This is a genomic window from Bradyrhizobium sp. AUGA SZCCT0283 (assembly GCF_018130385.1).
In the GTDB taxonomy this organism is placed as follows: domain Bacteria; phylum Pseudomonadota; class Alphaproteobacteria; order Rhizobiales; family Xanthobacteraceae; genus Bradyrhizobium.
This window is the reverse complement of the sequence record NZ_JAFCLU010000002.1, coordinates 342,385-399,184: the sequence shown is the minus strand read 5'-3', so window position 1 is coordinate 399,184 and position 56,800 is coordinate 342,385. Positions and strand designations below refer to the sequence as shown.

At 63.3% G+C, this 56,800-nt stretch carries 52 protein-coding genes, 1 tRNA gene and 3 pseudogenes (1 of these 56 cut by a window edge); 46 read left to right on the top strand and 10 right to left on the bottom strand.

Annotated elements, in window-relative coordinates:
- Positions 1-519: the 5' end (the start) of a flagellar hook-length control protein FliK gene (locus tag JQ624_RS38420; RefSeq protein ID WP_312014380.1), read on the bottom strand. It extends 1,080 nt beyond the left edge of the window; only the first 519 of its 1,599 coding nucleotides appear in the window; its start codon is at positions 517-519; the stop codon falls past the left edge of the window.
- 393 nt (positions 520-912) lie between these two features.
- Here JQ624_RS38420 and mnmA point away from each other — a divergent pair, with 393 nt between their 5' ends.
- The 6 genes from mnmA to dinB all read left to right on the top strand — a co-directional run bounded on the left by mnmA (position 913) and on the right by dinB (position 6,743).
- Positions 913-2,112: a tRNA 2-thiouridine(34) synthase MnmA gene (gene mnmA, locus JQ624_RS05335; protein WP_212417787.1), complete on the top strand. Its 1,200-nt coding sequence runs from the start codon at positions 913-915 to the stop codon at positions 2,110-2,112.
- A gap of 21 nt (positions 2,113-2,133) precedes the next feature.
- The gene (locus JQ624_RS05330; RefSeq protein WP_212417786.1) at positions 2,134-2,772 is read left to right on the top strand and encodes a class I SAM-dependent methyltransferase; all 639 of its coding nucleotides are present in this window, start codon (positions 2,134-2,136) and stop codon (positions 2,770-2,772) included.
- Between the two features lie 152 nt (positions 2,773-2,924).
- Positions 2,925-3,251, top strand: coding sequence for a hypothetical protein (locus JQ624_RS05325; protein WP_249129402.1), 327 nt, complete (start codon positions 2,925-2,927; stop codon positions 3,249-3,251).
- Between the two features lie 114 nt (positions 3,252-3,365).
- Positions 3,366-3,442, top strand: a tRNA-Met gene (locus JQ624_RS05320).
- A 583-nt stretch (positions 3,443-4,025) separates the two neighbouring features.
- Complete coding sequence (locus JQ624_RS05315; RefSeq protein WP_212417784.1) at positions 4,026-5,225, top strand: adenylate/guanylate cyclase domain-containing protein; 1,200 nt, start codon at positions 4,026-4,028, stop codon at positions 5,223-5,225.
- 270 nt (positions 5,226-5,495) lie between these two features.
- Positions 5,496-6,743 carry a DNA polymerase IV gene (gene dinB, locus JQ624_RS05310; RefSeq protein ID WP_212417783.1) on the top strand — a complete coding sequence of 416 codons (1,248 nt, stop codon included), beginning with the start codon at positions 5,496-5,498 and terminating at the stop codon, positions 6,741-6,743.
- A 101-nt stretch (positions 6,744-6,844) separates the two neighbouring features.
- Here the strand turns inward: dinB and JQ624_RS05305 are convergent, their stop codons facing one another.
- On the bottom strand, positions 6,845-7,744 hold the full coding sequence (locus JQ624_RS05305; protein WP_212417782.1) for a LysR family transcriptional regulator: 900 nt from the start codon (positions 7,742-7,744) through the stop codon (positions 6,845-6,847).
- Between the two features lie 149 nt (positions 7,745-7,893).
- On the opposite strand from JQ624_RS05305, the gene JQ624_RS05300 reads away from it, so the two are divergent.
- From JQ624_RS05300 to JQ624_RS05235, 14 genes and pseudogenes are all read left to right on the top strand, one after another.
- On the top strand, positions 7,894-8,892 hold the full coding sequence (locus JQ624_RS05300; protein WP_212417781.1) for an N-carbamoyl-D-amino-acid hydrolase: 999 nt from the start codon (positions 7,894-7,896) through the stop codon (positions 8,890-8,892).
- Position 8,893: 1 nt separating this feature from the next.
- Positions 8,894-9,718 (top strand): ABC transporter substrate-binding protein, encoded by an 825-nt coding sequence (locus JQ624_RS05295; protein ID WP_212417780.1) that lies wholly within the window; start codon positions 8,894-8,896, stop codon positions 9,716-9,718.
- Positions 9,715-10,560: an amino acid ABC transporter permease gene (locus tag JQ624_RS05290; protein ID WP_212417779.1), complete on the top strand. Its 846-nt coding sequence runs from the start codon at positions 9,715-9,717 to the stop codon at positions 10,558-10,560. The genes JQ624_RS05295 and JQ624_RS05290 overlap by 4 nt, the downstream gene beginning before the upstream one ends.
- Before the next feature lie 8 nt (positions 10,561-10,568).
- A pseudogene (locus JQ624_RS05285) lies at positions 10,569-11,332 on the top strand (amino acid ABC transporter ATP-binding protein).
- A 16-nt stretch (positions 11,333-11,348) separates the two neighbouring features.
- Complete coding sequence (locus JQ624_RS05280) at positions 11,349-12,161, top strand: ABC transporter substrate-binding protein (RefSeq protein WP_212417854.1); 813 nt, start codon at positions 11,349-11,351, stop codon at positions 12,159-12,161.
- Positions 12,148-13,032, top strand: coding sequence for a polysaccharide deacetylase (locus JQ624_RS05275; protein WP_212417778.1), 885 nt, complete (start codon positions 12,148-12,150; stop codon positions 13,030-13,032). Before JQ624_RS05280 ends, JQ624_RS05275 begins: the two co-directional genes overlap by 14 nt.
- A gap of 37 nt (positions 13,033-13,069) precedes the next feature.
- Positions 13,070-14,653, top strand: a complete 1,584-nt coding sequence (locus tag JQ624_RS05270; protein ID WP_212417777.1) for an ABC transporter substrate-binding protein — start codon at positions 13,070-13,072, stop codon at positions 14,651-14,653.
- Complete coding sequence (locus JQ624_RS05265; RefSeq protein ID WP_212417776.1) at positions 14,650-16,023, top strand: amidohydrolase family protein; 1,374 nt, start codon at positions 14,650-14,652, stop codon at positions 16,021-16,023. Before JQ624_RS05270 ends, JQ624_RS05265 begins: the two co-directional genes overlap by 4 nt.
- Positions 16,024-16,104: 81 nt before the next feature.
- Positions 16,105-17,274 (top strand): amidohydrolase/deacetylase family metallohydrolase, encoded by a 1,170-nt coding sequence (locus JQ624_RS05260; protein ID WP_212417775.1) that lies wholly within the window; start codon positions 16,105-16,107, stop codon positions 17,272-17,274.
- 228 nt (positions 17,275-17,502) lie between these two features.
- Positions 17,503-19,107, top strand: a complete 1,605-nt coding sequence (locus JQ624_RS05255; RefSeq protein ID WP_212417774.1) for an ABC transporter substrate-binding protein — start codon at positions 17,503-17,505, stop codon at positions 19,105-19,107.
- Positions 19,108-19,124: 17 nt separating this feature from the next.
- Complete coding sequence (locus tag JQ624_RS05250) at positions 19,125-20,066, top strand: ABC transporter permease (protein WP_212417773.1); 942 nt, start codon at positions 19,125-19,127, stop codon at positions 20,064-20,066.
- Positions 20,063-20,986 (top strand): ABC transporter permease, encoded by a 924-nt coding sequence (locus tag JQ624_RS05245; protein WP_212417772.1) that lies wholly within the window; start codon positions 20,063-20,065, stop codon positions 20,984-20,986. Before JQ624_RS05250 ends, JQ624_RS05245 begins: the two co-directional genes overlap by 4 nt.
- A gap of 50 nt (positions 20,987-21,036) precedes the next feature.
- Positions 21,037-22,026, top strand: coding sequence for an ABC transporter ATP-binding protein (locus tag JQ624_RS05240; protein ID WP_212417771.1), 990 nt, complete (start codon positions 21,037-21,039; stop codon positions 22,024-22,026).
- On the top strand, positions 22,023-23,021 hold the full coding sequence (locus JQ624_RS05235) for an ABC transporter ATP-binding protein (RefSeq protein ID WP_212417770.1): 999 nt from the start codon (positions 22,023-22,025) through the stop codon (positions 23,019-23,021). The genes JQ624_RS05240 and JQ624_RS05235 overlap by 4 nt, the downstream gene beginning before the upstream one ends.
- 62 nt (positions 23,022-23,083) lie before the next feature.
- Here the strand turns inward: JQ624_RS05235 and JQ624_RS05230 are convergent, their stop codons facing one another.
- Positions 23,084-24,001: a LysR substrate-binding domain-containing protein gene (locus JQ624_RS05230; RefSeq protein ID WP_212417853.1), complete on the bottom strand. Its 918-nt coding sequence runs from the start codon at positions 23,999-24,001 to the stop codon at positions 23,084-23,086.
- A gap of 271 nt (positions 24,002-24,272) precedes the next feature.
- Between JQ624_RS05230 and JQ624_RS05225 the strand changes: the two genes are divergently transcribed.
- From JQ624_RS05225 to JQ624_RS05180, 10 genes and pseudogenes are all read left to right on the top strand, one after another.
- Positions 24,273-25,307, top strand: coding sequence for an ABC transporter substrate-binding protein (locus tag JQ624_RS05225; protein ID WP_212417769.1), 1,035 nt, complete (start codon positions 24,273-24,275; stop codon positions 25,305-25,307).
- A gap of 93 nt (positions 25,308-25,400) precedes the next feature.
- Positions 25,401-26,444 carry an ABC transporter ATP-binding protein gene (locus JQ624_RS05220; RefSeq protein ID WP_212417768.1) on the top strand — a complete coding sequence of 348 codons (1,044 nt, stop codon included), beginning with the start codon at positions 25,401-25,403 and terminating at the stop codon, positions 26,442-26,444.
- Positions 26,441-27,349, top strand: a complete 909-nt coding sequence (locus tag JQ624_RS05215) for an ABC transporter permease (protein ID WP_212417767.1) — start codon at positions 26,441-26,443, stop codon at positions 27,347-27,349. Before JQ624_RS05220 ends, JQ624_RS05215 begins: the two co-directional genes overlap by 4 nt.
- A complete protein-coding gene (locus tag JQ624_RS05210) occupies positions 27,346-28,152 on the top strand; it encodes an ABC transporter permease (protein WP_212417766.1) in 807 nt (268 codons plus the stop codon). Before JQ624_RS05215 ends, JQ624_RS05210 begins: the two co-directional genes overlap by 4 nt.
- A 19-nt stretch (positions 28,153-28,171) precedes the next feature.
- Complete coding sequence (locus JQ624_RS05205) at positions 28,172-29,311, top strand: FAD-binding oxidoreductase (protein WP_212417765.1); 1,140 nt, start codon at positions 28,172-28,174, stop codon at positions 29,309-29,311.
- Positions 29,312-29,357: 46 nt separating this feature from the next.
- Positions 29,358-29,654 carry a (2Fe-2S)-binding protein gene (locus tag JQ624_RS05200; RefSeq protein WP_057852856.1) on the top strand — a complete coding sequence of 99 codons (297 nt, stop codon included), beginning with the start codon at positions 29,358-29,360 and terminating at the stop codon, positions 29,652-29,654.
- Positions 29,651-31,069: an NAD(P)/FAD-dependent oxidoreductase gene (locus JQ624_RS05195; protein WP_212417764.1), complete on the top strand. Its 1,419-nt coding sequence runs from the start codon at positions 29,651-29,653 to the stop codon at positions 31,067-31,069. Before JQ624_RS05200 ends, JQ624_RS05195 begins: the two co-directional genes overlap by 4 nt.
- Positions 31,066-32,199 carry an FAD-binding oxidoreductase gene (locus JQ624_RS05190; protein ID WP_212417763.1) on the top strand — a complete coding sequence of 378 codons (1,134 nt, stop codon included), beginning with the start codon at positions 31,066-31,068 and terminating at the stop codon, positions 32,197-32,199. The genes JQ624_RS05195 and JQ624_RS05190 overlap by 4 nt, the downstream gene beginning before the upstream one ends.
- 7 nt (positions 32,200-32,206) lie before the next feature.
- Positions 32,207-32,554, top strand: a complete 348-nt coding sequence (locus tag JQ624_RS05185; protein WP_212417762.1) for a RidA family protein — start codon at positions 32,207-32,209, stop codon at positions 32,552-32,554.
- Between the two features lie 572 nt (positions 32,555-33,126).
- Positions 33,127-33,708, top strand: a pseudogene (locus JQ624_RS05180) (aldehyde dehydrogenase family protein); the annotation flags it as partial.
- 4 nt (positions 33,709-33,712) lie between these two features.
- Here the strand turns inward: JQ624_RS05180 and JQ624_RS05175 are convergent.
- Both JQ624_RS05175 and JQ624_RS05170 read right to left on the bottom strand, forming a co-directional pair.
- A complete protein-coding gene (locus JQ624_RS05175) occupies positions 33,713-35,425 on the bottom strand; it encodes a protein kinase domain-containing protein (protein ID WP_312014379.1) in 1,713 nt (570 codons plus the stop codon).
- A gap of 33 nt (positions 35,426-35,458) precedes the next feature.
- Positions 35,459-36,718, bottom strand: a complete 1,260-nt coding sequence (locus JQ624_RS05170; protein WP_212417761.1) for an MFS transporter — start codon at positions 36,716-36,718, stop codon at positions 35,459-35,461.
- 648 nt (positions 36,719-37,366) lie between these two features.
- Here JQ624_RS05170 and nirB point away from each other — a divergent pair.
- The 3 genes from nirB to JQ624_RS05155 are packed head-to-tail and all read left to right on the top strand — an operon-like array spanning position 37,367 to position 42,831.
- A complete protein-coding gene (nirB, locus tag JQ624_RS05165; RefSeq protein ID WP_212417760.1) occupies positions 37,367-39,826 on the top strand; it encodes a nitrite reductase large subunit NirB in 2,460 nt (819 codons plus the stop codon).
- Positions 39,823-40,158, top strand: a complete 336-nt coding sequence (gene nirD / locus JQ624_RS05160; RefSeq protein ID WP_212417759.1) for a nitrite reductase small subunit NirD — start codon at positions 39,823-39,825, stop codon at positions 40,156-40,158. The genes nirB and nirD overlap by 4 nt, the downstream gene beginning before the upstream one ends.
- A gap of 12 nt (positions 40,159-40,170) precedes the next feature.
- Positions 40,171-42,831: a nitrate reductase gene (locus JQ624_RS05155; RefSeq protein WP_212417758.1), complete on the top strand. Its 2,661-nt coding sequence runs from the start codon at positions 40,171-40,173 to the stop codon at positions 42,829-42,831.
- 251 nt (positions 42,832-43,082) lie between these two features.
- Here JQ624_RS05155 and JQ624_RS05150 read toward each other — a convergent pair whose 3' ends face one another.
- Positions 43,083-43,937 carry a hypothetical protein gene (locus JQ624_RS05150; RefSeq protein WP_312014378.1) on the bottom strand — a complete coding sequence of 285 codons (855 nt, stop codon included), beginning with the start codon at positions 43,935-43,937 and terminating at the stop codon, positions 43,083-43,085.
- 266 nt (positions 43,938-44,203) lie between these two features.
- Between JQ624_RS05150 and JQ624_RS05145 the strand changes: the two genes are divergently transcribed.
- Entirely contained in the window at positions 44,204-44,689 is a 486-nt protein-coding gene (locus JQ624_RS05145; protein ID WP_249129401.1) for a hypothetical protein, read from the top strand.
- Between the two features lie 27 nt (positions 44,690-44,716).
- Here the strand turns inward: JQ624_RS05145 and nhaA are convergent, their stop codons facing one another.
- Both nhaA and JQ624_RS05135 read right to left on the bottom strand, forming a co-directional pair.
- Positions 44,717-45,901: a Na+/H+ antiporter NhaA gene (gene nhaA / locus JQ624_RS05140; RefSeq protein ID WP_212417756.1), complete on the bottom strand. Its 1,185-nt coding sequence runs from the start codon at positions 45,899-45,901 to the stop codon at positions 44,717-44,719.
- Positions 45,901-46,536 carry a TetR/AcrR family transcriptional regulator gene (locus JQ624_RS05135; RefSeq protein WP_212417755.1) on the bottom strand — a complete coding sequence of 212 codons (636 nt, stop codon included), beginning with the start codon at positions 46,534-46,536 and terminating at the stop codon, positions 45,901-45,903. Before JQ624_RS05135 ends, nhaA begins: the two co-directional genes overlap by 1 nt.
- A 158-nt stretch (positions 46,537-46,694) precedes the next feature.
- Between JQ624_RS05135 and JQ624_RS05130 the strand changes: the two genes are divergently transcribed.
- The 5 genes and pseudogenes from JQ624_RS05130 (at position 46,695) to JQ624_RS05110 (ending at position 50,001) form a co-directional block, all read left to right on the top strand.
- Positions 46,695-46,904: a ferredoxin gene (locus JQ624_RS05130; RefSeq protein WP_057853801.1), complete on the top strand. Its 210-nt coding sequence runs from the start codon at positions 46,695-46,697 to the stop codon at positions 46,902-46,904.
- Positions 46,905-46,964: 60 nt separating this feature from the next.
- Entirely contained in the window at positions 46,965-48,185 is a 1,221-nt protein-coding gene (locus JQ624_RS05125; protein WP_212417754.1) for a cytochrome P450, read from the top strand.
- Positions 48,186-48,203: 18 nt separating this feature from the next.
- Positions 48,204-48,749: pseudogene (locus tag JQ624_RS05120) on the top strand (SDR family oxidoreductase); the annotation flags it as partial.
- A 65-nt stretch (positions 48,750-48,814) separates the two neighbouring features.
- On the top strand, positions 48,815-49,348 hold the full coding sequence (locus JQ624_RS05115; protein ID WP_212417753.1) for a VOC family protein: 534 nt from the start codon (positions 48,815-48,817) through the stop codon (positions 49,346-49,348).
- 92 nt (positions 49,349-49,440) lie between these two features.
- Positions 49,441-50,001: a carboxymuconolactone decarboxylase family protein gene (locus JQ624_RS05110; protein ID WP_212417752.1), complete on the top strand. Its 561-nt coding sequence runs from the start codon at positions 49,441-49,443 to the stop codon at positions 49,999-50,001.
- A gap of 20 nt (positions 50,002-50,021) precedes the next feature.
- On the opposite strand, the gene JQ624_RS05105 is transcribed toward JQ624_RS05110, so the two are convergent.
- Positions 50,022-50,708: a GntR family transcriptional regulator gene (locus JQ624_RS05105; RefSeq protein ID WP_212417751.1), complete on the bottom strand. Its 687-nt coding sequence runs from the start codon at positions 50,706-50,708 to the stop codon at positions 50,022-50,024.
- 123 nt (positions 50,709-50,831) lie between these two features.
- Here JQ624_RS05105 and JQ624_RS05100 point away from each other — a divergent pair, with 123 nt between their 5' ends.
- The 7 genes from JQ624_RS05100 (at position 50,832) to JQ624_RS05070 (ending at position 55,425) form a co-directional block, all read left to right on the top strand.
- On the top strand, positions 50,832-52,016 hold the full coding sequence (locus tag JQ624_RS05100) for a cytochrome P450 (RefSeq protein ID WP_212417750.1): 1,185 nt from the start codon (positions 50,832-50,834) through the stop codon (positions 52,014-52,016).
- A gap of 60 nt (positions 52,017-52,076) precedes the next feature.
- Entirely contained in the window at positions 52,077-52,535 is a 459-nt protein-coding gene (locus tag JQ624_RS05095) for an SRPBCC family protein (protein WP_249129395.1), read from the top strand.
- Positions 52,536-52,538: 3 nt separating this feature from the next.
- Complete coding sequence (locus tag JQ624_RS05090) at positions 52,539-52,769, top strand: ferredoxin (protein WP_212417748.1); 231 nt, start codon at positions 52,539-52,541, stop codon at positions 52,767-52,769.
- A gap of 70 nt (positions 52,770-52,839) precedes the next feature.
- Complete coding sequence (locus JQ624_RS05085) at positions 52,840-53,265, top strand: DOPA 4,5-dioxygenase family protein (RefSeq protein ID WP_212417747.1); 426 nt, start codon at positions 52,840-52,842, stop codon at positions 53,263-53,265.
- Positions 53,266-53,549: 284 nt separating this feature from the next.
- Positions 53,550-54,437 carry a DUF2778 domain-containing protein gene (locus JQ624_RS05080; RefSeq protein WP_249129393.1) on the top strand — a complete coding sequence of 296 codons (888 nt, stop codon included), beginning with the start codon at positions 53,550-53,552 and terminating at the stop codon, positions 54,435-54,437.
- A complete protein-coding gene (locus JQ624_RS05075; RefSeq protein ID WP_212417745.1) occupies positions 54,434-54,703 on the top strand; it encodes a hypothetical protein in 270 nt (89 codons plus the stop codon). Before JQ624_RS05080 ends, JQ624_RS05075 begins: the two co-directional genes overlap by 4 nt.
- A 110-nt stretch (positions 54,704-54,813) precedes the next feature.
- Positions 54,814-55,425, top strand: coding sequence for a nuclear transport factor 2 family protein (locus tag JQ624_RS05070; RefSeq protein ID WP_212417744.1), 612 nt, complete (start codon positions 54,814-54,816; stop codon positions 55,423-55,425).
- Between the two features lie 317 nt (positions 55,426-55,742).
- Here the strand turns inward: JQ624_RS05070 and JQ624_RS05065 are convergent, their stop codons facing one another.
- A complete protein-coding gene (locus JQ624_RS05065; RefSeq protein ID WP_212417743.1) occupies positions 55,743-56,783 on the bottom strand; it encodes a uroporphyrinogen decarboxylase family protein in 1,041 nt (346 codons plus the stop codon).
- Positions 56,784-56,800: the final 17 nt, after the last annotated feature.

The following is a 56,800-nucleotide window of genomic DNA, read 5'->3' as shown; positions in this document are numbered from 1 at the left end:
CGCCGCCGGCGCTGCGGCGGCAGGGATGGCAACGGCAATGGCGTCGACCGTCACCACGGTCGTTCCATCCTGCGCGGTCCCGGTCTGATCGGTTGCCGGGGAAGCGTCGCCGGAAGATGCCTGTGTCGTCTCGTCGGACTTCGCGCCATCCGACTTTGCCGCGTCGGACTTCGACTTGGCGCGGCGGGTCGGCGCGGCCTTGCTGTCGGTATCGGTATCGGCGTTGGCGTCGACTTTGCCCTCGTCGCGTGTCTTGTCGTCGCGTGCTTTGTCGCTGCGTGCCTTGGCCGCGGCGTTGCGATCATTCGAATTGCGCGCGGCCTTGTCCGATGCGGCAGCATTGTCGCGCGAGCGGTTGTCAGACGCGGCCTGCGCCTCGTCGGAGCGGCGCAAGGCGGGCGCGTTGTCCTGGATGCGATTGTCATTGTTGCTGGCGGCCGTATTGCTGTCGACCAACGCCGCGAAGCTGTCGTTTCCGGCGGACGGCTCGGAATCCGGCCGGACGGACCTCGCCGCCACGTTCTGAAAAGATGTGTTTGCCGATACTTCTGACGTGACACTAACCACGGGCGACCCTCGCGCTGAGCTCTCGGCTACAGTTCAGCAAGGACCGGGCCATCCACCGCGGCAGATAATATATAATTATTTCAATAACTTACAGGAAATGACAACCAGATTGCGGGGCATGATCGCAACCCCCTTTTCTGCCCGGCGGCAAGATTTGCCGTCCTGGAGCCGCTCCAAAATGGGGATCGGCTGATTGCCTCGCGGGAATACGGCCTATATTAAAGAGCGGCGTTCAATCCGGCCCGGTGTGGCCGAATGATGCCCTAAGGCCTTATAATAAAAGGCGTTTTAACCCTGGCCGCGAGCCGCGTAGCGCGCTTGCGATTGAAGTCGATGACCTCTGGCATGCGAAACAGTCTGGATCTCGAAGGCCGTCCGCAGGACACGCGGATCGTGGTCGCCATGTCCGGCGGCGTCGATTCCTCGGTGACGGCTGCCTTGCTGAAATCCGAGGGCTACGACGTGGTCGGGATCACGCTGCAGCTTTACGACCATGGCGCGGCCACCCATCGCAAGGGCGCCTGCTGCGCCGGCCGCGATATTCACGATGCCCGCAACGTCGCCGAGCGGATCGGCATTCCACATTACGTGCTCGACTATGAAAGCCGTTTCCGCGAATCCGTGATCGACAATTTTGCCGACAGCTACGCGCTCGGCGAAACGCCGGTGCCCTGCATCGAATGCAATCGCTCGATCAAGTTTCGCGACCTGCTGGCGACCGCGCGCGAACTCGGCGCGAGTGCGCTCGCGACCGGACACTATGTCGCCTCGCGCCGCCTCGCCGACGGATCGCGCGCGCTGGTATGCGCTGCGGACGCCGATCGCGACCAGAGCTATTTCCTGTTCGCGACCACGCGCGAGCAGCTCGATTATCTGCGCTTTCCCCTCGGCGATATGACCAAGCCGCAGGCGCGCGAACTGGCGCGGCGCTTCGGCCTCGAAGTCGCGGACAAGCAGGACAGCCAGGACATCTGCTTCGTGCCGACCGGGCGCTACACCGACATCATCGGCCGCCTCAAGCCCGGCGCGATCGAGCCCGGCGACATCGTCGATCTCGAAGGCCGCGTCATCGGCCGGCATCACGGCATCGTTCATTTCACCGTCGGTCAGCGCAAGGGGCTCGGCATCGCCTCCGGCGCGCCGCTCTATGTCGTCAAGCTCGACGCGGCCAGCCGCCGCGTGGTGGTGGGACCGCGCGAGGCGTTGCGGATGGATCGGATCCGCCTTCGTGACGTCAACTGGATCGGCGACGGGCTGCTGGATCGCGTCATCGGCGATGGCATCGAGATGTTCGTGCGCGTGCGCTCGACGCGCGCGCCGCAGCCGGCATGGCTGCGCGCGGTCGATGGTGGTTATGAGGTCGAACTCGTCGCCGGCGAAGAGGGCGTGTCGCCCGGGCAGGCTTGCGTGTTCTACGACGCGCCGGCGGGACAGGCGCGGGTGCTCGGCGGCGGATTCATCAAGAGCGCGACCGCAACGATTGCGGCGGCGAGGGCAGGGGCACAGCAAACGACCGCGCCGCTCGCCGAGGTGATGCGCAGTTAAGAAAAAATCGGGGCAGAGGGAATGGCTGGGGACATCGACCGCGAGGGGGTCGAAAAGGCTTATGGGCGCTGGGCGCCGGTCTACGATCTCGTGTTCGGCAAGGTGTTCGACGAGGGCCGCCGGTCGACCATCGCGGAAGCCGACAAGATCGGCGGGCGCGTTCTCGATGTCGGCGTCGGCACCGGGCTGTCGCTGTCTGAATATTCGCGCAACACGAAATTATGCGGCGTCGACATTTCCGAACCGATGCTGCGCCGCGCGCTCAGGCGCGTGCGCGAGTTCGGCCTGACCAATGTCGAAACGCTTGCGGTGATGGACGCCAAGAATCTCGCGTTCAAGGACTCCTACTTCGATGCGGTGGTGGCGCAATATGTCATCACGGCGGTGCCGGATCCGGAGCGCACGCTGGATGATTTCATCCGCGTCCTGAAACCCGGCGGCGAGCTCATTCTGGTCAATCACATCGGTGCCGAAAGCGGCCCGCGCCGCATGTTCGAGCTGGCGTTCGCGCCATTGGCGCGTCGGCTGGGTTGGCGGCCGGAATTCCCGTGGGAACGCCTGACCAACTGGGCCGCCAAACATGGCGGCGTCACCCTGACCGAGCGGCGCCCAATGCCGCCGATGGGACATTTTTCGCTGATCCGTTTTCGGAAATCGTGAAGCGCATAGCGTTTTCAAGCGAAGCGGACGCCGGTTCGCGTTAAGAAAACGCGTCAAATAAAAAGCGATAGTTGGACTGCGGAACCTCCGCGAGTGCAGGCCGTTTCCTCTATATGGCAATGAAACGCGCACTTCTTCTCTCATGTGTGTTGATGGCGGCTGCCGACGTGGCGGGCGCACAGGCTCCGCCTGGCCCGACGACGCCCCCGGCCCGGACCGCGCCGCCATCGCCCGAGCGCACCGTCAATTGCGCGCCGATGCAGCCTGCGCCGCACTCCGGCACCGCGGTTCCGGAAGGAACGACCACCGGCCAGCGGGCCGAGCCGCTCGGCGACAAGCTGGCGCGCTCGGACGGCGTATTGTGTCCGCCGGCCGGCGTCGATCCTGAAATGCACGCGCCGGCGCCGGACACGGGCAAGACGCCCGTGATTCCGCCACCCGGCAGCCCCGGCGGCGACCCGACAATCCGGCCGAAATAGCGCATGTTGCAGATGCTTGGCCGGACCGTTGGCTTTGCTTGACAGGTCCGCGACCCACTCCTTATATGCCGCGCGTTCGCGAATGCGGTGTTGTGTGCCGCGACGGTGAACCGTGGCGAGGTAGCTCAGCTGGTTAGAGCACGGGAATCATAATCCTGGGGTCGGGGGTTCGAGTCCCTCTCTCGCTACCAAGAGCGCTGCAAATTCAAAGACTTGCGATCCTCTCACTCCCGCGAGCTCCCTCGCGGGAGTGAAGGATTCGATTTGCCGCCCGGCAATCAACAGATTGGATTCCGCCTCGCGGCAGCGAGGAACCACCCGGTGTCAAGGCTCCGGGCATCTGCAACAAAGCAGGCATCAAAGTGCTCTATTGCGTGCGCGGAGCAGTTCGAGAACGACCACAGCTTCCCCCCGGCAATCATGAAAGACATCAGGCGGACCGCGAGCTCTCTATACGGTGTTCGCCGGCAGTTGGTGGCCGATGCTCGTTCGGCATGGTGATTTTAGCCTGCGGCGCCTCCATGAGCGCGGCAGACTGATCGGGATTTCGATGACGATGGCACCGTTGAATTTGCCGGCAATCAACGTGCGGGCGAGTTATGGGTTGAAAGGGAGCGCGCGGCGCTACCGCTGCGTCCTCTCGCGCCGGACACGCGGCACCCCGCCGACAACCCGACGTGCGCAAGCAGATTGCGGCGGACTCCGTTGACGCCGTCGAGCGCGGACACGACATATCCTGTACCGTTGGTCCAGGTCACTGCTTGGGAGCAAGATATGAGCGCGCCGCCAAACATCGATCCCGTCAACGCGCATTCTGACAGCGACGTTGCGGACTGGCTGACAAACGGCACGCGCGATGAGCGCTTCATTGACAATATTTTCGCCGAGCTATGTGTCCGGCTCCAGCGGGCGGGCATTCCCGTCAAGCGAGCAACGCTTCACATCCTGATCCACCATCCGCAATGGCTTGGCGCCCGGATCATGTGGGCCGACGGGATGCGCGAGGCCGAGCTTGCGAGGGTTGACTACGATGTCAGGGAGCGATCCGAATACATCGGTAGTCCCGCCAACGAAATCCATGACGGGGCCACCGAGGTGCGCGAGAATCTCGAACGCGATCGCTCGCTGGGCCGCCAGCACGCCGTCTATGACGAGATGCGGGCGAAAGGCCTGACCGACTATGTGGCGTGGCCGCTGTACCATACGCTCGGCAAGCGGCATATCGTGACCTTTGCAACCGACCGGCCCGGAGGTTTCGACGACGCGCAGATCGCCGGCCTGTTGAAACTGTTGCCGGTTCTGGCGCTGGTCAGCGAAATCCGTATCAAGAACCGGCTGGCGCGAACGCTGCTCGAAACCTATGTCGGGTCGCATGCCGGCGAGCTCATTCTGGCCGGCGCCACCCGGCGCGGAAGCGGAACGACGGTACGCGCCGCCATCATGATCTGTGATCTGCGTGATTTCACCCGGATCTCCGACAACTGGCCGCGCGATGACGTCATTGATCTCCTGAACGGCTATTTCGACGCGATGTCGGAGCCGATCGCGCGACATGGCGGGGAAATACTGAAATTCATCGGCGATGGTCTGCTCGCCATTTTCCCGCTCAGCCAGCCGTCGGCCTGCGCAAATCTGCTGCATGCCGTGGCCGAAGCCCGTCAGGCCATGATTGCCCTGAACGAAAAGAACGGCGAAACCGGTCGTGCGCCGCTCAATTACGGCATCGGCGTCCATGTCGGCGACGTCATGTACGGCAATATCGGGTCGCGCAGCCGGCTCGACTTCACCGTCATCGGTCCTGCGGTCAACATGGCTTCGCGTCTCGAAACCCTCACCAAACAATTGGGGAGAACGGTGCTGCTGTCCCGCGCGTTCGCCGATCTTGTCGAAAGCGATTTCGATCTCGAACGCATCGGCGAATATCCGGTACGCGGCTTCAACGACCCGATCGAGCTGTTTGCGTATCACAGCTGAACGCCGATCTTTCGCCAGGCGCCGAGCCGTCAAGGGGGTGTGATCTCCTCAAACGGCTGGTATCGGCGGATGTCGGTCTCGGTTTTGCTAGTCCCCGCAACAAGAGCTTAGACAATGAAAGACAGGTAGGGAGCCGCGGCTTTCTGTCAGGTTGGTGTCTGCGCATTCATTTCCCGATCTCTTGTCCCGATCCCTTGACACTGGTCGCCTTCGTTCTCATTATGTTCTCTCTGCGAGACCTCTTCGAAACGTCACGGGCGAACGGTCGGGATGGCAACGACAGCCACCATCCTCCATGCGGACCTGGATGCTTTCTATGCCTCCGTAGAGCAGCTGCTTGACCCTTCGTTGCGCGGCAAACCGATTGCCGTCGGTGGTGGGGTTGTGCTTGCCGCTTCGTACGAAGCCAAGGCCTTCGGAGTCCGCGGCGGCATGCCGGGACGGCAAGCGCGCGAACTCTGTCCGCAACTCATCTTTGTCAGCGGGCATTTTAGGGAATACCAACGGCTGGGTGATGCCGCCATCAAAGTGATCGGCGATTTCACGCCGCTCGTAGAACGGATTTCCATTGACGAGGCCTTTGCCGACGTTGCGGGTTGCACCCATCTCTTCGGTGCGCCTGCCGAAATTGCGCGGGCGATCCGCCAGCGCGTGCGGGCGGAGCTTGGCCTTCCGATCTCGGTCGGTGTGGCGCGCACCAAGCATCTGGCAAAAATTGCCTCGCAGGTGGCCAAGCCCGACGGGCTGATGGTCGTCGATCCCGACACCGAACTGAAATTCCTTCACCGCTTGCCCGTCGAGTTGATGTGGGGTGTGGGTCCGGTCACGAAGGTGCGGCTCGCCGAGATCGGCGTGCTAACCATCGGACAGCTGTCAAAGACACCGGGATGGTCGCTTGAGCGGTTGCTCGGTCACGCGGCAGGAGAGAAACTTGCAGCGCTGGCATGGAATCGCGATCGACGGGAAATCAAGGCTCACCGCCGGGCTCGATCGGCAGGAGCGCAATCGGCAATTGGCAGGAAGCCTGCCGAAGAGCAGGTTTTTCGACCAACCCTTCTCCACCTCGCTGACCGAATCGGCACCCGGCTCCGCGCTAAATCCAGGCCTGGCCGAACCGTGACGGTCCGCGTTCGCTTCGCCAATCTAAATTCGGTCACCCGGTCGGTAACGCTCGACGCACCGATTTCCGCGACCGTGATCCTCGCCGAGATTGCCGAGGATCTCGTGCGCGCTATCCTCGCAGAACACCCGGATGAGAGGACCATCTCGCTCCTGGCGATCTCTGTGTCGCATCTCGAAGAGAACTGGGATCTGGAGCTTGAACTTCCGCTCGGACTTCAAGATGAACGCCGCTGCCCCGGTACCAAAATAGGCATGGCACGATGGGCGGCCGACCGTGCCGTCGATAAGATTCGCGATCGCTTCGGATGGGATGCTATTGGATACGGCTCGGTGGCGCTGGGCATCTCTCGTTCCGTTCCCGACGAGTTTCGCGAGCTCGCCGAAAAGGACCTGTGACCGTCACATCATGTGTCCGAGATGCGTTCTCATGGTGCGCACCAGGGACATTCGGCCTGCTTACCGCAAGCCGAGCGCGCCCCTTGCACATTATTCAACGCTCAAGAGGCATCCTGGTCGAGGGAGCCGCTCGCCTGCCGGACTTCATTCAGGAACGCCTTGGCGAGGCGCGAAAGCGGCTCGGCCTCGGACCACAGCATATAGGCCACGGCCGCTGTCTTGGGCGTGAACGGCCGAACAGTCAGATCCTGGCCGCCGCCCTGGCGCGGCGAAAACGGATCGACGACCGCCGCGCCGACGCCGGCGGCCGCGAGCACGCAGGCTGTATTGCAGTATCGCACCTCGACGGTGGGCTGGAACGGCGCGCCGGCCTGCGCAAAGCTCTCGCGCACGGCTTCGCCCAATCGCGTGCCGCGCTCCAGCCCGATGAAGGGCAAGCCGACAAGGTCGGAAGCGGAAATGACCGATCGATCGGCCAGCGGATGGTTCGGCGGCAGGACGCAGACCATTTCGCCGGTATGAACGACCTCATGCGCAATGCCGGGATGATGCGACAGCCCGAGCGCGAAGCCGAGCTCTGCGACCCTGCTCGACACGCCGTCGATGATTCCCTCATAACGTCGTACATCGAAGAAGACGCGCGTCTGCTGGCGGCGGCGCAGGAAGTCCGATAGAGCGCGTGGAATGATGCTGTAGGCCAGTGGCGGCGTCGCCACGATCGACAGAAGCCCCGAGCGGCACTCCCTTAAGTCGCGCACGCGATTTTCGAGTTTGGCGTGGAGCGCAAAGATCGCTTCACTTTCCTTGTAGAGCGCCATCGCCTCTGATGTCGGGAACAGCCGGTTGTTGACACGCTCGAACAACGCAAATCCCGCCTGCGCCTCCATCGCCTTCAGCGCGTTGCTGATCGCCGGTTGCGACAGTGCCAGTTCCTCCGCCGCCGCGACCGTGGTGCGATGGCGGATAACCGCACGCAGGATCTCCAATTGGCGCAGGTTCATATAACTACCGGTTATTGTCTCGCTGAAAATATCATAGCACGAGTGATTGCGTTTAGGGCTGCGCTTCCGCGTAATCACCCCTGCATCGGAGCGCTATCGGAGCGGGATCATCCGCCTCTTGAGTAAGCAGTCCGCTCAGATTGGAGGCAATGTTGGTTCGAGTTCTCCGCGCCGCCGCCGCTCAGATGGGGCCGACGCAAAAAGCGGACTCGCGAGAGCATACGCTTGGCCGGATGTTGGCGCAGCTGGAGGAGGCGGCGGCGCGCGGCGCGACACTGGTTGTTTTCCCTGAACTTGCGTTCACGACCTTCTTCCCACGATGGCTGATCGAAGGCGACGCACTCGATCATTACTTCGAGCGCGGGATGCCCAATCCGGCCGTGCAGCCCTTGTTCGATCGCGCCCGGGCGCTCGGCATCGGCTTCTACGTCGGTTACGCCGAACTGACATCGGACGGTCGGCGCTTCAACTGTTCGATCCTGGTCGATAGCGACGGCGAAATTCTCGGGCGCTATCGCAAGGTGCATTTGCCCGGCTCGGTCGAGCCGCGTGCCGGCGCAGCCTATCAGCAGCTCGAAAAGCGCTATTTCGAATATGGCAATTTGGGATTTCCTGCCTTCAGGGCGGGGCCGGACTGGAGTCGCGCGATCATGGGCATGATGATCTGCAATGATCGCCGCTGGCCGGAAGCCTGGCGTGTGCTGGGCCTGCAGGGCGTCGAACTGGTCTGCGTCGGCTACAACTCCGCCGCTTACGATCCAAACGGCGGTGTCTCCGAGGATGCGGCGCTGCGCACCTTCCATTCCAAGCTGGTGACCCAGGCCAATGCCTACATGAACGCCACCTGGGCGATCGCGGTCGCCAAGGCGGGGAACGAGGATGGCTCCGGGCTGATCGGTGGCTCCTGCATCGTGGATCCCAACGGTCGGATCGTCGCCGAGGCGCAAACGCTTAGCGACGAAATTATCGTCGCCGACCTCGACCTCGATCTCTGTCGCCAGGGCAAGGACAAGATGTTCAATTTCGCCGCGCACCGGCGGCCTGAGCAATACACAGTCATCACGGAGCGTGCAGGCGTCGTCGAACCGGCCGCGTTCGATGCTCCTAAACATCAAGCGGTCAGTCGCAGTGTGGGCGGAAGGAACTGATATGACGCGTCTCCGGTTCTCCGTTGCTATCGCCGCGCTCGTTGCTGTTGCATCTGCGCAAGCCGCCGAACTGCCGGAACCGATCAAGCAGGCGGGCGTATTGCGGCTGACGGTTAACTCGACCTACGCCCCCATGGAGTATCGCGATCCCACGACAAACCAGCTCGTCGGGCTCGATATCGATCTCGCCAACGAAATCGCGAAGCGGCTCGGCGTGAAGATCATCTGGAGCGAAACGCCGTTCGCCGAGCTCATTCCTTCATTGCAGACCAATCGCGCCGATTTCATCATCAGCGGCATTTCGGACCGCAGCTCGCGGCGCGAGGCCGCCGATTTCATCGACTATCTGGCGACAGGTCCGCAATTCTTCGTCCTGGCGGAGAATGAAGCGAAGTCTCCCATCGATCTCTGTGGCAAGAAGGTTGGAACGACGCGCAGCACCAGCTTCCCGGTCGAGATCGAGAAGTGGAGCAAGCAGAACTGCGAGGCAAGCGGCAAGCCCGCCGTGCAATATGTTCCCGGCGAAAACAGCATCGATGTCCGCAACCAGCTCAAGCAGGGCCGCATCGACGCTGCGGTGCAGGGCAGTGAAACGTTGCCCTACGCGCAAGGGCAGGAGGCTGGGAAGTACCGCATTGTAGGTGAACCGTTCGCCACCGGCTATCAGGGCATCATGTTCCGGAAAGACGACGTGGCGCTGCGCGAGGTGGTGACGCAGCACCTCGCCGCCATGATCGCTGACGGCTCCTACAAGGCCATTCTCGACAAATACGGATTGGGCGCGAACGCGGTAGCCCAGCCGATGATGAATGCGTCCACGCAATGAGAGCGGCACCCACGCTTGCGGAGGGTTTTCCCGATATTTCGGGGATGACGGTTGCGCGTCAGGCGCATTGGCGGCGATGGCTCGCCGCGGCAGCGATTCTCGTCGTACTGGCTGCGATCGGTCGCGCTTTCGTCAACGGTCAGATCGAATGGACCTATGTCAGCCGCTTCCTGACCGCGAAGGTGATCCTCGAGGGTATCACCAACACCATGGTGATGGCGGTGCTTGCGATGGCCCTCGGCATCGTTCTGGGCGTCGTCGTCGCGATCATGAGGCTCTCGTCCAATCCGGTTCTGGCGTCCGTCGCCGCCGGCTACACCTGGTTGTTCCGCGGCACGCCGCTGATCCTGCAGCTGCTGTTGTGGTTCAACCTCGCGCTGGTGTTTCCGACGATCGGCATTCCGGGTCTTTGGTCAGCCCGGGCCGTCGATGTCATGACGCCGTTTCTATCCGCGCTGCTCGGCCTCGGGATCAATCAAGGCGCCTACACGTCCGAGGTGATGCGGGCGGGCATGCTGTCGGTCGACGTCGGACAATATGAGGCCGCGCAGGCGATCGGCATGGGACGGCTGCGCGCGCTGCGCCGGATCATCCTGCCTCAGGCGATGCGGGTCGTAATCCCTCCGCTCGGCAACGAATTCATCGGCATGGTGAAGGCCACGTCGCTGGCCAGCGTCATCCAGTATCCGGAGGTGCTGCACAACGCCGAGAATATCTATTACGCGAACTCACGCGTGATCGAACTCCTGATCGTTGCCGGCTCCTGGTATCTGCTCGTCGTGTCGATCCTGACGCCTTTGCAGATGCTTCTCGAACGACGCTTCGCGCGTGGAGCATTGTAGATCACCCGATGACCCGTCCCCTCGTCGCCATTCGTTCGGTCAGCAAGAACTTTGGGGAGTTTCAAGCCCTCAATCGGGTCTCACTCGACGTCTGGGCCGGTGAGGTGCTTTGCCTGATCGGGGCGTCGGGATCAGGCAAGACGACGCTCCTGCGCTGCATCAATCAGCTTACGTCGATCGACAGCGGCGGCATCTGGCTGGATGGCGAGTTGCTAGGCGTACGCGAGGAAGGCGGGCGATTGCATCGCCTCACCGAACGGCAGATCGCGCGCCAGCGGTTGAAGACCGGGATGGTATTTCAGCGCTTCAACCTGTTCCCGCACAAGACCGCGCTTGAAAATATCACCGAAGGTCCGGTGCAGGTGCAGGGCCGCAAGCAGGAAGATGCGCGGGCGGAGGCGATGGAGCTTCTGGGGCGCGTCGGGCTCGCGGCGAAAGCCGATGCCTATCCCTCACAGCTTTCCGGCGGACAGCAACAGCGGGTGGCGATTGCCCGCGCGCTCGCCATGAAGCCGATGCTGATGCTGTTCGACGAACCGACCAGTGCCTCGATCCCGAACTGGTCGGCGAGGTGCTCACCGTCATGAAGGAGCTTGCCCGCAGCGGCATGACGATGATGGTGGTGACGCACGAACTCGGCTTCGCGCGGGAGGTGGCGGATACCGTCGTCTATATGGACCACGGCGCGATCGTGGAATCCGGCCCAGCGGCCGAGGTTCTCGGTAAGCCCCGCGAAGTGCGCACCAAGTCGTTTCTTTCCGCGGTGATCTGATGGAGCGAATTTCATGATGAAGGGTATTCTTGCAGCCGTTTTTCTCGTTGCGGCTAATGCGTCGGTCGTGGCGGTCGAGCTACCTGCGGAAATCGCCAGGCAGGGCAGCATCAGGATCGCCATCGTACCGAATTATCCGCCGATGGAATTTCGCGACCCCGCTACCAATACGTTGACCGGTTTCGATGTCGAGCTTGGCGAGGCACTCGGCAGGAAGCTTGGACTCAAGATCGTCTGGCACGAAACCAGTTTCGACCAGATGATGCCCGCGATTGCGACGGGGAGGGTGGATGCGATCCTGTCCGGCATGACGGACCTGGCGAGCCGGCAGGATACGGCGACCTTTGTCGACTACCTTCGCAACGGGCCTCGCTTTTTCGTGCAGCAATCGCGCGCTGCCGAGTTCAAGGACACGATGGCATTGTGCGGGAAAAAGGTCGGCGCCAGCCGGCGCACATCCTTTCCGAAGCTGATCGCAGCCTGGAGCGAGGCGCATTGCGGCGGCAACCCGGTTCAATTCGTCGGCACGGAGGGATCGGCCGATGCCCGGACCCAGCTAAGGCAAGGACGAATCGATGCGGCCGTGCAGGGCGGCGAGACGCTTCCCTACATGATGGACCTCGAGCCGGGCACCTATGTCCCGATCGGCGATGTGTTCGCCGTTCAGTTCACCGGGCTCGCTTTGAACGTCAAAGAGAAGGCGCTGCAGCATGCGGTCGTGGAGGCTCTGGACTCGCTGATCGCAGACGGCACTTACCGTGCTTTGCTGGCGAAGTGGAAATTGACCGACTACGGCGTAGAGAAGGCGACCATCAATGCTGGACAGTAAAGCGCTCGCGAGCATTCCGCTCATTCCCGCGAACACCGCGCCGCCGGCTCCGGACTATCCCTGGCCCAAACCCTATACGTCAGCGATGTTCCTCTCATTCGACGTGGATGCGGAGAGCGCCTGGACCAGCAAGGACGCAGCTCACGCCCAGCGCCTCATTACGATGAGTTATGGCGGCTACGAGGCGCGCGTCGGCACGCCGAAACTCCTTGAGCTGCTGGACCAGCTCGATCTGAAGGCGACGTTCTTCGTCACCGGCTGGTCGGTGGATGCGCATCCGGCGATGGCAGAGGCCATTCTCAAGGCGGGTCACGAGATCGGTCACCACGGGTATCACCATCTGCTGCCGGATCCGGGCGACCCCTGGATCGAGGAGGAGCTGGAGCGGGGGTTTGAGGCGCTGAAGCGCCGGCTCGGTGTCAAGCCGACCGGCTATCGGGCGCCTTACGGCGAATTCACCGAAGAGCTGCGTGTGGCGCTGGTGCGCCACGGTATCGTCTACACCTCGTCCTTTCGCGACGACGTGCGGCCTTACCGACATCGCCTTGCAGATGGCAGGCCGGGCACGATCGAGCTTCCGGTGACGGCAAGCTACGACGACTGGATGCACGGTCTCTCTGCCCGATTCAGCCCGCGGCCGATCTTTCCGAAAGAGCATGTGCTCTCGATCTGGAAGGATGAGCTCGACGAGGTCAGGGATTGGGGCGCGATGGTTACGACCGTGCTGCATCCGCAATGCAGCGGCCGTCCGATGCGGCTTCGACTGCTGCGGGAATTTCTCACCTATGCCAAATCCTGCCCCGATCTGTGGATTACCACCGGAGAGGCGATCGCGGCGAATTTCAGAAGTCACGAAGCAACGACCACCTGAGAATCGTGCGGGCCACATATCGTTTTAGGAGTCATCGATGCTTGTTTCCCGTCGTTCACTGCTAAAGGCCGCCGCCGCCGCGCCGGCGTTGTCGCTGCCGGGAATCATGCGGGCGCAGTCGCAGACCACGCTGCGCTTTATTCCGGTGATCGACCTGACCTTTATCGATCCGATCTATTCGACGGCGCAGGTTTCACGAAACCACGGGTTCATGGTCTACGATACGCTCTACGGCATGAATTCGGCGCTCGAGGTCTCGCCTCAGATGGTGTCCGGACATGTTGTTTCCAGCGACGGGCGGCAGTGGGACCTGACGTTGCGCGACGGTCTGCTATGGCATGACGGCGAGCGGGTGCTGGCGCGCGATTGCGTCGCGAGCATTCGCCGGTGGGCGGCCCGCGACGGGTTCGGCGCCGAGCTGATGGCCGCAACGGACGAACTATCGGCGCCGGACGACCGCACCATCCGTTTTCGGCTGAGCCGGCCTTTCCCTCTGCTGCCGGCGGCGCTCGGCAAGGCCGCGATCCAGGCGCCATTCATGATGCCGGAGCGGCTGGCGAGCCAGGATCCGTTCAAGCCGCTGACCGAGGTCGTGGGCAGCGGTCCTTTCCGCTTCGTGGCTGACGAGCGCGTGCAGGGCGCGCGCAACGTGTATGCCCGTTTCGATCGCTATCAGCCCCGTCAGGACGGCAAGCCCGATTGGACCGCCGGTCCCAAGATCGTTCATTACGACCGCGTCGTCTGGACGACGATGCCGGATGCGGCGACAGGGGTGGCTGCGCTGCAAACGCGCGAGCAGGATTGGCAGGAAACGACGCCGCACGACCTGTTGCCGGTGCTGAAGCGTAGCGGCGGTATCGCCACGCGGATTCTCGATCCGCGGGGCTACGCCTGCATGTTGCGCGTGAACCATCTGCAGCCGCCGTTCGACAATCCCGCCATCCGCCGGGCGCTGCTGGGCGCGATCGACCAGTCCGCCTTCATGACCGCGGTTGCAGGCGATGATCCCGCCTATCAATCCTCGCCGATCGGCTTCTTCGCGCCGGGTACGCCGATGGCGAGCGATGTCGGCCTCGATGTGTTCCGCGGGCCGCGCGACATGGCGAAGGTCAAGGCCGATCTGAAGGCCGCCGGTTACAATGGCGAGAAGGTGGTGCTGCTCGTTCCCACCAACTCGCTTGCACAAAAGCCGCTCGGCGACATCGCAGCCGACATGTTGCAGCAGGCCGGCATGAACGTCGAATATGCCGGGCTGGATTTCGGCGTGGTGTTGCAGCGGCAGTTGAAAAAGGATCCCGTCGCCCAGGGCGGCTGGAGCGCCGGCGTTGGCAACTGGCAAGGCATCGATTGGCTGAACCCGGCCGGCAATTCGAACCTGCGCGGCGACAGCAAAACGGCCGGCTGGTACAAGAGCGAGAAGATGGGCGCGTTGCGAAGCCAGTGGCTCGCCGCCGCCAGCCTTGCCGAGCAACAGCGGATCTGCCGCGATATCCAGGCGTTGTCTTTCGAGGAAATTCCCTATTTCCCGATCGGTCAGTACAAGCAACCAACCGCGTACCGCTCGAACATCACCGGCGTCCTCGATGGCACGGCCGTTTTCTGGAATGTGAAACCGGCATGAGCACGGTCGCGATCTTCGGCAGCTATGTGCTCTCGCGCAGGGATGGCGCGCAGGAGGTGCTGCGCGATTACTGGGTGTTGCTGGAAGGCAGGCGGATCGCCGCCGTCACCCGCGACCGGCCGTCCGCCACCGAGGTCTTCGACAGACCGGGCCGCTTCGTGCTGCCCGGACTTCTGAACCTGCACAACCACTGCTTCAGCGAAGCCGTCGCGCGGACGCACACCGAGGACGGCAATGGTCGCCGGAATAACCAGAGCATCGTCTATACGGTACTGCTGCCCCTGACCAAGCGCGGCGCTGAGCTGCTATCGCCGTCGGAGCGGCTCGCCATCGCGCGGCTCGGCATTCTGCAATTGCTGAAGGGCGGCGCCACCACGGTGATGGAGCCGTTCCGCAACACCATTCCGGAGATGTTCGACGCTGCCGAGGAAATGGGAATCCGCTTCTATGGCGCGCCGTATCTGTTTTCGACCTCGGATGCCAAGGCGGGGCCGGACGGCGTGGTGCGCTACGCGGGCGATGACGGCCAGGCCGATATGGATACCTGGAACGGGCTATACCATCGCTGGAATGGACGCGGCGACGGCCGGATCGGCCTTGCGATGAGCCCGCACGCGACCGACACCTGCGGTCCGGACCTGCTGCGCGCGTGCGCCGCCCGCGCGCGCGAACTCGACATTCCCATCACCACCCATCTCGCGCAAAGCCAGGCCGAAGTCGCGACGATCGGGACCCGTCATGGCGGTCGTACGCCGGCCGAATATCTCGACTGGCTTGGCCTTCTGGCGCCTGACCTTATGGCCGCGCACTGCATCGCGAGCACCGATGGCGATTTGAAGCTGATGGCGGCGAGGGGCGCCACAGTGCTGAACTGTCCGCGCGTGTTTGCGCGCTCAGGCGTTACCGCGGCGTTCAGCCGGTTCGTGGAGCACGGCGTGCGGACGGTGGTCGGAACCGATGGCTACAATATGGACCTGCTTGGCGAACTCAACGCGGCGTCGATGATCTCGAAGATTGCGTCCGCCCGCGCGGATGTAGCCAACGCACCTGACCTGATCGAGTCGGTCACGGCAACCGCGGCGGCGGTCATCAAGCGGCCGGACCTCGGGACGATCGCGCCGGGCGCCACCGCCGATCTGACCGTCGTCGACCTGACCCATCCCCATTTACAGCCGTTGTTCGACCCGCGCCGCGGGCTCGTTGCGCTCGGAAACCGTGCCAACATCGATCAGGTCATCGTTGACGGGCGTCTGCTGATCAATGCCGGCCGGTACATTCACGGCGACGAGACCGCGATGATGGCGGCCGCGAACGCGGCAATCGGCAAGATCTGGAATTTGCCGGAAGCCCAGGCGGCCTTCAATGGCTGACGGCTCGTCGACGCATGCGCAGACATGGAAAGGCGGGACGCGGTCTCGCCGTTTCCTTCACTGTCAAATCAGGAGACTACAATGCCCATCGATTTGATCCTGCGCGGCGGCCGGGTGATCGACCCATCCCAGAAGCTCGACGCCGTGACGGATGTTGCCTTCGCGGGCGGCAAGGTGGTCATGGTCGGAAGCGAGCTCAAGGCTGATTCCGGAACCGATGTGCGCGACGTGTCTGACTACATCGTCACCCCCGGTTTGATCGATCTGCACACCCACGTCTATTGGGGCGGCACCTCGCTCGGCATCGACGCCGAGGAGTTCTGCCGCACCTCCGGTGTCACCACGGCGGTCGACACCGGCAGCGCCGGCCCGGGTAATTTCGCCGGCTTCCGCAAGCACGTCATCGAGCCGAGCCAGGTCCGCATTCTGGCCTATCTGCACGTCTCGCACGCCGGCATTTACGGCTTCTCGCATCGGGTCATGGTCGGCGAGAGCGAGGAGATGCGGCTGATGAACCCGATCGACGCCGTCGCGGTTGCAGAGGCCAACCGCGACCTCATCGTCGGCATCAAGGTGCGGGTAGGGCTCCACGCCTCCGGCACTTCGGGGATCGTGCCGCTCGAAATCGCTCTCGAAGTTGCTGAAGAGGTCGGCATGCCGCTGATGGCACATATCGACCATCCGCCGCCGAGCTACGATGAGGTGCTCGCCCGCCTGCGGCCGGGCGACGTCCTCACGCACGCGTTCCGGCCGTTCCCCAACACGCCCGCCACCGCCCAGGGCACGGTGAAGAGGGCGGTGCTGGAGGCGCGCGAACGCGGCGTGCTGTTCGACATCGGCCACGGCAAAGGCTCATTCGCCTTCAAGACCGCACGCGCGATGCTTGCCAATGGCTTCTATCCCGACACCATTTCCTCTGATGTCCATGCCCTGTGCATCGACGGGCCGGCCTTTGATCAGGTGACGACCATGTCCAAGTTTCTGTGCATGGGCATGCTGCTCCCTGACGTGGTCGCGGCTTCGACGGTCAATGCGGCGATGGCGCTGCGGCGTCCCGAACTTGGCAGCCTCAAGCCGGGAAGCGCGGGCGACGCCACCCTCATCTCGGTCCAGCAAGGCCAGTTCGACTATATCGACGTCATCGGCGAGCACCTGATCGGCGACCGCAAGATCGTGTCCGAAGGCGTCGTCATTGCCGGCCGTTGGTGGCACCCGAAGCAATCGTCGAAGTTCAAACAGCTCGCAGGTTAGGCAGCCAATGGATATGACCGCGCGAAAATGTGATCGCTCGAAAGTGCTTCCAGTATGGGCGGCTAGAAATTGGCAGCCGCGCGGGCGGGCCGTGCTGGCATACCGCTTGCAGGAAAAAGGAGACTGATTGGCATCGGTTTGACTAGCCCTTTCACCTCACGCGGCGTCGAACCTCCGGCCAATGAATTGGCCGGAGCCACCATAACAACCTGAGACTAGGAGAGCTCCATGGATCGCAGGACTGTGTTGAAGGGATTGGCCGGGGTCGGCGGCCTGGCGGCGACGGGCGGCCTCTCGATGCCGGCGCTTTCCCAAGGCGCTGCGGCGCGCACCTTACGCTTTGTGCCGCAGGCCAATCTCGCGAATTTCGATCCGATCTGGGGGACCCAGTATGTCGTGCGCAACGCCGCCGCGCTGGTGTGGGACACCCTTTATGGCCTCGACGCCACGCTGCAGCCACAGCGCCAGACGGTTGAGTCCGAGGAGGTATCCGACGACGGTCTGGTCTGGACCTTTCGGCTCAGGCCGGGGCTCAAATTCCATGATGGCGAGCCGGTGCTAAGCAAAGATGTGGTGGCGAGCCTGACGCGCTGGTCGGCGCGCGATCCCATGGGCCTGATGCTCAAGGCGATCCAGAACGAGCTGATCGTCGTCGACGACAGGACCTTCAAATGGGCGCTGAAGGCGCCGTATCCGAAGATGCTGTTGGCATTGGGCAAGAACAGCACGCCCTGTGCGTTCATCATGCCGGAGCGTATCGCCCAGACCGACCCGTTCAAGCAGATCCCCGAATATATCGGCTCGGGCCCGATGAAGTTCGCAAAGGGCGAATGGGTGCCCGGCGCCAAGGCGGTGTTCGAGAAGTTTGCCGCTTACACGCCGCGGCAGGAGAAGGCATCCTGGCTCGCCGGCGGCAAGCAGATGCTGGTTGACCGCATCGAATGGGTGGTGATTCCGGATCCGGCTACGGCTGCGGCAGCACTCCAGAATGGCGAGGTCGATTGGTGGGAGAGCCCCATCACCGATCTCGTGCCGTCGCTCAAGAAGAACCGCAACATCAACGTCGACATCGCCGATCCCCTGGGCAACATCGGTTCATTCCGGATGAACCACCTGCATCCGCCCTTCAACGATGTGAAGGTGCGGCGTGCCGTGCTCGCGGCGCTGAGCCAGGAAGACTACATGCGCGCGCTGGTCGGCGACGATGCGTCGCTCTGGAAGCCGCTGCCGGGGTTCTTCACGCCGGATACGCCGCTCTACACGGAAGAGGGCGGCGAGATCCTGAAGGGCAAGCGCGATCTCGCAATGGCAAAGAAGCTGCTGGCCGAGAGCGGCTATTCGGGCCAGCCGGTCACCTGCGTCGTGGCGCAGGATCAACCGATCACCAAGGCGCAGGGCGACGTCACCGCGGATCTGTTGAAGCAGATGGGCATGAATGTCGACTTCGTCGCGACCGATTGGGGCACGGTCGGTTCGCGCCGCGCCCAGAAAACGCCGCCGGGCCAGGGCGGCTGGGGGATGTTTCACACCTGGCACGCCGGCGCGGACTGCATCAATCCCGCCGCCTACAACGCCATTCGCGCCAATGGCGACAAGGCGTGGTTTGGCTGGCCCACGAGCGCGACCGTGGAAAAGGAAGTCCTGGCATGGTTCGACGCCAAGAATCTCGATGAGGAGAAGGCCGCGGCCAAGCGCCTCAACAAGGCGGCGATGGAGGACGTTGTCTATGCGCCGACCGGCTTCTTCCTGAGCTACACGGCGTGGCGCAAGAACGTCTCCGGCATCGCCAAGGGGCCGCTGCCGTTCTTCTGGGGCGTATCGAAGACCGCATGACGGTGCAATAAACCCACATGGTCTCGTATATCCTCCGGCGCATTCTCTCGACCTTGCCCGTGATGGGGATCGTTGCGCTGTTCGTCTTCAGCCTGCTCTACATCGCGCCGGGCGATCCGGCCGCGGTGATCGCAGGCGACCAGGCGAGCCCCGCCGACGTTGAGCGCATACGCCAGGGCCTCGGCCTCGACCGGCCGTTTCTGGTCCAGTTCGGGACCTGGCTCTGGAATATCCTGCATGGCGATCTCGGCACCTCGATCTTCACCAACCTGCCGGTCGCCTCGATGATCGCGCAGCGTATCGAGCCGACGTTCTCGCTGATGGCGATCACGCTGGTCCTGACCATCCTTGTGGCGGTGCCGCTCGGCGTGGTGGCGGCGTGGAAGGCGGGAAGCTGGGTGGACCGCACCATCATGGCGTTCGCCGTGTTCGCCTTCTCGCTTCCCGTCTTTGTTGTTGGATACGTCTTGGCCTACGTGTTCGCGCTGCAGTTCGAATGGCTTCCCGTGCAGGGCTACACGCCGTTGGCGGCAGGCCTTTGGCCGTGGCTGCAGAATCTCATTCTTCCCGCCCTGGCCCTCGGCTCTGTCTACATCGCGCTGATCGCGCGCATTACCCGCGCCTCCATGCTCGAGGTGCTGCAGCAGGATTATGTCCGCACCGCCCGGGCCAAAGGTCTCGGCCAGCGCAACATCCTGTTCGTTCACGCGCTGAAAAACGCAGCCGTTCCGATCGTGACGGTGATCGGGATCGGCATCGCGCTACTGATCGGCGGCGCGGTGGTAACCGAAAGCGTGTTCGCCATTCCGGGACTTGGCCGGCTGACGATCGACGCGATCCTGCGCCGCGATTACCCGGTCATCCAGGGCATCGTGCTGCTGTTCAGTTTCCTCTATGTGCTCGTCAACCTGATGGTCGACGTCACCTACACCCTGGTCGATCCGAGGATCCGCTATTGAGCATCTCCACATCAAGCACGGCACCGGTGCCACCGGGCCTCGTCATCGCGCCGCAACTGCCGGACCTGCTGCTGCCGGTGGCAATCCGGCGCGGCGTGTTCGGTTTCCTGCGCAATCATCCGACGGTTGCGATCGGCGGCGTCTTGCTGCTCTGCCTCGTCTTGGTCGGGATCTTCGCGCCCTGGCTCGGGACCGTCGATCCGACTGCGCTCGCGCCCGCCAAACGTACGCGCTTGCCTTCCGCGGATTATTGGTTCGGCACCGATCTGCTGGGCCGCGACATCTATTCACGCGTGCTCTACGGGGCACGGGTCTCGCTCACCGTGGGCTTATCGGTAGCTGTACTGTCCTCACTCGCCGGTCTCGCCATCGGCCTGGTTTCGGGTTTCGTGCGATGGGCGGACAGCATCCTGATGCGGTTCATGGATGGGCTGATGTCGATACCGCCGATCCTGCTTGCCGTCGCGCTGATGGCGCTGACACGCGCGAGTGTCGGCAACGTCATCCTGGCCATCACGATTGCCGAAGTCCCGCGTGTCTCGCGGCTGGTGCGCAGTGTCGTGCTGTCACTGCGCGAGCAGCCCTATGTGGACGCTGCCACGGCCTCCGGCACGCGAACGCCGATGGTCATCCTGCGCCACATCCTGCCCAACACGCTGGCGCCGATGCTGGTCCAGGCAACCTATATCTGCGCCAGCGCCATGATCGTGGAGTCGATTCTCTCCTTCATCGGCGCCGGCACGCCGCCCACCATTCCGTCCTGGGGCAACATCATGGCCGAGGGCAGGGCGCTGTGGCAGGTCAAGCCCTACATCGTGTTCTTTCCTGCCGCGTTTCTGTCCGTCACCGTGCTCGCCGTCAATCTGCTCGGCGACGGCCTGCGTGACGCGCTCGATCCGCGAATGGCCAAGAGCCTGTAGCACATGATCCGGAAAAGTGCGTACCGGCTTTTCGACGAGGTTTTGATCTGATGGCGCTACTCGAAGTCGACAATCTGCAGACCCATTTCCGAACGCCCGAAGGTATCAATCGGGCCGTCGACGGCGTCTCCTTCCATGTCGGCGAAGGCGAGACGCTGGCTATCGTCGGGGAATCCGGCTGCGGCAAGTCGGTTACCTCGATGTCGCTGATGCGGCTGATTGCCGAGCCCCCGGGCAAGATTGCGGGTTCGATCCGCTTCCAGGGCAAGGATCTGCTGCAACTCTCCGAACGCGAGATGCGCGCCATCCGTGGTAACGACATTTCGATGATCTTCCAGGAGCCGATGACGAGCCTCAATCCGGTGCTGACGGTCGGCCGTCAGATTGGCGAGACGCTGCGGATGCATCAGGGGCTCGACAAGCAGGCGGCCGAGGCGCGCGCCATCGAGATGCTGACATTGGTCGGCATCCCGGAGCCTGTGCGGCGCGTGCGCGAATATCCGCATCAGCTCTCCGGCGGCATGCGGCAGCGCGTGATGATCGCCATGGCGCTCGCCTGCAATCCAAAGCTCCTGATCGCCGACGAGCCGACCACGGCGCTCGATGTCACGATCCAGGCGCAGATCCTGCAACTGATGCTGGACCTCAAACGCCGCGTCGGCGCGGCGATCGTTCTGATCACCCACGATCTCGGCGTCGTCGCTGAGATCGCCGAGCGCGTCATGGTCATGTATGCCGGCCGCAAGGTTGAGGAAGCGCCGGTGGCTGAACTGTTCCGCTCCCCTCGTCATCCCTATACGCAGGGCCTGCTTGGCGCAGTGCCCAAGCTCGGTTCGTCCCTCACAGGTGCGGCGCGGCGGCTCGCCGAGATTCCCGGCCAGGTGCCGAGCCTCAAGGGGCGGATCGAAGGCTGCGTCTTTGCCGGGCGCTGTGCGCTGGCGACCGATCTCTGTCGGCAGGTTGCCCCGGGTCTCGAAGAGAAGGGACCCCGCCACATCGCGGCCTGCCATTACGCGCGCAAGGAGGCGGCCGCGGCATGAGTCCTCCGCTGCTCCAGGTCAACGACCTCAAGAAGCATTTTCCGGTCCGCAGTGGTCTGTTCAGCCGCAAGTCCAACTGGGTCTATGCCGTGGACGGTGTGTCCTTTGAGGTCGAGCGTGGCGAGACGCTGTCTCTCGTTGGCGAATCCGGCTGCGGCAAGTCGACGGTCGGCCGGGCTATCCTGCGGCTGTTCGACATCACCGGCGGTCAGGTGGTGCTGGATGGCCAGCGCATCGACGACCTTTCACCCGGAGGGCTGCGCAGCATGCGCCGCCGCGTCCAGGTGGTATTCCAGGATCCATTCTCCAGCCTCAATCCGCGCATGCGCGTACGCGATATTCTGGCCGAGCCGATCCGCAATTTCGGCCTCGCCAAATCTGCCGCCGAACTCGAGGCGAAGGTTGTTGCGCTGATGGACACCGTGCGTCTGCCGCGCGACGCGCTGGGCCGCCGGCCTCACGAATTCTCGGGCGGCCAGCGCCAGCGCATCGGCATCGCCCGGGCGCTTGCCGCGGAACCCGAACTGATCGTTTGCGACGAGGCGGTCTCGGCGCTCGACGTCTCGGTCAAGGCGCAGATCGTCAACCTGTTGCAGGATCTGCAGCGGGAGTTCGGCCTCGCGCTGCTCTTCATCAGCCACGATCTGGCGATCGTCGAGCATATGACGCATCGTGTTGCCGTCATGTATCTCGGCAAGATCGTCGAGATGGCGCCAAGGCAGCAAATCTTCACCGCGCCGAGGCACCCCTACACCAGGGCGCTGCTATCGGCCGTGCCGGTGCCGGAGCCCGGGGCCATTCGCAACCCGATCATCCTGAAGGGCGACGTGCCGAGCCCGATCAATCCGCCCAACGGTTGCCGCTTCCACACCAGGTGTCCATACGTGTTCGATCGCTGCCGGACGGAAGAGCCGGAGCTTCGGTCGGCTGAAGGCGGTCAATGGGTGGCGTGTCATCTCAACGCGCTGCCGGAACCGCCGGGACCCGCTCACTGATCCCGTGCTGCAACCTTCCGACCAGCGCCAGAGAGGTGATCGACGTAACCTGCCCACCGCCATCAGTTTTGAGCGACGGGCAGCCCGCTCAATTCGTCAAGCGACTGCCGCATGACCTCCACCAAATCCAGGGCAACAGGCGAGGGACTGCGCTGCGGTGGAAAAACGGCGGCGAACTCGAAATCGATCCGCGGCAGGAAAGGGCGCGCCACGACGCCTCGGTCCTCGAACTCCTGCGCCGTGAAGGGATCGCAGATCGCCACGCCGAGTCCGGATGACACCAGCCCGCACATGATTTCGGACAGGCTGGTTTCGACCCGAAGGATCCGGCGGACATCGTCGCGATTGAAGGCCTGGTCAATCAGATGACGGCCGGTCGATCCGGCCGTCAGCGACACGAAGGTCTCGCCCTCGAAATCGCGCGGCTGTAGCGTCTCCTTAACCGCGAGTCGGTGTCCGGCGGGAAGGATCGCGACGCGAGCGGGCGCCGGCAGCCGAACGCACGGAAGGCCGGAATGGGCGATCGGCACCTCGGCAAAGCCGATGTCGCACTGGTGGTTCAAAACCCAATCGATCACGATCGGCGAGATGACGCCGAAAAAAGACAGGTTGAGGTTTGGCCGTTCCTTGAGGAACCCGCCAGCCAATCGCGGCAGGTAGCCGTTGGACAGCGCCGGCAGGGCCGCGATCCGAAGCGTGCCGGTCCGGCGGCTGCGGATCTCTTCAGCGGCCGCGGCGATGCGGTCGAGTCCGACGAAGGAGCGCTCGACTTCCATGTAGAGTGCCGTTGCGGCTGCCGTCGGCACAAGGCCGGTACCGCGTCTCTCGAACAACTCCATCTTGAGCAGCGCCTGAAAGTCACGCAACAGCCGGCTTACGGCCGGCTGTGTCACAGCGATCAGCTTTGCTGCCTCCGTCACGCTGCCTGTCAGCATCATTGCGCGGAAGGCTTCGACCTGCCGCGAATTGATCCGGGCCATGCCTCTTTCCCATCCATAACATTTCAGCATGTTGAAGGTGCCATTATTAATTGGACGGCGAAAGCATGGATTGCGATCTTTTTTACCACGGCTGGACAAAGCCAGTTTTTTGGGCAGCGGCCCGGACGCCCAAACTTCTGGCGCGGTCCGACGCGTCGTGCCGCGATACCGAACGGGACGCATGCGCCTCGCTCGGAGGAGAGGGCTCGAGCCGGTCAAAAGGGGGGTCACTCCGGGTGCACCTCGCAAACGGTATTGGAGATCGATCGATATGAAGCATCTCGGCCTTGTCGGAGCGGTCAGCATTGCGGCGCTCGCCCTAACCCCGTCGGCGGTTTTGGCGCAGCAGAAGACGCTCTATGTCGCGGGTTACGGCGGCTCCTTCGAGAAGACGATCCGCGACGAGGTCATCCCCGGCTTCGAGCAGAGCAACGGCGTCAAGGTCGAATACGTCGCCGGCAACTCGACAGACACGCTTGCCAAGCTGCAGGCCCAGAAGGGCAACCAGCAGATCGACGTGGCGATCGTCGATGACGGTCCGATGTACCAGGCAATCCAGCTTGGCTTCTGCGGCAAGATCGATGGCCTGCCTGCCGATCTCTACGAGGCCGCACGCTTCAAGGATGATCGCGCGGTTGGCATCGGCATCGTTGCGACCGGTTTGATGTACAACACCAAAGTCTTTGCCGAAAAAGGCTGGGCGCCACCGACCTCCTGGAATGATCTCAAGGATCCAAAATATCAGAAGCAGCTGGTCATTCCGCCCATCAACAACACGTATGGTCTGCATACGTTGCTGATGCTTGCCAAAATGAACGGCGGCAGCGAAGCCAACGTCGACGCCGGCTTCAAGATTATCAAGACTGACGTCAATCCCAATGTGCTGGCCTATGAGCCCTCGCCAGGCAAGATGACCGAGCTGTTCCAGTCCGGCCAGGCCGTGCTGGCCGTGTGGGGGACGGGCCGTGTCCAGAGCTTCGCCAACACCGGCTTCCCCGTCGACTTTGTCTATCCGAAGGAAGGCGCGGCCACGCTGCTGACGACTGCCTGTCCGATCACCAAGCCCAACGCGTCGCCGCTCGCCTCGGCATTCATCAAAACGCTGCTCGAGCCGAAAACACAGCTCGTGTTGCTGAAGGATTACGGCTACGGCCCGGTGTTGAAGTCGGTCGTGGTGCCGCCGGATCTCGGTAAGATGGCGCCGATCGGGGAGCGCGCCGCAAAGCTGTATACGCCCGACTGGGCGATCATCAACGACAAGCGCGAGGAATGGACCAAGCGGTGGAATCGCGAGGTCGAGCGCTGAGCTTAAGGCTCGGCGCGGCGGACTGGATTTCGGCGACGGCTCCGCGCAACGCCGCAGGTCTACCATTTGTCCTGGCAGCACCCGGAAGCATTCATGTCCTTTCTTGAACTCGACCGAGTCGCAAAACAGTTCGGCCCGCAGACTGTCGTCGATGACTTCAGTCTCACGGTAGGCAAGGGCGAGTTCGTCTCCTTCCTTGGTCCGTCGGGCTGCGGAAAGACCACGACGCTGCAGATGATTGCGGGCTTCCTCGATCCCTCGCGCGGCGCGATCCGGCTCGAGGGGCGCGACCTGACCGCGGTGCAGCCGGCGAAGCGCGGGCTCGGCATCGTATTTCAAAGCTATGCGCTGTTCCCGCATATGACAGCGGCCGAGAACGTCGCCTTTGGCCTCGAGATGCGGCGCGTGCCGCGTGCAGAGTGCCGCGAGCGCGTCCGCGCCGCGCTGGCGATGGTCGGGCTCGCCGGCTATGAGGAGCGTTATCCGCGACGGATGTCCGGCGGCCAGCAGCAGCGCGTGGCGCTCGCCCGCGCGCTCGTGATTCGGCCGAGCGTGCTGCTCCTTGATGAGCCGCTGTCTAATCTGGACGCCAAGCTGCGCGAGGACATGCAGATCGAACTGCGCCAGATCCAGCGCAATCTCGGCACTACCACGATCCTCGTCACCCACGACCAGAACGAGGCGATGTCGCTGTCCGACCGGATCGTGGTGATGAACCAGGGCCGCATCGAGCAAATCGGCACACCGCAGGAGACCTATGAGCGGCCGGCTTCCGCCTTTGTGTCCCAGTTCCTCGGCAAGACAAACGATTTCGCCGCGACGATCGACCGGAGCGTCACGCCGGGGCGGCTGACCGCCGGCTCCTGGAGCGCGCCGGCACCGGCCGGCCTCGCGGGTCCGGTGACGGTCAGCATCCGCCCCGAGCGGATCGGTTTCGGCGATGCCGGGCTCGTGGCGAAGATCGTCACCCGCATTTTCCAAGGCAATCACTGGCTCTTCCAGTGCGAGAGCGAATGCGGCGCTGTGATTGTAATCCGCCAAAACGACGGCCAGCCGCAGCCCGCGGAGGGCGAGGCCGTGCGGCTTGCCTGGCGGCCGGAAGACATGAGCCTGCGCAGCGCCGGAGTTGCCGCATGAGCGCAGCCGTCGACACTGCTCCCGTGAACGCTGCGGCAACGGCGGACGCGCGTGATAGGCGCGCGCCGTGGGCGCTGACCGCGCCAGCGCTGATGCTGTTCGTCGGTGTGCTGGTGATCCCGCTCGCCATGACGGTGATGCTCTCGTTCCACGACTGGGGCCAATACAAAGGCATCGAGCCGGTCTTCATCCTGAAGAACTGGCGCGAGATCGCGACCGATCCCTATTATGCCGAGATGTTCTGGCGGACTTTCCGCATCGCCCTGCTGACGACGCTGATCACTGCCATGTTCGGTGCGCCGGAGGCCTACATCCTCAACCGTATGAGCGGGCGCTGGAAGAGTTTTTTCCTGCTCGTAATCCTTGGCCCATTGCTGATCTCCGTGGTGGCGCGCACGCTGGGCTGGGCGCTGTTGTTTGGCGGCAACAATGGCCTCATCAACAAGTTCCTGATGTCGCTTGGGCTGATCGGCTCGCCGCTGCCCTTCATGTTCACCGAAACCGGCATGGTCATCGCACTCGCGCACGTGATGATGCCTTTCATGGTGCTGTCGGTCTGGGCTGCACTGCAACGCGTCGACCCGCAGATTGAGAACGCCGCCCTGTCGCTCGGCGCCGGTTCGTTCACGATCATTCGCCGCATCGTTCTGCCGCAGATCATGCCGGGCGTGTTGTCGGGCGCGATCATCGTCTTCTCGCTGTCCGCCAGCGCTTTTGCGACGCCCGCCATCATCGGTGGCCGTCGGCTCAAGGTCGCGGCGACGCTCGCCTATGACGAGTTTCTCAATACGCTGAACTGGCCGCTCGGCGCCGCCGTCGCGGTCCTGCTGCTGCTGGCGCTCGTGATGATCGTCGTCGGCAGCAACGCGCTGATCGAGCGGCGCTATGCCGAGGTGTTTCGATGAGGACGAACGGCCCGCTCGCGCTCATCTTCCATGCGATCTTCGTGATCGTCATGCTGGCGCCGATCGTGGTGGTCTGCCTCGTCGCTTTCACGCCTGAGGGCTACCTGTCGCTGCCGACCACCAGTTTCTCACTGCGCTGGTTCAGGAAGATCGCGAGCTATCCCGAGTTTGTCCATGCCTTCTGGGTGAGCCTCGGCCTCGGTGCGCTGTCCTCGTTGGTGGCGCTCCTGTTTGCGGTGCCGGCGGCGCTTGCCATCGCCCGTTATAGTTTCCGAGGTCGCGGCGCCCTTGCAGCGTTGTTCCTGTCGCCGCTGATGATCCCGCATGTCGTGCTCGGCATCGCCTTCCTGCGCTTCTTCACGGCGATCGGCATGGGCGGCAGTTTCACAGGCCTGCTGGTCGCTCATGTGGTGGTGGTGTTTCCGTTCGCGCTGCGGCTAACGCTGGCCGCGGCGACCGGCATGGACCGCTCGATCGAGATGGCCGCGGTCTCGCTCGGCGCCGGCGGCTGGACCTTGTTCCGCCGCGTGACCTTGCCGCTGATCCTGCCGGGCGTCATCAGCGGCTGGGCGCTTGCCTTCATTCAGTCCTTTGACGATCTGACCATGACCGTCTTCCTGGCCACGCCCGGCACCGAGACGCTGCCCGTTCGCATGTTCCTGTACATCCAGGACAACATCGATCCGCTGGTGACCTCCGTCTCGGCCAGCGTGATCGCGATCACCATGACCGCCCTGATCCTGCTCGACCGCTTCTACGGGCTCGATCGCGTGCTCGCCGGCAAGAGCGATCCAGGGCGCTAGGAGAACCCAAGGAAAACCCATGTCAAAGGAATATGACGTCGCTGTCGTGGGCGGCGGCCTGCTCGGCTCCGCTATCGCCTGGGGTCTTGGCCGGCTCGGCAAGAAGGTCGTCGTCCTCGACGAGGGCGACATCGCCAAGCGCGCCTCGCGGGCAAACTTCGCGCTGGTCTGGGTGCAGAGCAAGGGGCTCGGCATGCCGGCCTACACCGGCTGGACGATGCGGGCATCCGAAAGCTGGAGCAAGCTCGCCGCCGAATTGAAAGACCAGACCGGGCTCGACGTCGCCCTGCAGCAGAATGGCGGCTTTCATCTGACCCTCGGCGAGGACGAGTTCGAACAGCGCGCCCAGCTTGTCACGCGCATGCACAACCAGGTGGGTGCGGCTGACTACAAGATGGAGATGCTGTCGGCGTCGGAGGTCAGGAAGATGCTGCCGCTGATCGGTCCTGAGGTCTCCGGTGGCAGCTTCTGTCCGCTGGACGGGCACGTGAATTCACTGCGCACTTTCCGTGCCTTTCACACCGGACTGAAGCTGTTCGGCGTCGACTATCTTCCTGAGCGGCCGGTCTCGGCGATCTTCCGGAGCGGCGGCGAATTCCGACTGTCGACGCCACAGGGCGAGATCCGCGCCGGCAAGGTCGTGCTCTCCGCCGGCAACGCCAACCAGTCGCTCGCACCGATGGTCGGTCTGTCGGCGCCGATGGGGCCGACCCGCGGTCAGATCGTGGTGACCGAACGCACCATGCCGTTCCTGCCGCATCCGCTGACCACCATTCGGCAGACCGACGAGGGCACGGTGATGATTGGAGACAGCAAGGAAGATCAGCTTGACGATCGCACGCTGAACCATTCGGTAAGCGCCGTGATGGCGGATCGGGCGCAGCGCATGTTTCCTCATCTGGCCCGCCTGAACGTCGTGCGTACCTGGTCCGGCATCCGCGTGATGCCGCAGGACGGCTTTCCGATCTACGATCAGTCGGAGAGCGCGCCGGGTGCTTTTGTCACCTGCTGTCATTCCGGTGTCACGCTCGCCTCCAACCACGCCTTCGAGATTGCCCGGATGGTGGCGCAAGGCGCGCTCGAGCCGGAACTCGTCGGCGCGTTCTCGGCCCGCCGCTTCGACGCGAACCATGCTGCGACAGGCAGCGGCTACTACTGACATCGACGCGACCCGCACGCGAGAGAAAGGGACGAAGAGGCATCCAATGTTCAAACGATCCGATCAGGACAGCAGAAGACCGGTGCACATCGTCGTGGACGGGGCCGCCGTTGCGGCGCGCGAGGGCGATACGGTTTCCGCTGCGCTGCTCGCTTCCGGCCGTGACGTGCGCCGTGCGACGGCAGTGAGCGGCGCGCCGCGCTTGCCCTATTGCATGATGGGCGTGTGCTTCGACTGCCTCGTCACCATTGATGGCGTCGGCAATCGCCAGGGCTGCCTCGTGCCCGTCGCCGAGGGCATGCAGATCGAGATCCAGAAGGGCAAAAGGGAGATCGGCCGATGAACGGGACTCCCAAACGCGATAACTATGATGTCGTGGTAATCGGGGCAGGGCCCGCCGGGCTTGCCGCCGCCGCGACCGTAGCCGAGGCTGGCCTGTCGACGCTGCTGCTCGACGAGAATGCCGGCGCCGGCGGCCAGGTCTGGCGCGCCATCACCTCAACCCCGGTGACGGAACGCGATCGCCTCGGCGCCGATTATTGGGCGGGTGCAAACCTGGTCGAGGCGGTGCGATCGAGCGGGGCCGAGATCATCCAGCGTGCGACGGTCTGGAGCCTTGACCGGAATCTCGAGGTCGGTGTGTCGGTCGGCGGCGCGTCGTCCTTCGTCAAGGCGCGTCGCGCGATTCTGGCGACCGGTGCGCTTGAGCGGCCGTTTCCGATTCCGGGCTGGACACTTCCGGGGGTGATGACCGCAGGCGCCGCACAGACGATGCTGAAGTCCTCAGGGCTCGTGCCGGATGGGCGCACCGTGATCGCAGGGCAGGGGCCGCTGCTTTGGCTGCTCGCGGCGCAGATCCTGCGCCTTGGCGGCCGCATCGATCGCATCCTCGATACGACCGAGCGTCGAAACTATTTTGCCGCGTTGCCTCACGCCTTCGCCTTCGCGACCTCGCCCTATTTCGCGAAGGGCCTTGCCTTGATGCGGGAGGTGCGGGCGAAAGTACCTGTTGTGACCGGAGTGAGCGAACTCGCTGCCGCTGGCGACGGCCAGCTTGCAACGGTGACCTATAAGGCCGGCAGCCGACGCGAGACTATCCCGGCCGAGCTGCTGCTGCTGCATCAGGGCGTGGTGCCCAACGTCAATCTCGCGATGGCGGCCGCGATCGAGCATCGCTGGGACGACGTGCAGCTTTGCTGGTCGCCGGTTCTCGATCACGACGGCAACACATCGGTCGACGGCATCGCTATCGCCGGCGATGGTGCCGGGATCGGCGGCGCGGAATCTGCAATTGTTCGCGGTCGTATCGCTGCACGGGCTGCAGTGGAGGCACTGGCGCCTGCATCTGCTGCCAAGCTCGCGCCGATGGCAACCTACAGAGCTTCGCTGGCCAAGGCCGAGCGCGGCCGTGCTTTCCTCGACACGCTGTTCCGCCCCGCCCGGCAGTTCCGCATCCCCTCCGGCGACACCATCGTCTGCCGCTGCGAGGAGGTCACGGCCAAGGACATTCTCGACGCCGTCGCGATCGGTGCGACCGGTCCGAACCAGCTCAAGGCCTATCGCCGCAGCGGCATGGGCCCCTGCCAGGGCCGGCTCTGCGGTCTGACCGTCACTGAACTGATGGCGCAAGCCCGTGGCAAGACTCCTCAGGAGATCGGCTATTATCGGCTGCGCGCACCAGTGAAGCCGATCACGCTCGCGGAGCTCGCGGCGGTACCGAAGACGGAGTCCGACGTCCAGGCCGTGGTGCGCGGATGACGAAGCTCGCGGATGCCATCATCGTGGGTGGCGGCATCCACGGATGCTCGACCGCGCTTCACATGTGCCTTGCGGGAATGAAGCCGGTGCTGATCGAGAAGGACTATGCCGGCCGCCACGCCTCGGGGGTGAATGCCGGTGGCGTTCGTCAACTCGCAAGGCACGTCGCCGAGATCCCGCTCTCGATCCGCTCGATGGGAATTTGGGAGCGGATTGAAGGACTGGTCGACGATGCCTGCGGCTTCGAAAGCCACGGCCAGGTGCTGGTCGCCGAGAACGACGCCGAATTCGATGCGTGTCGCGCGCGCGTCGCCGAGCTGAACGCGCTCGGCTTCACCCATGAAGAGCTGATCGATGGGCCGGAGCTGCGGCGGCTGGTGCCGGCGGTGGCCGAGAGCTGTCCTGGCGGCGTGGTATCGCGGCGCGATGGCGCGGCCGATCCAGCTAGAACCACCACCGCGTTCCGCCGCAAGGCGGCCGCGCTCGGCGCAACCGTCCGTGAGGGCGTGGCAGCGACCAACATTCGAAAGCAAGACGGGCTGTGGCAGGTGGATGTCGGCGCCGATACCTACGCGGCGCCGGTGCTGGTCAATGCGGCCGGCGCATGGGCGGGCCGCATCGCCGCTGATCTTGGCGAGCCGGTACCGGTTGAGACCGTGGCGCCGATGCTGATGATTACCTCCCGCGTGCCGCATTTCATCGATCCCGTGGTCATCCTGCGTGGCCGCAAGCTCTCCTTCAAGCAATTCGCCAACGGCACCGTGCTGATCGGCGGCGGACATCTCGCGACGCCGGACCAGGACCGCAACGAGACCGTGCTGGACTGGCGCAGTCTCGCCATCAGCGCACGTACCGTGTTTGAACTATTCCCCGTGATGCGCAGCGCCACAATCGTCCGCGCCTGGGCCGGTATCGAGGCGCGGACGCGCGACGAACTGCCCGTGCTCGGCCCAAGCGCCCGCCACCCGGGGCTCTATCACCAGTTCGGCTTTTCGCTGCACGGCTTCCAGCTCGGCCCCGGCGCGGGCGCCGTGATGACGGAGCTGATCGCCAACGGCGGCACCCAGACACGAATCGGCGATCTCAGCATCGACCGCTTTCATCCTTCCACACCCTGGAACCCAAGATGAGGACGTCATGAACATCATCCGCAACATCCGTACGCCGATCATGCACCGCGCCGTTGAAGCGAACGGGTTTGTATTCGTCGGCGGCACGATCGCCGACGACACCAGCGCCTCGATGGGCGAGCAGACCCGCAACATCCTCGGCAAGATTGCCGGGTATCTGAAAGAGGCGGGCACAGATGCAACCCGCGTCGTCAGCGCCTCGATCTTCGTGACGGATCTCTCCAGGAAAAAGGAGATGGATGCGGCCTGGCTCGAATTTTTCGGCAACGACCTCCCGACGCGCGCAACGGTCGGTGTGGCCGATCTCGGGGGCGGCGCCTTGATTGAGGTCGTGGTCACGGCGCTCAAAAACTGAACGTACTGATCTGCCTGTCCAGCCGCTGACTGGCGACCCCTTGGAGGAAGGCTCCACCTCTTGCGCCGTGGCATCCCACCTGGCGCAAGAGGTCCATTAGGTCTCTGAGTTCAGGCGGACGATCGGAGGAAGTATCGTCGATTTGCGTCGGGAAAAGCGGTAGCGGTCTTTCGCTATCGATCATCCCTGCACGACAGTCCTCGCAGCCGTTCAAGGCTCATCAAGGCGCTAGCGCGTGCCCGAATTTGGCATTGAACGAAGGCTTCGTTGGTCGGCGCGGACAGCCCGCCGCTTTTCGAATACCAGCTACGGCCATCCGCCGAGATTCCCCCGCCATTCTGCAAGGCACAGCGGCAGCCGACCGGGTCTCGCATACCCCGGCATCGATCCCCACCGTGCGAAGGATTCGCCGGCGGCGTCGCTACCTGCTTTGCAGTGTCCTGATCGCGCGTCGCTGCTGGCTTCCGCTCCTGAACTTTCTCGCATTCATTGTCGTCATTGACGCGATAGCCGGCACGGCACGTGATCTTCACGCAGGATCCGCCATCGGCCTTAAACCCATAATCGCAAACCAGCCGACCCGCATGCTGGTGCAGGACGACGTGTTCCGCGAATTCGTCGACAAGTTCGTCGAGGGCGCCAAGTCGATCAAGGTCGGCAACGGCCTTGATCCGGATTCGAAGATGGGTTCGCTCGCAAATCCGCGCCGCGTCACCGCTATCGAAGGCATGGTGCAGGATGCCGTGGGCAAAGGAGCAAAACTCGAGACCGGCGGCCACCGCGTCGGCAACAAGGGATACTTCTACGAACCGACCGTGGTCAGCGACGTGCCGAAGGACGCGCGGGCCCTGAACGAAGAGCCGTTCGGGCCGCTGGCGCTGATCTCCCGCTTCTCCACCTTCGACGAAGTGGCCGAGGAAGCCAACCGCTTGCCGTTCGGCCTGGCGTCTTACGCCTTCACCAGTTCGACCAAGACGGCGACCGCGATCGGCGCTGCCATCGAGGCCGGCATGGTCTCGATCAACAGTTTTGGTCTTGCCTTGCCTGAGGTGCCGTTCGGCGGCGTCAAGGATTCCGGCTACGGCTCGGAGGGCGGCACCGAGGCGATGGACGGGTATTTCAACACCAAGTTCATCACCCAGACCGGGGTGTGACGGGCTAATGTCGTACCGCCCATGCCAGAAGCAGGATGACGAGCACGATCAGGCCCGCCGACAGGCTCTTCCAGAAAACGAGCGGATCGCGGTCGTAGAGCGAGCGCCGTGACGTGGCGGCCGGCTTTGCCCACATCGCGCCGTTCTCGAGCTCGTGCGAGAACTCGATGACGTCGCCGTAGCGTTGCGCCGGATCGACGTTGAGGGCCTTGCCGACCACGGCGTCCAGCCAGGCCGGCAGGTCGGGGCGATGGCGGGAGAGGGAAGCGGGCTTGCCAAAGCGGGGCCGCGAGAACGGCTCGATCTCGCCATAAGGGTAGGCGGCAGTGAACATCCGGTACACGGTGACGCCGAGCGCATAGAGATCGGAAAACTCGTCGCCGGTCCGCCCGCCGAACAGCTCAGGCGCCATGTAGCTCGGTGTGCCCGGAATATCCTCGGCCGGGAAATCCTCGAGCAGCGGCACGCGCGCAACGCCAAGGTCGACCAGCCGCAATCCGCCGGCCTTCAGCAGGATCACGTTGTCGGGCTTGATGTCGCGGTGGATGATGCCGGCGCGATGCAAAGTGGCGACCGCGCGCGCCAGCTTGGTCGCGATCCCGATGCCTTCGCTTAGCGAAAGCTGCGGCGAGCGGTTGAGCCGCTGTTCCAGCGTCTCGCCTTCGTAAAGCGGCATCACCGAATAGAGGCGGGTCTGCCGTTCGGCAGGCAGTTCGACGATTTCTCCGATCCACAGGCTTCGCACGCGAGCCGCGACCCACGCCTCGCGGACGAAGGCGAGGCGATAGGAGCCCTCGCTGGCCACGCGCGGATGCGGAAACTTCAGCACGAGTTCGCGGCCTTGCTGCTTGTCGATCGCCTTGAACAGCCGGCTGTAGCGTCCGTCAGACAAAATTTCGCCGAGCGTGAAATCGTCGATGACGTCGCCGGTTTCGGGCAGGTCCAAAATCGGAAGCGTCGCGATCGAGTGGGTGAGTTCGTCGCGGTCGGCGGGCGGCAGGTCGACGACGTCGAGCACAAGGGCGGTCATGTTGTCGCTGGAGCCGGCATCGAGCGCCGCGTCGACCAGTGCGCGGGCGGATTCTTCCGGCGAGGTGCGCTCGCTCAACAGCACCTGCAGACGGTGATCGGCCAGCACGCCATGAACGCCGTCGCTGCAGATCAGGAGCCTGTCGTGCTGGCGCAGTCCGACGGTGGCGTAATCGAAGCGGGCGAAGTCCTCGAACCCGATGGCGCGGTTGAGCAGATGGGCGAGATCGCCGCGTCCGGCGATGTGGTCGGTGGTCAGCCGCTCCAGGCGCCCCTCGCTCAGGCGATAGGCGCGGGTGTCGCCGATATGAATGACGTGGCACTGTCGCCGCGACAGGATGATAGACGAGAAGGCGCAGCTCATGCCGCTGAGCAGCGGATCGGTGCGGCCTTGCGTGTAGATCCAGCTATTGGCGGCCTCCAGCGAACGCGAGGCGCGGCGCCGCACGCCGAGCGTTTCGGGGAGGGAATAATAGGCGTCGATGAAGCAACGGACCGCGAGTTCGGCGGCTTCGCGCCCGCCCTTGTGTCCGCCGACGCCGTCGGCGACCGCAGCGACAATATCGCGGTTGCTCACGCCGGAACGGCCGAGGCAGGTCCCGACGTAATCCTCATTGGCGGACCGCTTGCCGGTCTCGCTGACGAAGCCGACGCGAACCCCGAGATTGCGTTGCGAACCGATCGTCACCCGCGAGACCCGCCGAGTTTGCAGCGCCGGTCGTCAGACCCGCGCTCCCGATGCGGCGCCCCATGTGGTGCGCCAGCGCACCTTGACCATGGCAAGTCCGAGGAAACCAAGCAACGCCAGCAGGCCGAAAAACACGAAGCCCGCGCCAAATCCGCCGGTCATCCCCTTGGCGATGCCGAGCGCCTTGGCAAGGAAGAAGCCGCCGATGCCGCCGGCGCAGCCGACCATGCCGGTCATCAGGCCGATCTCTTGCCGGAAGCGAAGTGGAATGAGCTGAAACACGGCGCCATTACCCATGCCGAGCGCGAGGACTCCGATCGAGAACAGCGACACCGACATCCAGGCGATCCGCGGCATCTCGGTGAGCGCCCAACCCGATGCCGCCGGCGCGGCCGGTCCTTCCGGCATGAAGGCGATGGCGAGATAGGCCGCCACGACGACTCCAAAGAACATCGACAACGAACGGATGCCGCCGATGCGGTCGGCGATCAGGCCGCCAACGGGGCGGAAACCCGAACCGAACGCAACGATCAAGGAAACCAGCAGGCCCGCCGCGACGCCGGACACGTGGTACTGCACCGTGAAATACAGCGGCAGCGCGTTGGCCAGTCCGACAAAACCGCCGAAGGTGATGAAGTAGAAGAACATGAACCAGCGGCTGTCGGGATCGCGCAGCAGGGTGCCATAAGCCTTCAGCGAAATCGGTTTCCGTTCTCCGGGCGCATCCTTGGCGGCGTAGACGTAGTAGGCGAGGATCAGCAACATCGGAACGAGCAGCACGCCGAACACGGCTTGCCAGCCCCAATGTTCGGCGATCGACGGTGCGAACATCGTGTCAAGCACGACACCCATATTGCCGGCGCCGGCGATTCCCATCACCACGCCCTGATATTGCGGCGGATACCAGCGGCTTGCCTGCGGCAGCGCCACCGCGAACGAGGCGCCGCCGATGCCGAGCGCGAGACCGAAGATCTCCACCGACAGCTTGCTCGGAAGGCCGAAGTAGCAGACCCACGCCGTGGCTGCGATGACGACTATTTGCGCGACAATTCCGGTTCGTTTGGCGCCGAACAGATCGGCGAGAAGGCCCATCGGCACCCGCAGCAACGCACCGGCCAGAACCGGGATCGCGACAAGCGTGAACTTCTCGTCGACGGCGAGGTTCATGTCGCGCACGATGTAGACGATCAACGGACCGAGCGCGACCCAAGCCATGAAGCTTATGTCGAAATAGAGAAAGGCGGCGAGCAGCGTGGGCCAGTGGCCAGCCTTCTTGAATTCAGCAAACTTCATCGAGCAGCCTCGAACAGCGGCGCGTGACACCGCGCAAGCGCGGTGATCTCGGCACAAGGGATGTAATTTTGGGATGCGAGTCGTCTCGTCGTTGAGACGCACTCTGGTCCCAACGTCAGCAATTCGTGTGCCAGAAAAGGCAAGCCAACCACTTTGCGTGTATTTGGAGTGCCTTGCGGCGCGGGGACAACGTGCCGCGAATGCGGCCGCTGCTCCGATTGTTGGCAAAAACCGCCGCTCGAAGGTGCAGTGTGGTGTTTTATTATGCGGTGCCGAGTATTGGCGGGAAAGCGGGCCTGAAAAGCCGCTTGTCCGTGTCGTGCCAGTTCCGGGGGCAAATTGGCGCCGGGTCATGGTTAAGCATTCGTGTTGTGCACAATGGATAGCCCAAGCGGATGATTTTTTGGGCATTCGTGCCCGCGCTGGTGCAGCCAATTAGCGATTCACCGGCTGAAGCCGTGCGCTGCGCCCGGAAAATTACGGGTCCGGTGTTGGCACGTCTCTTGAATACCTGAGATTCCGATCGTCATAGTCGACGATCCTTTGCCCGCCGATGGGCGCTCCCCAATCACCAATAATTCTCGCCGACCGAAGATGCAGGGCTGCGTCGCGCGTCGGACCATCGGAACCTGGATCAGAAGGCAGAGCATGCTCGAGAAAATAAAAAAGCAAAAGTTGGTGGTGATCGGTAACGGCATGGCCGGCATCCGCACGGTCGAAGTGCTGCTGGACCGTGCGCCTGATCTCTATGACATCACCGTCTTCGGTTCCGAACCATACGGCAACTACAACCGAATTCTGCTGTCGCCTGTGCTCGCCGGCGAGAAGACCGTCAACGACATCATGCTCAACACGGTGCAGTGGTACGAGGATAACGGCATCACGCTGCGCAAGGGCGAAATGATCGAGATGATCGATCGGCGTACCTGCGAAGTCGTCACCGCGGAAGGCGCGCGGGTACCTTACGATCGCCTGCTGATCGCCACCGGCTCGAACCCGATCATGTTGCCGCTTCCGGGCAAGGATCTTCCAGGCGTCATCGGCTTTCGCGACATTCAGGATGTCGAGCGCATGGTCCAGGCCTCGACGAGCTACAAGAATTCCGTCGTGATCGGCGGTGGTCTGCTCGGCCTCGAAGCCGCCAACGGCTTGATGAAGCGCGGCATGAACGTCACCGTTGTGCATCTGCTCGACACGCTGATGGAGCGCCAGCTCGATCAGGTCGCCGGCGGATTGCTGCGCAAGTCCCTTGAAGAGCGCGGCATGGTGTTCAAGATGCCCGCGCAGACGGAAGCGATCCTCGGTGAGGATCGCGTCACCGGCGTGCGCTTTGCTGACGGCGAGGAGATTCCGGCCGACCTTGTCGTGATGGCGGTCGGCATCCGCCCGAATGTCGAACTGGCACGCAAGGCAGGCCTCTATTGCGAGCGCGGCATCGTCGTCTCCGATACCATGCAGACCTACGACGGACGAATCTATGCGGTCGGTGAATGCGTGCAGCATCGTCGCCAGACCTACGGCCTCGTCGCTCCCCTGTTCGACCAGGCCAAGGTTTGCGCCAATCACCTCGCCATGAAGGGTTTTGCCACCTATGACGGTTCGGTCGTTTCGACCAAATTGAAGGTGACCGGGATCGACCTGTTCTCCGCCGGCGACTTCGCTCCGGGTGCGGACAAGGAAGAGATCGTCATGCAGGACGCTTCCCGCGGCGTCTACAAGCGGATCATTCTGCGCGACAAGAAGATCATCGGCGCCGTGCTCTATGGCGATACCATCGACGGCCCATGGTACTTCCAGCATCTGCGCGACGGCACCGACGTTTCGCAAATGCGCGAGCGGCTGGTGTTCGGCGCCGCGAATCTCGGCGATGGCGGCCATAGCGGCAAGAACTCGGTCGCCGCCATGAGCGATGATGCGGAAATCTGCGGATGCAACGGCGTCTGCAAGGGGACGATCGTCAAGGCGATCAGCGAAAAGAAACTCTTCACGATCGACGACGTGCGGGCCCACACCAAGGCATCCTCGTCCTGCGGTTCCTGTACCGGCCTGGTCGAGCAGGTGCTCGCTTTCACGCTCGGCGGCGACTATTCGGCGGCCCCGAAGGTCAAGCCGATGTGCGCGTGCACCGATCACAGCCATGATGACGCGCGCCGCGTCATCATCGAGAACGGATTGAAGACCATTCCCGACGTCATGAGGTTCATGGACTGGAAGACGCCGAACGGGTGCCACTCCTGTCGGCCCGCCCTGAACTATTACCTGCTCGCCACCTGGCCCGGCGAGTATCGCGACGATCAGCAGTCGCGCTACATCAACGAACGCGTCCACGCCAATATCCAGAAGGATGGGACCTATTCGGTGGTGCCGCGGATGTGGGGCGGCGTCACGACGCCCGACGAGCTTCGCGCCATCGCCGATGTCGCGGACAAGTTCAAGATTCCGACCGTCAAGGTGACCGGGGGGCAGCGTATCGATCTTCTCGGCGTGAAGAAGGAGGACTTGCCCGCTGTCTGGGCCGACCTCAACGATGCGGGGATGGTGTCGGGCCACGCCTATGCCAAGGGATTGCGCACGGTGAAGACCTGTGTCGGTTCGGAATGGTGTCGTTTCGGCACACAGGATTCGACCGGTCTCGGCATCAAGATCGAAAAATTCATGTGGGGCTCGTGGACACCGGCCAAGGTGAAACTTGCGGTGTCCGGTTGTCCGCGCAACTGCGCGGAGGCCACGTGCAAGGATGTCGGCGTGGTCTGCGTCGATTCCGGATTCGAGATCCACTTCGCCGGCGCCGCGGGGCTTCACATCAAGGGAACCGAGTTCCTGGGCAAGGTCGCGACCGAGGAAGAGACGCTCGAAGTCATCGCCGCGCTGACACAGCTCTATCGCGAGCAGGGCTGGTACCTGGAGCGCATGTACAAGTGGTGTGACCGGGTCGGTCTCGACGCCATCCGCAAGCAGGTGGTCGACGATGTTGTCAACCGGAAAGCGCTGTTCAGCCGCTTCGCCTATTCGCAGCAATTCTCGCAGAGCGATCCGTGGGCGGCGCGCGCCAAACGCGGCGTCGATCGCAACGAATTCACCCCGCTGGCGGAACTGGAACTCGCATGAGCAACTGGATTGAAATCGGGGCGCTGAACGACATTCCCGTTCTCGGCTCACGCGTCGTGCGAACGGCGTCCGGGGACATCGCGGTATTTCGGACCGCCGGTGACGAGGTGTTCGCGCTCGACGATCGCTGTCCGCACAAGGGTGGACCGCTGTCGCAAGGCATCGTCCACAACAAGCGCGTCACCTGTCCGCTGCACAATTTCGTCATTGAGCTCAGGAGCGGTACGGCGGTCGCGCCTGATGAGGGATGTACGCGCGCGCATCCGGTCAAGGTGGAGAATGACACCGTCTGGCTTTGCGTCCAGACGGCGTCGGCTGTGGCCGCCGAGTGAGGGTGATCGCCCGTGCCAGTGAAGACAAGCTGTCCGTATTGCGGCGTCGGCTGCGGCGTCATCGCTGACAGGGATGCCTCAGGTGCGGTGACCGTCCGGGGCGATCCGCTGCATCCGGCCAATTTCGGAAGGCTGTGCGCGAAAGGCTCGGCGCTCGCCGAGACCATCGGGCTCGAGGGGCGGCTGCTTGCTCCCGTGGTCAACGGGCAGGAAGCGAGCTGGGATGCGGCGCTCGATCACGTTGCGGAGGGTTTTGGCAGAATCGTTCGCGAGCATGGACCGGATTCGGTGGCCTTCTACGTCTCCGGCCAGATTCTGACCGAAGACTATTACGTCATCAACAAGCTCGCCAAGGGCTTTATCGGCACCGCCAACATCGACACCAATTCCCGGCTGTGCATGGCGTCGAGCGTGGCGGGTCACAAGCGCGCGTTTGGCAGCGACACGGTTCCGGGCTGCTATGAGGATCTCGAAACCGCCGATCTGCTGGTCCTCGTCGGCTCCAATGCCGCCTGGTGCCATCCGATCCTTTACCAGCGCATGGTGGCTGCAAAGGCCAATAACCCTGCCTGCCGCATTGTTGTCGTCGATCCGCGGCGGACCGCAACATGTGACGGCGCCGATCTGCACCTGCCGCTTCGCTCGGGCAGCGATTCGGTGCTGTTCAACGGGTTGCTCGCGCATCTTGCGTCCCGCAATGTCATCGACCGCGCGTTCGTGGATGGATCCACCACCGGCGCCGAAGCCGCGCTGCGGCAGGTCGCCGGCCAGACGGTTGCGCAGACTGCCGACATCTGCGGCCTGACCGAGGGCGCAGTGGCGTTGTTTTTCGACTGGTTTGCCAAAACCGAACGGGTCGTCACGCTCTATTCGCAGGGCATCAACCAGTCGAGCAGCGGCGTCGACAAGGTCAATGCGATCATCAACTGTCATTTGTTGACGGGGCGTATCGGGCGACCCGGCATGGGACCGTTCTCGCTGACCGGACAACCCAACGCCATGGGTGGCCGGGAAGTCGGCGGGCTGGCCAATCAGCTTGCCGCCCACATGGAAATCGAGAACCCGAAGCACCGCGACATCGTCCAGCGCTTCTGGCAATCGCCTGTTATCGCGGACAAGCAGGGCCTCAAGGCCATCGACATGTTCGACGCGATCGCCGACCGGCGCATCAAGGCGGTCTGGATCATGTCCACCAATCCGCTGGTCAGCCTGCCGGATGCCGATCGCGTGCGCCGCGCGCTCGATTCATGCGAGCTCGTCGTCGTCTCCGATTGCATGCGGCATACCGACACCACGCGTCATGCCCACGTATTGCTGCCTGCGCTTACCTGGGGCGAAAAGGACGGCACCGTCACCAACTCCGAACGCCGTATCTCCCGGCAGCGGCGGTTCCTGCCGGCGCCGGGTGTTGCAAGGGCCGATTGGCAGACCGTCTGCGACGTCGCGCAGCGCATGGGATTTTCGGGGTTCGACTATCCGAGCGTTGCCGCGATCTTCCGCGAGCACGCCAGGCTTTCCAGTTTCGAGAACGACGGGACGCGCGATTTCGATCTGTCCGCCCTGAATACGCTCGACGATCGCGCCTACGATGCGCTTACTCCGATCCAGTGGCCGGTGACGCGCGAGTATCCGACCGGCACGCCGCGGATGTTCGAAACCGCAAAATTCTTCACCGCCGACCGAAAGGCGCGTTTCGTGCCGGTGACGCCGCGTGCCGCCGTGAATGCGACCAGCCGGGACTATCCGCTGGTGCTCAATACCGGGCGGATCCGCGATCAATGGCACACGATGACGCGGACGGGAAAATCGGCGCGGCTGCTGGCGCACATGTTCGAACCTTGCGCCGAATTCCATCCCGACGATGCGCGCATGGCCGGCGTCGAGAATGGCGCGCTCGCGCGACTTACAAGCCCCTGGGGTGAGATGGTGGCGCGCGTTGTCGTCACCGCCGAACAGCGGCGCGGCTGCGTGTTCGTGCCGATGCACTGGAACGGCGAGTATGCCGGCGACGGCCGGGTCAATGCGCTGGTCAATCCAGCGACCGATCCGATCTCCGGGCAGCCGGAGTCCAAGCACACGCCGGTCAAGGCGGCAGCGTACTTGCCGAAATGGCATGCCTTCATTCTCAGCCGCCGGGAGATCGCGCGTCCCGAAGCGGGCTACTGGGTTGGCGGGCTCTCGGGGACCTGCTGGCGGATGGAACTCGCCGGCGACGAGCGGCCCACGAGCTGGCGCGATTGGGCGCGGGCGCAGCTCCGCGTCGGATATGACGACGTCGAGTGGATCGCCTATCGCGATCCGAAGGCCGGCCGTTTCCGCTACGCGGCCGTTCGCGACGGCCGGCTGGAAGGTTGCGTGTTCATCGCCCCCGATCACAAGCTGGTCTCGCGGTCGTGGCTATCAGGGCTATTCGCAGAGCAGGCATTGTCGCCGAAGGCGCGAATGTCGCTGCTGACCGGCCAACCGCTGGATGCCAGCCAGGATGTCGGCCCGATCGTCTGCTCATGCTTCGGCGTCGGGCAGCACCAGATCTCGGCCGAAATCCTCAAAGGGGCAGCCAGCGTCGAGGACGTCGGCCGGCGCCTTAAGGCCGGCACCAATTGCGGCGCCTGCAAGCCGGAGATCGGCAAGCTGCTGCGCGGCATGGCCGTTCGCGATCCGCAGCCCGCATGAGCCGGCGGCAATCTGGAGCAGGATGAGATTAGGTTGGGCCGTGACCACGGACCATCTCCTGCCCCGGACCCAAGCGGCGTGAGTGCTGCGAGCCGGGCCCGTTCTACTTTGCATGGGGTTGTTTTCGCGATTTTGTATCCGGGCCCTGCGGTGTACCGCCGAAGAGTATTTGCACTGCGTCTGGGACACGAGATCGTTAGCTTCGCGCTAATGGCGAACCGATTCGACTCCAACCCATCCCGCTCTAGTTGCTAATTTTTGATCGCGTAAAGCGGCGTTCGGAGCGTTAGCTGGTACGACGGCTTCGGCGTCCAGGCGATCTGCGCGGTGATGCCGAACAGCCGATTGTCGTCGTCGTCCATGCGGTCGAAGTCGAGCCGCACGATCGGCTGCGTGAAGGCGGGAAACGGCGTCAGGTTCAGAAGCTGCGCGCCGCCGAAGGATTGCACGCCGAAGCGGCCGGTGAGCTTCCAGTTGTTGTCCCACTGATAATAGCCGCCGACATAGCCCATGATATCAGGGCTGACGCGGGCGAGCGGGGTATCGACGAGGACTCTGGTGTATTGCATTCCCGCAAGGAGCCCGCGCGTTTCATCCGCGTTCAGCGCGTAATCCGCCTCGAGGATGGTGTTGTAGGCTGTCGCGGCCAGCGGCGCGTCCGAAATCGATCGCGTCGCGTTGGACTGGATGGTGATGGTCGGAAATATTCCGCCGTTCTGCTGATAGATGTCGGCCTGGAATCCGACGGTAAAGGCGTAGACCGAGAACGTCGTCCAAGGATCGGTGCCCGCCTGCGACGTGGCTCCGCTGACGCCGCCATAGACCGAGAGCTGGTCGTTGACATCGACGGTCAAGGGCAGGTCGACCGAGAGGCTTTGGCTGGACGGCGAGGTTTGGGTTCGCAGCGAGGAAAGGTTCGCCAGCCTCGATAACAACGGAGGCGTACTGAATCCGATCGAGAGCGAGCCGGCGGGCAGCGTCGAGTAGATGGTTCTCATATCGAGGTAGAAGTTCGGCAGGGCCGGTTTTGCCTTGGCCGCATCTTCCTCATCGTCGTCTTTGTCTTTTCCGAGGACTGCACCTGAAAGGCAGAATGACACCAGCACGCCGAAAGCCACGCTTCTGACAGATCGCGCTGGCGCGGACCTCAGACGCCGAGGTGCAGTGGGCCTGGTAAAATTCATGCTCAATCGACGCTGCCTTTGACTGGCCAAGATGACCATTTGGCAGCGGCGAATACAAGCAGCGGTCGCTACCGGGCTTGCGATCTTACGGCAGGTGTGGCGCGTTTGCGCCGCCCGCACAATTGACCTAGGTCAAAGGATTTCGGCAGTGGCGGCTTAGGAATGCGATCGCAACTTAGGAATGAAGAATGCGCAAGAGCACGAAATATCTCGCGGCGGTCGCCGCAATCGCCATAGGGTCGGCATCTCCTTTCATGGTTGCCGCCCAGACAATGCAAAAATCCCCGGCGCGGCTTGCCGACGTCATGAGCGCGGTCCAGTTCAGGCATTCGAAGCTGTGGACCGCGGGCCAGCAGAAGAACTGGGAACTCGCGGGCTATGAACTGGAGCTGGTGAAATCCAGCCTCAACGAGGCCATCGCGTTGTATACCGACATACCCGTAGACAATATCACGATGATCGATCCGCCCATTAAATCGATCGAGAGCGCGATCGCCGCCCGAAATAGCGCAGCATTCGGCAAAGCCTTTGGCGATCTGACCACCGGATGCAATTCCTGCCATCAATCGGTCGGCCGCGGCTTCATCGTCATGACGGTCCCCGCGGCGTCGCCTTTCGGCAATCAATCGTTTGCGCCGCGCCAGGGGCAGGGCAAGGACGCTGTAAGGCGGTGATATGCGCTCCGCCGGATGACGCTTGCTCTATCTCGACGATCGAGCTCCGTTCGACTGGCTGATGGCTGAGAACATCAGCGCGGCGACGATGCCGGACAGCAGCGAAGCCATGAGAACGCCGAGCCGGACTTGCTTCAGGACAGCCTCGTCGTCGAAGGCCAGCGTTCCGATGAAAAGGCTCATCGTGAAGCCGATGCCGGTCAGGATGGCGATGGCATAAAGCCTCGCCATCGTTGCTCCTTCCGGCATCGCAGCCAGGCCCAGCCTTATTGCGAGCAGCGAAGAGCCGAAGACCCCGATCTGCTTGCCAACGAAAAGCCCAGCGATAATGCCAAGCGTTATCGGCTCCGCCAGCTTTGACAAGGTCAATCCGTGAAGCGATACGCCCGCATTCGCGAAGGCGAAAATCGGCACGATGACGAATATAACCCACGGCCTGAGCGCATGTTCGGTATCTTCGAGCAGGCTGTGGCCGTCGTGCCTGGTCAGCGGCATCGCGAGACCCACGGCGACGCCGGCCAGCGTCGCATGCACGCCGGATTTGAGCACGCAGACCCAGGTGAACAATCCGGCGATGAGATAGAACGATGGTCTGCGCACATCGAGCAGATTGAGAACCGCAAGCGCTCCGACGCCAATGCCACCGAGCGCCAGCGCCATGACTGAGAGGTCCGCAGTATAGAAAATCGCGATGACGATGATGGCCATCAGGTCGTCGATAATTGCGAGCGCCAATAAGAAGGTCTTCAGCGAAGCCGGCACCTTGCGTCCCAGCATGGCGCAGATGCCGAGCGCAAAGGCGATGTCGGTCGCCGCCGGGATGGCCCAGCCGCGCAACGCTTCGGCATCGCTCCAGTTCACCGCGGCAAAGATCGCGGCCGGCGTGACAAAGCCGCCAAACGCGGCGATCACGGGCAATGCCGCCTGCTTTGCGCTCGACAGCGCGCCCTCGATGGCCTCGCGCTTGATCTCGAGTCCTACCAGTAGAAAGAACACCGCCATCAAGCCGTCATTGATCCAGTGATCGACGGTCTTGCTCAGTCCGATCGACCCGATCCGGACCTCGCCGGTAGTCCGCAGCAGCGCCTCGTATTGCGGTCCGAGCGGCGAATTTGCAACGATGAGAGCCGCGATGGCGGCGAGGCCGAGAACGACACCTCCATAGAGACCCTCGTTGTTAGTTTCGCTAGACGCTGGGACCCTCGCCGTCATCAGCCGGCCTTGCCGGCCGCCTTGATGGCGACGGACAGCGCGAGTTTGGTTTCCGCCACGATGTCCTCGACCAGTTCTTCCCGGCTGACGTGGGCAACCTGGCCGGTGAGCAACCCCTGTTCTGCGAGCATGACCACGCCGTGCAGCGAGGCCCAGACCTTCAGGGCGCTACGCTCGCGCAAGAGCCCCACGGCCGGGGCCTCCAGCGCTTCCACGAGGAGTTCGAAAGTTTCCATTGCCGCGCTGTGCATCTCGCTGCCTTTCGGTGCGCATGCCATGGTTCGCGACGCGAACATCAGACGATAGATGCCGTTGCGGCGCAGTCCGAAATCAAGCGTGAGCTGCGCGAAGCGCGACAGCTTCGACTGCTTCGACGGTTTTCCGATCGCCGTACGCATCATCGCCGAGAACTGGCGGAACGCTTCGGCCGTGACGGCCGTCAGCAGCGTCTCGCGATCGGCAAAATGCTTGTAGGGCGCCGGCTGCGAGACGCCGAGCTTCTTGGCAAGCGCGCTGATACTGATCGCTTCCGGGCCGCCGAGTTCGACTTCATGCAACGCGGCCTTAACCAGGGCATCGCGGAGATCCCCGTGGTGATAGGCGTTGAGCGCTTTGCGTGCGGGTCGAGGTGGCATTTCAACGTCATGATCTATAACTTTTGACTTGACAGCACAACGGCAGCGCGAATGTAATACGATATAACTTCGCGGTGTTCCGGCGGGTCCGCGCCGTCGCGCCGAGGCAAGGCCGCGCGCGAGACAATGCGCGCCATATATAAAGGGGAAACGCTGCGATGGCCGGAAAGCTGAAAATCCGCGTCGACCAGGACAAATGTCAGGGCCACGCGCGCTGCAAATCACTGGCACCCGAACTGTTCGACCTCGACGAATTCGGCAACGCGCACGAAGTCGGCGACGGTTCCGTGCCCGCGGGCCTGGAAGACAAGGCCTGGCTCGCCCAGAGCAACTGTCCCGAGATTGCGATCGAAGTGACCGAGGAATAGCCGATCGCAAGATCGAATAATTCCAAAGATCTGAACGAACCAAGCAGAGGAATTGCTCCAATGTCCGATTCCGCCAGCATCATGCCCGAACACCCGCCGGTTACCGACTGGGTCAACGATTTCGACCACACCGATCCGACCTGGACGGAAAACCCGTTTCCGATCTGGGAAAAATTGCGCGCGGCCTCGCCCGTGGTTCACACCGAGCGGTTCCTCGGCTGCTATATGCCGACCACCTATCAGGCGGTAAAGGAAATCTCCTACGATACCGACCACTTTTCTTCCCGGCGCGTCATCGTGCGCGACGTTCGTCCGGAAATCACGGCGCGGGCGCCGCCGATCACTTCCGATCCGCCCGAACACAAGCCTGCCAAGCAATTGCTGTTGCCACCGTTCACGCCGGACGCGATGAAAAAGCTCGAGCCGCGGGTGCGCGCCATCTGCAACGAACTGATTGACGAGTTCATTGCCGACGGCAAATGCGATGCCGCCGCGCGATACACCAAGCATGTTCCGGTCCGCGCCATCGCGCACATGCTCGGAATCCCCGAGAAGGACAGCGACCTCTTCATCAAGTGGATTCACGGCATCCTCGAACTCGGCATCAAGGATGACAACGCGCTGATGGAGGCGGTGAGGGAGATGACCGGCTATTTCGCCGGCCATATCGAGCATCGCAAAAAGAATCCGACCGACGACCTGATCTCGACGCTGATGAATGCGAGGGACAAGGACGGAAATCCGCTGGCGGATGAGCATGTGCTGGGTTCGCTGCGGCTATTGCTGATCGCCGGCATCGACACCACCTGGAGCGCGATCGGCTCCTCGCTGTGGCATCTGGCGAAGACGCCGGCCGACCGCGAGCGCCTTGTCGCGGAGCCCGAACTGATGCCGCTCGCGGTCGAGGAACTGCTGCGCGCCTATTCGCCGGTGACGATGGCGCGCGAGGTGATGAAGGAGACCACCATCAGCGGCTGCCCGGTCAAGCCCGGCAACATGGTGCTGCTGTCGTTCCCGGCGGCCAACCGCGATCCGGCGATGTTTCCCGATGCCGACAAGGTGGTGATCGACCGCAAGGAAAATCGCCACGCCGCGTTCGGCCTTGGCATTCACCGCTGCGTCGGCTCCAACCTGGCGCGCATGGAAATGACCGTTGCGATCGAGGAATGGCTGAAGCGGATTCCGGATTTCAGGCTCGATCCGGCCGGCAAGGTCACCTGGTCGGAAGGCACCGTGCGCGGCCCGCGCCAGCTGCCCATGCTGTTCGGCAAGGCGAACTGAACGTTCCACGGATGAGGCGGCAGGCTGGATGTCCTCGTCAACAATGCCGGGATTGGCCTCTCCGGGCCCGTGGTCGACATGGCGTTCGCCGACTGGAAGCGGCAAGTGGCCGTCAATCTCGACGGCGTCTTCCTCGGTGCGAAGCATTCGCTCCCGTTGATGCGCGCAGGTGGCGGCGGGAGCAACGTTTCCTCGATTGCGGGAATCAAGGCGTCGCCGAACGTCTCGGGCTACTGCGCGACCGAGGGCGGCGTGCGGCTGTTCACGAAATCGGTCGCGCTGGAATGCGCAGCCGCCAAGGATGGCGCGCGCGTCAACTCGCTGCACCCCGGCATCGCCGAAACCGCCATCTGGGACACGCTGATCGGCACCGTCGAAGACGGCTCGAATGCCGGACGGGAGCGCGGGCCGACGCTGGATAAGCTCACCGAACGCGCTGTCCCGCTTGGATACAAGGCCGCACCTGAAGGTATCGCGAACGGCATCCTGTGGCTCGCCAGCGACGAGAGCCGCTACGTCACCGGTACCGAACTCGTGATCGACGGCGGCCGATCGATCAGCTGATCGCCGGATCAGGAAGTATAACAGGCGGAAAGGATATGCCGCCGGCAAGCAGACGGGAGGTCATCATGAGTCGGATCTTTGGGGCGGTCTGTCAGAACGGCTACGTCGTACGGGATATCCGCGCCGCCATGGATCACTGGGTCAACGTGATGGGCGTCGGGCCTTGGTACTACATCGACAAGGTCAAGACCGACTACTTCCGCCACCGTGGCCAGGACTCCGCCATGGAGATGAGCGTGGCGCTCGCCAATTCCGGCGATCTCCAGATCGAGTTGATCCAGCAGCGCAACGACGCGCCCTCGATGTACAAGGAGTTCCTCGACTCCGGCCGCGAAGGCTTGCAGCACATGTCGTACTGGACCCGCAATTATCAGGCTCTTTATGACCGCGCGCTGTCGCTTGGCTATAAAGTGGGACATGAGGGCCAGATCGGCGGCGAAAAGGGCCGCTTTGCCTATTTCGACACGCAAGCCCATCCCGGCACCGTGGTGGAGATTTCAGACATCAGCGGCAGCAAGGGAAGTTTCTTCGAGCACATCCGCAAAGTCGCCGCCGGTTGGGACGGCTCCGATCCCATCCGCGAAGCCGGCGGACGCTGAGTGATGTGCGCTTCGCGCGGTAACAATACGTTCGGGCCCATGCCCGGAAGCGCGTAGCGGCAGAAAGAAGCAAAAAAGTAAGGAACAAGCGGATGGCAAGACTTCCCCTGATCGACCCGGCGGCAACCAGCGGCGACGTGCGCGCGTCCTTTGACAGGATGCCGGTCGTCCTGAACATCTTCCGGATGATGGCGCATGCCGAGGCCAATTTCATTCCGGCGATGCGGTTAGCCAATTCGATCCTGCACCGCCAGAAGCTCAGCCACGTCAATCGCGAATTGCTGATCCTTCAGGTCGCGCAGCGGCAGCGTGGCGTCTACGAGTGGCGGCAGCATGTGCCGATCGCGCTCGGCGTCGGCGTCACGCAAAAGCAGATCGACTGCATTGAACAGGGCAAATACGAGGACGCCGCGTTCAATGCCGCCGAACAGGCGCTGCTGACGTTCGGCCGGGAAGTCATCGAGAACGTGCGCGTCGCCGAGCCGGTGTTCGCCGCGATGCGCAAGCATTTCAGCGAGCAGGAGATCGTCGAGTCGATCCTGGCGGTCGGCTTCTACATGACGATGGCGCGCCCGACGGAGGCAACCGAGGTTGACCTCGACCCGGCCGCCGGCATGACCGTCTTCGAGGGTGGGCGGAAGCGATCGGGCTGAGCGACACGACGATCCATGTTTCAGGCGGTCACGCTGCTCTGGCCGACGCGGCTTGCGACATAGCGAAGAAGCCGCTCGGTTCCAGACAGCGCGGCCTCTGCGTTTCCCTGCGACAAGGCTAGCGCGATCTCGATGTGGGCCTCCACGCCTTCCTGGGACAGCGTCCGGCCGTGATGGATGAACCAGAACCGGCGATTGAGCGGTGTGATCGCCTGCATCATCGACCCCGCAAATTCGTTACGGCAGGCGGCAACGCACAGGCGGTTGAATTCGGCGTCGAGTTGCGCGAAGGCGTCGAAATCGTGCGTGCGCTGGGTGGCCTTCATTCTGGCGGCGATCTCGGCGAATTGCTGCCGTTCGGACTCGCTGGCGCGCGCGGCGGCGGTCCTGATCACGAGCGGCTCGAGGACGCGGCGCGTCTCGATCAGCATCACTTCGTCCTCCGGCCTAATGGCGGTGACGATGCACCCGCGCCGGGGCAGGATCAAAAGAAGGCGTTCGCGTGCCAGCCGCTGCATGGCTTCCCGAACCGGGGTGCGGCCGATTCCGAGCTGGGATGACAGTTCTGCCTCCGACACCGGCGTGCCGGGAGGCAATTGCAGCGTACAGATCATCTCTTCGAGCAGGCTGTAGGCCCGGGCGGTCAGGCTTTCGGCTTCTGCCGGTGCTGGCTCGGGCGACTTGGATTGCTTTGAAGTTTTTAACAAGGCCTGATCCCGCCGTTCGAAATCCCGGTTGACTGTTGGTGAGTGATATATTAGCAGATATATCAATTGAAGCCACCCGGAATTATCCGGGTGCATGCCCCCTGAATGTATCCGGGAGTGAGTATGACCGCACGTCCGCCGGTTGCCGATTGGGCCACGGATTGGGATCACCTCGATCCGGCCTGGACGATCGATCCTTACGGAATTTGGGATGGATTGAGGCAGCGTTGCCCGGTTGCCCATACGGACCGCTACAAGGGTGTCTACTTCCCGACGCGCTATCAGGATATCCGCGACATCGCCTACGATTATGAGCATTTCTCGTCGCGGCGCGTGGTCGTCCGCGAGAGCGATTATCGGGTGAATTCGCCGCCGATCACATCGGATCCGCCGGATCATCGTCCACTGCGGATGGTGTTGATACCTCCGTTCACTCCGCAGGCCGTCGCAAAGCTCGAGGCGAAGGCACGGATCGTGTGCAATGAATTGATCGACAAATTCATCGCCAGTGGCGAGTGCGACGGCGCGGTTGACTACGCCCAGAATATTCCAGTGCTCATCATCACCCATATGCTGGGAATTCCAGCCGAGCACGGCGATCAGTTTCGCGAATGGATCACGATGGCGCTGCAGACCGGCGTCACCGACGAGCGGGCGCTCCGGCAGGCGGAGGAGGCGATCGCCGCGTACTTCGAGGTGCAGATCAAGGCACGCCGCGAAAATCCGGGCGAGGATCTCGTCAGCTTCCTGATTGCGGCGCGTTCACCCGATGGCGAGCCGTTCTCGGACCGTCAGGTGCTCGGCGCCCTGCGCCTGTTGCTGGTGGCTGGCATCGACACCACCTGGAGCGCGATCGGATCATCCTTGTGGCATTTGGCGACGCACGAGCAGGATCAGGCAAGGCTCGTTGCGGAGCCGGAATTGATTCCCACCGCGGTCGAGGAATTCCTGCGCGCCTATGCGCCGGTGACGATGGCACGGGAGATCGCCAGGACAACCGATGTCGGCGGCTGCCCGATGCGGGAAGGGCAGATGGTGCTGCTGTCTTTCCCGGCGGCCAACCGCGACCCCGAAAAATTTCCCGACGCCGACAAGGTCTTGATCGACCGCAAGCACAATCCGCATGCCGCTTTCGGGCTCGGCATTCATCGCTGCATCGGCTCAAACCTGGCGCGGATGGAAATGATGGTGGCGTTGCAGGAGTGGCTGAAGCGTATTCCCGCATTCAGCCTCGATCGTTCGAAGCCCACCAGGTGGTCGCAAGGCACGGTACGCGGCCCCCGCAATCTGCCGATCAGAATCGGATGAGCCGGGACCGCTCGCCGATTTCGCATGCAGCGGTCAAACAACTTGAGAGAAGGACCAGCAATGGGCGTATCGTTTCAACGAAGCCACGACATCACGATCGCGACCCCGCCGTCAGCGGTCTACGACTACGTCTGCAATCCGAATTCCTGGCCGGAGTGGCTCGCCGCCTCCCATCGCATCGATGGCGAAGACCGGCCCTTGCTGCGCGGCGAAACCTTCCGCGAGCAGTGGCATATCAAGCGCGGCGAAGTTCGTCTCGCCTGGACAGTCACTGAAAGCGATCCGCCCAAGGCCTGGACCGTCGAAGCCGATACCGACTTCATCGGCAAGATCGTCATCCGCTACACCTTCGAGGCGGTGGCAGGGGGCACGAAGTATACGCGGACATTGCGCAATCCGGACCGGCCGTCGGAGCCCAGCGCCGAGCAGATCGCGCGGATGGACGAGGAAGCGTTGATCGGGCTTCAGAACATCAAGTGCAATGTCGAAAAGCGTTTCGCCAGAGCCGGTCAGGCGTAACGCATGACCGGAGATCGCAGGCTCGTGGTCCGGATCGATGCGGAGAAATGCCAGGGTCACGCACGCTGCCATGCGCTGGCGCCCGAGTTGTTTGAGCTGGATGAATTCGGCAGCGCTCGCGTCCGCGGCTCCGGCCATGTCTCGTCCACTCTCGAAGACAAGGTTTGGATCGCCAGGGCCAATTGTCCGGAACTGGCGATCGAGATCATCGAGGAGACGCCGGTCGCGGGCTGACATCTGCACATTGACCAAGCCGCCGGTTACAGCGATCATCGACCGCTCAACGATGGCGTGGAGCGAAGGCATGACGGGTGAGTCGGAGGCGGGCGGTCCGCGACCGCTGGGCGAAATCGCGAGCTACCACGCCCACATCTACTACGATCCGGCGACGACGCGGGCCGAGGCCGAGCAGTTGCGCGCCTGGATCGGCGAGCGCTTCTCGGTCACGCTCGGACGCTGGCACGACGTCAAGGTCGGCCCGCACGATCAGGCCATGTACCAGGTGGCCTTTGCCCGGGAGATATTCCCCGAGTTGGTGCCCTGGCTGATGCTCAATCACGGCAACTTGAGCGTTCTGGTGCATCCGAATACGACCAACCCGCGCCGGGACCATGAGGCCGATCCGATCTGGATCGGGCCGGCGCTCGCCGTGCATGCCGACAAGCTGCCGGAGCACGCCGAGATGGAAGAGGCGCCCGCGCCGAATACCAATCCGGTTCTACGGCCTTGAGCGCGGCCTCGCCGGTCGGGAATCCCGGCCCGGTTTACCATTACATGGCTTGAATCCGTGGATTTCGCCGGTCATGATGGCAGCGAGCGCCTGTCTCGATTATGCCTTACTTTCGTTTGCATTATGGTGGGACTTATTCGGTGAATCCATTAGGAATCAGACGTGATTCCGAAGCGCCGAGCCGGGGACGGATGGATAGAAAGACGACCAGCGCAGCCGGGCTTGCTTCGAGCCGTGGTACCCGATTGCTCCGTGAAGCGGCCTTCAGCACAGCAGCGCTCGCTATGGCGCTGGGACTGGCCGCGTGGGTGGCCGATTTCGACTTGGCCGCCTGGGTCAATCCCGCATCCGCGAATGTCGGCAGCACCTCCTCGTTCGACGAGCGCTTCGGCCCGGGCTCGGTGCGCCGTTCGCTGGCCATCAACTACCCCTGGCGTCCCGTCGCCCGTTCCGAGCGCTCGGATTTCGATGCGGAGTTCGGGCACATCGAAAGCCTGCTGGGCGGACGATCGCGCGAGGAGCAGAACGTTCAGTCCGCCCCGACCGTCGAGGTGGCAATCCCGCTGCCGAGAGCCCGGCCGGTCCTGGCCAATCTTCAGTCAATGAGGAACGATCCGGCGCCGGTTTCGTCTGATAACCGCACCATGTTCGAGAAGCTCGCCGATTTGGTGCCGATGCGCTTCTCGTTGGCATCCCTGACGCCGGGCGACGGGCTGCTCGGCGAGCGCAAGGATCTGACGGCGCTCGGCTACGACGGTCAGACGGCGGTCTATGACATTTCGGCCCAAGCCGTTTACCTGCCGAACGGCAGCAAGCTCGAGGCACACTCAGGGCTGGGTGGCCTGATGGACAATCCGGCGTATGTCGACCAGCGCATGGTCGGCGCGACGCCGCCGAACGTCTACGATTTAAGGCCGCGCGAGAAACTGTTTCATGGTGTCGCGGCGCTGCGCATGACTCCCGTGGGCGAAAACGAAATGCACGGGCGAACTGGCCTGCTCGTGCACAGTTATTTGCTCGGCCCCAACGGCGATTCCAACGGTTGCGTCTCTATCAAGGACTATGACAGGTTCCTGGCGGCGTACCGGAACGGCGAGGTCAAGCGCCTTGTCGTGGTACCAAGCCTGCGTGAAGGCCTCACTGCGTCACGGCGTTCACCGTCCCCGTCATGAGCGCCGTCGCAGGCGATGCCGCCGATTCCGACACGCCGTTGCGTGCGGTTTTCAAGATCAACCTGAACGGCAAGACGGTGTCGATCGGAACGGTCGGTCAGGCCTATCGCTTCATCAGCAATCTCAGCTCGATCGAGTGGATCGAATTCCGCGCGCTGCATGCCGATGCTGTCAGTGCACTGCAGCGCGCCGCTGGCAACGCGATGCTGACCGTGCAGGCGACCAACGCCCTGCGTGCGCTGTTCGTCCGCGCGAAGCTGTTGTGAAGGCGCCGGGGCGCTAGCCAACTCCCCGGTCTACCCGACTTGTCAGCGGACGCCCGCCACGGCTATGTCTCATGGATGCTAGAGAAGTACGTCCGAAGGGAAACGTCCGCATGCCCGGAAGTCACGCCGAGATTGAAGACGACCGTCTGATCCGGGAATTGTTGCAGAACTGGGCGATCTGGCGCGATGCCGGAGACTGGGAGCGTTTCCGCACGGTCTGGCATCCCGACGGACGCATGATGGCGACCTGGACGCAGGGTACCGGCGACGAATTCATCGAAATCAGCAAGCAGGCCTGGGCCAAGGGTGTCAGTATCCTGCATTTCCTCGGCGGCATCTCGGTCGACCTCGCCGGACACCACGCCATCTCGCAGACCAAGATGACGATCTCGCAGCGCGCCGAGGTCGAAGGGGTGCTCTGCGACGTGCTTTGTACCGGCAGGTTCTACGATTTCCTCGAAAAGCGCGAGGGGCGCTGGGGCATCGTGCTGCGCCAGCCGATCTATGAGAAGGACCGCATGGACCCGGTGACGCCTGGCGCGGCGCCGGTCCTCGACAAGACGCTGCTCGAGCAGTTTCCACCGGGCTACCGCCATCTCGCTTATCTGCAGACCCGCATCGGCTACACGGTGAAGCGCGACATGCCCGGCCTGAAGGGACCGGAGGTCGAGGCTCTATACGCGCGCGGCGCGGCGTGGCTGCAGGGCAAGCCGCTCAGCTGATCTCCTTGCGCACGGCGGCTGCTGCGTCGCACAACGCCGTGACATTTGATGCAGATCAAAGAAATTGAGCCCGTCCGAGATCAGCATTTATTGTTTAGCCAAGGCAGGGGATGCGCGCATGACAAGCCACCTTGAGCTGAGTTCGCGGGCAGCACTTTGCAGGCAGCTCGCTCGGCGCGAACCGAGCTGCAAGATCTATTGGCTGGCCGAGGCCGAGAACTGGTTGCGCCTTTCCCGTGAACCGGTCCATCCGATACGGACGGGCGAGAGGGATCCGCTCGAACAGTTTATTGGCCTGATGGACAAACGGCTCGGATCTAGCTGATCTCCTTGCGCACGGTCGCGGCCGCGTCGCACATCGCCTTCAGTTTTCCGAACGCTGTATGGCGCGGCATATATTTCATGCCGCAGTCGGGCGCGACGACAAGGCGATCCGCGGCGACGTGCTTCAACCCGTTGCGGATCCGGTCGACCACCACATCGGCGGATTCGATCTCGGGATTGCCGAGGTCGAGCACGCCGAGCATGATCTTTTTCGACGACAGATCCTTGAGCACGCCGAGATCGAGCTTCGGCTGCGCCGCCTCGATCGAGATCTGCTCGGCGCTTGTGTCGGCGAGTTCGGCGAGGAAAGAATAGCCGGCCGGCTTGGTTGAGCCGGGCACGACCGCGGCATAGCCGAAGCACAGATGCACCACGGTCGGCACGGTGATGCCCTTGAGCGCGCGGTTGATCGCCTTCACCGCATAGCGGCGGGCAAGGTCCGGATTGTTGCGCACCCAGGGCTCGTCGAGCTGGATCACATCGGCCCCGGCCTTCTGCAGGTCGAGCGCTTCGGCGTTGACGGCGGCGGCGAACGCCATCGCCAGTTCCTCGTCGTCCTTGTAGAATTCGTTCTTGGCCTGCTGGCTCATCGTGAACGGGCCGGGCAGGGTGATCTTGGCCGCGCGATCGGTGTTCTGGCGCAGGAACTCCATGTCGTGCAGTTCGACCGGGCCGCGGCGTTTCACCGGGCCTGTGACGCGCGGCACCGGCGTCTGGTGCCCGCTGCGCGAGGTGATCATGGCCGGATTTTCGTCATCGATGCCTTCGAGCGCCGTCGCAAAACGGTTGGAGTAGCTCTCGCGGCGGATTTCGCCGTCGGTTACGATGTCGATGCCGGCGCGCTCCATGTCCCTGATCGCAACGATGGTGGCGTCGTCCTGCGCCTCCTCCAGATGTTCGGCCGGCAGCCGCCACATCGCATGCAGGCGCGTGCGCGGCACCACCTTCGACAGCATCGCGCGATCGACCAGCCATTCCGGCTGCGGGTAGCTGCCGACGACAGTGGTCGGCAGCAGGTGCTTTGGCAGGTTCATGAGTATCTCCTTGCTCT

Coding starts and splice junctions, on each gene's coding strand:
- JQ624_RS05235 (WP_212417770.1), top strand. CDS start 22,023: ATGAGTCCTCCGCTGCTCCAGGTCAACGACCTCAAGAAGCATTTTCCG.
- JQ624_RS05305 (WP_212417782.1), bottom strand. CDS start 7,744: ATGAACCTGCGCCAATTGGAGATCCTGCGTGCGGTTATCCGCCATCGC.
- JQ624_RS05065 (WP_212417743.1), bottom strand. CDS start 56,783: ATGAACCTGCCAAAGCACCTGCTGCCGACCACTGTCGTCGGCAGCTAC.
- JQ624_RS05220 (WP_212417768.1), top strand. CDS start 25,401: ATGTCCTTTCTTGAACTCGACCGAGTCGCAAAACAGTTCGGCCCGCAG.
- JQ624_RS05250 (WP_212417773.1), top strand. CDS start 19,125: ATGGTCTCGTATATCCTCCGGCGCATTCTCTCGACCTTGCCCGTGATG.
- JQ624_RS05300 (WP_212417781.1), top strand. CDS start 7,894: ATGTTGGTTCGAGTTCTCCGCGCCGCCGCCGCTCAGATGGGGCCGACG.
- JQ624_RS05280 (WP_212417854.1), top strand. CDS start 11,349: ATGAAGGGTATTCTTGCAGCCGTTTTTCTCGTTGCGGCTAATGCGTCG.
- JQ624_RS05115 (WP_212417753.1), top strand. CDS start 48,815: ATGAGTCGGATCTTTGGGGCGGTCTGTCAGAACGGCTACGTCGTACGG.
- JQ624_RS05095 (WP_249129395.1), top strand. CDS start 52,077: ATGGGCGTATCGTTTCAACGAAGCCACGACATCACGATCGCGACCCCG.
- nirB (WP_212417760.1), top strand. CDS start 37,367: ATGCTCGAGAAAATAAAAAAGCAAAAGTTGGTGGTGATCGGTAACGGC.
- JQ624_RS05215 (WP_212417767.1), top strand. CDS start 26,441: ATGAGCGCAGCCGTCGACACTGCTCCCGTGAACGCTGCGGCAACGGCG.
- JQ624_RS05130 (WP_057853801.1), top strand. CDS start 46,695: ATGGCCGGAAAGCTGAAAATCCGCGTCGACCAGGACAAATGTCAGGGC.
- JQ624_RS05200 (WP_057852856.1), top strand. CDS start 29,358: ATGTTCAAACGATCCGATCAGGACAGCAGAAGACCGGTGCACATCGTC.
- JQ624_RS05260 (WP_212417775.1), top strand. CDS start 16,105: ATGCCCATCGATTTGATCCTGCGCGGCGGCCGGGTGATCGACCCATCC.
- JQ624_RS05080 (WP_249129393.1), top strand. CDS start 53,550: ATGGCGCTGGGACTGGCCGCGTGGGTGGCCGATTTCGACTTGGCCGCC.
- JQ624_RS05145 (WP_249129401.1), top strand. CDS start 44,204: ATGCGCAAGAGCACGAAATATCTCGCGGCGGTCGCCGCAATCGCCATA.
- nirD (WP_212417759.1), top strand. CDS start 39,823: ATGAGCAACTGGATTGAAATCGGGGCGCTGAACGACATTCCCGTTCTC.
- JQ624_RS05125 (WP_212417754.1), top strand. CDS start 46,965: ATGTCCGATTCCGCCAGCATCATGCCCGAACACCCGCCGGTTACCGAC.
- JQ624_RS05290 (WP_212417779.1), top strand. CDS start 9,715: ATGAGAGCGGCACCCACGCTTGCGGAGGGTTTTCCCGATATTTCGGGG.
- JQ624_RS05230 (WP_212417853.1), bottom strand. CDS start 24,001: ATGGCCCGGATCAATTCGCGGCAGGTCGAAGCCTTCCGCGCAATGATG.
- dinB (WP_212417783.1), top strand. CDS start 5,496: ATGGCAACGACAGCCACCATCCTCCATGCGGACCTGGATGCTTTCTAT.
- JQ624_RS05195 (WP_212417764.1), top strand. CDS start 29,651: ATGAACGGGACTCCCAAACGCGATAACTATGATGTCGTGGTAATCGGG.
- JQ624_RS05240 (WP_212417771.1), top strand. CDS start 21,037: ATGGCGCTACTCGAAGTCGACAATCTGCAGACCCATTTCCGAACGCCC.
- JQ624_RS05315 (WP_212417784.1), top strand. CDS start 4,026: ATGAGCGCGCCGCCAAACATCGATCCCGTCAACGCGCATTCTGACAGC.
- JQ624_RS05100 (WP_212417750.1), top strand. CDS start 50,832: ATGACCGCACGTCCGCCGGTTGCCGATTGGGCCACGGATTGGGATCAC.
- JQ624_RS05275 (WP_212417778.1), top strand. CDS start 12,148: ATGCTGGACAGTAAAGCGCTCGCGAGCATTCCGCTCATTCCCGCGAAC.
- JQ624_RS05225 (WP_212417769.1), top strand. CDS start 24,273: ATGAAGCATCTCGGCCTTGTCGGAGCGGTCAGCATTGCGGCGCTCGCC.
- JQ624_RS05135 (WP_212417755.1), bottom strand. CDS start 46,536: ATGCCACCTCGACCCGCACGCAAAGCGCTCAACGCCTATCACCACGGG.
- JQ624_RS05170 (WP_212417761.1), bottom strand. CDS start 36,718: ATGAAGTTTGCTGAATTCAAGAAGGCTGGCCACTGGCCCACGCTGCTC.
- JQ624_RS05330 (WP_212417786.1), top strand. CDS start 2,134: ATGGCTGGGGACATCGACCGCGAGGGGGTCGAAAAGGCTTATGGGCGC.
- JQ624_RS05205 (WP_212417765.1), top strand. CDS start 28,172: ATGTCAAAGGAATATGACGTCGCTGTCGTGGGCGGCGGCCTGCTCGGC.
- JQ624_RS05090 (WP_212417748.1), top strand. CDS start 52,539: ATGACCGGAGATCGCAGGCTCGTGGTCCGGATCGATGCGGAGAAATGC.
- JQ624_RS05085 (WP_212417747.1), top strand. CDS start 52,840: ATGACGGGTGAGTCGGAGGCGGGCGGTCCGCGACCGCTGGGCGAAATC.
- JQ624_RS05110 (WP_212417752.1), top strand. CDS start 49,441: ATGGCAAGACTTCCCCTGATCGACCCGGCGGCAACCAGCGGCGACGTG.
- JQ624_RS05185 (WP_212417762.1), top strand. CDS start 32,207: ATGAACATCATCCGCAACATCCGTACGCCGATCATGCACCGCGCCGTT.
- JQ624_RS05255 (WP_212417774.1), top strand. CDS start 17,503: ATGGATCGCAGGACTGTGTTGAAGGGATTGGCCGGGGTCGGCGGCCTG.
- nhaA (WP_212417756.1), bottom strand. CDS start 45,901: ATGACGGCGAGGGTCCCAGCGTCTAGCGAAACTAACAACGAGGGTCTC.
- JQ624_RS05210 (WP_212417766.1), top strand. CDS start 27,346: ATGAGGACGAACGGCCCGCTCGCGCTCATCTTCCATGCGATCTTCGTG.
- JQ624_RS05295 (WP_212417780.1), top strand. CDS start 8,894: ATGACGCGTCTCCGGTTCTCCGTTGCTATCGCCGCGCTCGTTGCTGTT.
- JQ624_RS05325 (WP_249129402.1), top strand. CDS start 2,925: ATGGCGGCTGCCGACGTGGCGGGCGCACAGGCTCCGCCTGGCCCGACG.
- JQ624_RS05270 (WP_212417777.1), top strand. CDS start 13,070: ATGCTTGTTTCCCGTCGTTCACTGCTAAAGGCCGCCGCCGCCGCGCCG.
- JQ624_RS05265 (WP_212417776.1), top strand. CDS start 14,650: ATGAGCACGGTCGCGATCTTCGGCAGCTATGTGCTCTCGCGCAGGGAT.
- JQ624_RS05190 (WP_212417763.1), top strand. CDS start 31,066: ATGACGAAGCTCGCGGATGCCATCATCGTGGGTGGCGGCATCCACGGA.
- mnmA (WP_212417787.1), top strand. CDS start 913: ATGCGAAACAGTCTGGATCTCGAAGGCCGTCCGCAGGACACGCGGATC.
- JQ624_RS05075 (WP_212417745.1), top strand. CDS start 54,434: ATGAGCGCCGTCGCAGGCGATGCCGCCGATTCCGACACGCCGTTGCGT.
- JQ624_RS05070 (WP_212417744.1), top strand. CDS start 54,814: ATGCCCGGAAGTCACGCCGAGATTGAAGACGACCGTCTGATCCGGGAA.